The 56460-nt window shown below is 68.7% G+C and carries 57 protein-coding genes and 1 tRNA gene (2 of these 58 running past the window's edge); 9 read left to right on the forward strand and 49 right to left on the reverse strand.

Annotated elements, in window-relative coordinates; translation table 11 throughout:
* Nucleotides 1-1950: the 5' portion of an ATP-binding protein gene (locus tag ABZ464_RS07690; RefSeq protein WP_359272408.1), read on the reverse strand. Its footprint begins 558 nt before the window's first position; 1950 of the gene's 2508 nt are visible here — the first part of the coding sequence; the start codon lies at nt 1948-1950; the stop codon falls past the left edge of the window.
* Between the two features lie 262 nt (nt 1951-2212).
* Nucleotides 2213-2536: an STAS domain-containing protein gene (locus tag ABZ464_RS07695; protein WP_020131168.1), complete on the reverse strand. Its 324-nt coding sequence runs from the start codon at nt 2534-2536 to the stop codon at nt 2213-2215.
* Between the two features lie 434 nt (nt 2537-2970).
* On the opposite strand from ABZ464_RS07695, the gene ABZ464_RS07700 reads away from it, so the two are divergent.
* Entirely contained in the window at nt 2971-3543 is a 573-nt protein-coding gene (locus ABZ464_RS07700; RefSeq protein WP_359272411.1) for a cob(I)yrinic acid a,c-diamide adenosyltransferase, read from the forward strand.
* 6 nt (nt 3544-3549) lie between these two features.
* Here the strand turns inward: ABZ464_RS07700 and ABZ464_RS07705 are convergent, their stop codons facing one another.
* Together ABZ464_RS07705 and ABZ464_RS07710 are read right to left on the reverse strand one after the other, a co-directional pair.
* Nucleotides 3550-3819 (reverse strand): type II toxin-antitoxin system RelE/ParE family toxin, encoded by a 270-nt coding sequence (locus ABZ464_RS07705; RefSeq protein WP_359272414.1) that lies wholly within the window; start codon nt 3817-3819, stop codon nt 3550-3552.
* Nucleotides 3816-4103 (reverse strand): type II toxin-antitoxin system Phd/YefM family antitoxin, encoded by a 288-nt coding sequence (locus tag ABZ464_RS07710; RefSeq protein ID WP_359272417.1) that lies wholly within the window; start codon nt 4101-4103, stop codon nt 3816-3818. Before ABZ464_RS07710 ends, ABZ464_RS07705 begins: the two co-directional genes overlap by 4 nt.
* Before the next feature lie 119 nt (nt 4104-4222).
* On the opposite strand from ABZ464_RS07710, the gene ABZ464_RS07715 reads away from it, so the two are divergent.
* The 3 genes from ABZ464_RS07715 (at nt 4223) to ABZ464_RS07725 (ending at nt 8012) form a co-directional block, all read left to right on the forward strand.
* A complete protein-coding gene (locus ABZ464_RS07715) occupies nt 4223-5401 on the forward strand; it encodes a histidine kinase (protein WP_359272419.1) in 1179 nt (392 codons plus the stop codon).
* Between the two features lie 20 nt (nt 5402-5421).
* Nucleotides 5422-6063: a response regulator transcription factor gene (locus ABZ464_RS07720; protein WP_359272988.1), complete on the forward strand. Its 642-nt coding sequence runs from the start codon at nt 5422-5424 to the stop codon at nt 6061-6063.
* Between the two features lie 131 nt (nt 6064-6194).
* The gene (locus ABZ464_RS07725; protein WP_359272422.1) at nt 6195-8012 is read left to right on the forward strand and encodes a glycoside hydrolase family 18 chitinase; all 1818 of its coding nucleotides are present in this window, start codon (nt 6195-6197) and stop codon (nt 8010-8012) included.
* Between the two features lie 22 nt (nt 8013-8034).
* On the opposite strand, the gene ABZ464_RS07730 is transcribed toward ABZ464_RS07725, so the two are convergent.
* From ABZ464_RS07730 to ABZ464_RS07855, 26 genes are all read right to left on the reverse strand, one after another.
* Nucleotides 8035-8481, reverse strand: a complete 447-nt coding sequence (locus ABZ464_RS07730; protein WP_067259265.1) for a DUF2550 domain-containing protein — start codon at nt 8479-8481, stop codon at nt 8035-8037.
* A gap of 145 nt (nt 8482-8626) precedes the next feature.
* The gene (locus tag ABZ464_RS07735; RefSeq protein ID WP_067259266.1) at nt 8627-9001 is read right to left on the reverse strand and encodes a F0F1 ATP synthase subunit epsilon; all 375 of its coding nucleotides are present in this window, start codon (nt 8999-9001) and stop codon (nt 8627-8629) included.
* 118 nt (nt 9002-9119) lie between these two features.
* Nucleotides 9120-10556: a F0F1 ATP synthase subunit beta gene (gene atpD / locus ABZ464_RS07740; protein WP_359272425.1), complete on the reverse strand. Its 1437-nt coding sequence runs from the start codon at nt 10554-10556 to the stop codon at nt 9120-9122.
* Nucleotides 10556-11497 carry a F0F1 ATP synthase subunit gamma gene (locus tag ABZ464_RS07745; protein WP_359272428.1) on the reverse strand — a complete coding sequence of 314 codons (942 nt, stop codon included), beginning with the start codon at nt 11495-11497 and terminating at the stop codon, nt 10556-10558. The genes atpD and ABZ464_RS07745 overlap by 1 nt, the downstream gene beginning before the upstream one ends.
* Before the next feature lie 21 nt (nt 11498-11518).
* Nucleotides 11519-13108, reverse strand: a complete 1590-nt coding sequence (atpA, locus tag ABZ464_RS07750; RefSeq protein ID WP_359272431.1) for a F0F1 ATP synthase subunit alpha — start codon at nt 13106-13108, stop codon at nt 11519-11521.
* Nucleotides 13109-13250: 142 nt separating this feature from the next.
* Nucleotides 13251-14066 (reverse strand): F0F1 ATP synthase subunit delta, encoded by an 816-nt coding sequence (locus ABZ464_RS07755; protein ID WP_359272434.1) that lies wholly within the window; start codon nt 14064-14066, stop codon nt 13251-13253.
* Nucleotides 14063-14617 carry a F0F1 ATP synthase subunit B gene (locus ABZ464_RS07760; protein ID WP_359272437.1) on the reverse strand — a complete coding sequence of 185 codons (555 nt, stop codon included), beginning with the start codon at nt 14615-14617 and terminating at the stop codon, nt 14063-14065. The genes ABZ464_RS07755 and ABZ464_RS07760 overlap by 4 nt, the downstream gene beginning before the upstream one ends.
* A 36-nt stretch (nt 14618-14653) precedes the next feature.
* Nucleotides 14654-14902 (reverse strand): ATP synthase subunit C, encoded by a 249-nt coding sequence (locus tag ABZ464_RS07765; protein WP_030008695.1) that lies wholly within the window; start codon nt 14900-14902, stop codon nt 14654-14656.
* A 71-nt stretch (nt 14903-14973) separates the two neighbouring features.
* Nucleotides 14974-15795 (reverse strand): F0F1 ATP synthase subunit A, encoded by an 822-nt coding sequence (gene atpB, locus ABZ464_RS07770; protein WP_359272439.1) that lies wholly within the window; start codon nt 15793-15795, stop codon nt 14974-14976.
* Between the two features lie 225 nt (nt 15796-16020).
* Nucleotides 16021-16485 carry a hypothetical protein gene (locus ABZ464_RS07775; RefSeq protein ID WP_359272442.1) on the reverse strand — a complete coding sequence of 155 codons (465 nt, stop codon included), beginning with the start codon at nt 16483-16485 and terminating at the stop codon, nt 16021-16023.
* Between the two features lie 311 nt (nt 16486-16796).
* Nucleotides 16797-18098 carry an MraY family glycosyltransferase gene (locus ABZ464_RS07780; protein WP_359272445.1) on the reverse strand — a complete coding sequence of 434 codons (1302 nt, stop codon included), beginning with the start codon at nt 18096-18098 and terminating at the stop codon, nt 16797-16799.
* A 195-nt stretch (nt 18099-18293) separates the two neighbouring features.
* Nucleotides 18294-19541, reverse strand: coding sequence for a serine hydroxymethyltransferase (gene glyA / locus ABZ464_RS07785; protein WP_359272448.1), 1248 nt, complete (start codon nt 19539-19541; stop codon nt 18294-18296).
* 76 nt (nt 19542-19617) lie between these two features.
* Nucleotides 19618-20298, reverse strand: a complete 681-nt coding sequence (locus ABZ464_RS07790) for a protein-tyrosine-phosphatase (protein WP_359272451.1) — start codon at nt 20296-20298, stop codon at nt 19618-19620.
* Nucleotides 20295-20942, reverse strand: coding sequence for an L-threonylcarbamoyladenylate synthase (locus ABZ464_RS07795; RefSeq protein ID WP_359272454.1), 648 nt, complete (start codon nt 20940-20942; stop codon nt 20295-20297). The genes ABZ464_RS07790 and ABZ464_RS07795 overlap by 4 nt, the downstream gene beginning before the upstream one ends.
* A gap of 76 nt (nt 20943-21018) precedes the next feature.
* On the reverse strand, nt 21019-21864 hold the full coding sequence (gene prmC / locus ABZ464_RS07800; protein WP_359272457.1) for a peptide chain release factor N(5)-glutamine methyltransferase: 846 nt from the start codon (nt 21862-21864) through the stop codon (nt 21019-21021).
* A 36-nt stretch (nt 21865-21900) separates the two neighbouring features.
* The gene (gene prfA / locus ABZ464_RS07805) at nt 21901-22977 is read right to left on the reverse strand and encodes a peptide chain release factor 1 (protein WP_359272460.1); all 1077 of its coding nucleotides are present in this window, start codon (nt 22975-22977) and stop codon (nt 21901-21903) included.
* A gap of 108 nt (nt 22978-23085) precedes the next feature.
* Nucleotides 23086-23310: a 50S ribosomal protein L31 gene (rpmE, locus tag ABZ464_RS07810; RefSeq protein ID WP_359272463.1), complete on the reverse strand. Its 225-nt coding sequence runs from the start codon at nt 23308-23310 to the stop codon at nt 23086-23088.
* A gap of 173 nt (nt 23311-23483) precedes the next feature.
* On the reverse strand, nt 23484-24614 hold the full coding sequence (locus ABZ464_RS07815; protein WP_359272466.1) for an LCP family protein: 1131 nt from the start codon (nt 24612-24614) through the stop codon (nt 23484-23486).
* A 168-nt stretch (nt 24615-24782) separates the two neighbouring features.
* Entirely contained in the window at nt 24783-26591 is a 1809-nt protein-coding gene (locus ABZ464_RS07820; RefSeq protein WP_359272469.1) for a trypsin-like serine protease, read from the reverse strand.
* Between the two features lie 159 nt (nt 26592-26750).
* On the reverse strand, nt 26751-28790 hold the full coding sequence (rho, locus tag ABZ464_RS07825; protein WP_359272472.1) for a transcription termination factor Rho: 2040 nt from the start codon (nt 28788-28790) through the stop codon (nt 26751-26753).
* Nucleotides 28791-29195: 405 nt separating this feature from the next.
* Nucleotides 29196-30140 (reverse strand): homoserine kinase, encoded by a 945-nt coding sequence (thrB, locus tag ABZ464_RS07830; protein WP_133917170.1) that lies wholly within the window; start codon nt 30138-30140, stop codon nt 29196-29198.
* Between the two features lie 247 nt (nt 30141-30387).
* Nucleotides 30388-31446, reverse strand: a complete 1059-nt coding sequence (thrC, locus tag ABZ464_RS07835; protein WP_359272475.1) for a threonine synthase — start codon at nt 31444-31446, stop codon at nt 30388-30390.
* Between the two features lie 6 nt (nt 31447-31452).
* Nucleotides 31453-32745, reverse strand: coding sequence for a homoserine dehydrogenase (locus tag ABZ464_RS07840; protein ID WP_359272478.1), 1293 nt, complete (start codon nt 32743-32745; stop codon nt 31453-31455).
* Between the two features lie 164 nt (nt 32746-32909).
* Nucleotides 32910-34301 (reverse strand): diaminopimelate decarboxylase, encoded by a 1392-nt coding sequence (gene lysA / locus ABZ464_RS07845; RefSeq protein WP_359272481.1) that lies wholly within the window; start codon nt 34299-34301, stop codon nt 32910-32912.
* Between the two features lie 15 nt (nt 34302-34316).
* Complete coding sequence (gene nrtL / locus ABZ464_RS07850) at nt 34317-35390, reverse strand: ArgS-related anticodon-binding protein NrtL (RefSeq protein ID WP_359272484.1); 1074 nt, start codon at nt 35388-35390, stop codon at nt 34317-34319.
* Between the two features lie 126 nt (nt 35391-35516).
* A complete protein-coding gene (locus ABZ464_RS07855) occupies nt 35517-36092 on the reverse strand; it encodes a response regulator (protein WP_359272991.1) in 576 nt (191 codons plus the stop codon).
* A 65-nt stretch (nt 36093-36157) separates the two neighbouring features.
* Here ABZ464_RS07855 and ABZ464_RS07860 point away from each other — a divergent pair.
* Nucleotides 36158-36229: transfer RNA gene (locus ABZ464_RS07860), tRNA-Arg, on the forward strand.
* Between the two features lie 231 nt (nt 36230-36460).
* A complete protein-coding gene (locus ABZ464_RS07865; RefSeq protein ID WP_359272487.1) occupies nt 36461-37210 on the forward strand; it encodes a hypothetical protein in 750 nt (249 codons plus the stop codon).
* A gap of 46 nt (nt 37211-37256) precedes the next feature.
* Here the strand turns inward: ABZ464_RS07865 and ABZ464_RS07870 are convergent, their stop codons facing one another.
* From ABZ464_RS07870 to ABZ464_RS07920, 11 genes are all read right to left on the reverse strand, one after another.
* On the reverse strand, nt 37257-38144 hold the full coding sequence (locus ABZ464_RS07870; protein WP_359272489.1) for a nuclease-related domain-containing protein: 888 nt from the start codon (nt 38142-38144) through the stop codon (nt 37257-37259).
* A gap of 73 nt (nt 38145-38217) precedes the next feature.
* Nucleotides 38218-39591, reverse strand: coding sequence for a tyrosine-type recombinase/integrase (locus tag ABZ464_RS07875; RefSeq protein WP_359272492.1), 1374 nt, complete (start codon nt 39589-39591; stop codon nt 38218-38220).
* Nucleotides 39588-39782: a helix-turn-helix domain-containing protein gene (locus tag ABZ464_RS07880; RefSeq protein WP_132888890.1), complete on the reverse strand. Its 195-nt coding sequence runs from the start codon at nt 39780-39782 to the stop codon at nt 39588-39590. The genes ABZ464_RS07875 and ABZ464_RS07880 overlap by 4 nt, the downstream gene beginning before the upstream one ends.
* A complete protein-coding gene (locus tag ABZ464_RS07885; RefSeq protein WP_359272495.1) occupies nt 39758-41080 on the reverse strand; it encodes a replication initiator in 1323 nt (440 codons plus the stop codon). The genes ABZ464_RS07880 and ABZ464_RS07885 overlap by 25 nt, the downstream gene beginning before the upstream one ends.
* Nucleotides 41081-41210: 130 nt before the next feature.
* Nucleotides 41211-41456: a SpdD protein gene (locus ABZ464_RS07890; RefSeq protein WP_359272498.1), complete on the reverse strand. Its 246-nt coding sequence runs from the start codon at nt 41454-41456 to the stop codon at nt 41211-41213.
* A 13-nt stretch (nt 41457-41469) separates the two neighbouring features.
* Nucleotides 41470-41664, reverse strand: a complete 195-nt coding sequence (locus ABZ464_RS07895) for a hypothetical protein (RefSeq protein ID WP_266799517.1) — start codon at nt 41662-41664, stop codon at nt 41470-41472.
* A 9-nt stretch (nt 41665-41673) separates the two neighbouring features.
* Nucleotides 41674-41865 carry a mobile element transfer protein gene (locus tag ABZ464_RS07900; protein ID WP_079660807.1) on the reverse strand — a complete coding sequence of 64 codons (192 nt, stop codon included), beginning with the start codon at nt 41863-41865 and terminating at the stop codon, nt 41674-41676.
* On the reverse strand, nt 41865-42065 hold the full coding sequence (locus tag ABZ464_RS07905; RefSeq protein ID WP_359272502.1) for a hypothetical protein: 201 nt from the start codon (nt 42063-42065) through the stop codon (nt 41865-41867). The genes ABZ464_RS07900 and ABZ464_RS07905 overlap by 1 nt, the downstream gene beginning before the upstream one ends.
* A gap of 19 nt (nt 42066-42084) precedes the next feature.
* Entirely contained in the window at nt 42085-42714 is a 630-nt protein-coding gene (locus ABZ464_RS07910; protein ID WP_359272504.1) for a DUF2637 domain-containing protein, read from the reverse strand.
* A gap of 3 nt (nt 42715-42717) precedes the next feature.
* Complete coding sequence (locus ABZ464_RS07915; protein WP_359272507.1) at nt 42718-44103, reverse strand: FtsK/SpoIIIE domain-containing protein; 1386 nt, start codon at nt 44101-44103, stop codon at nt 42718-42720.
* Nucleotides 44104-44108: 5 nt separating this feature from the next.
* The gene (locus tag ABZ464_RS07920; RefSeq protein WP_319595780.1) at nt 44109-44465 is read right to left on the reverse strand and encodes a hypothetical protein; all 357 of its coding nucleotides are present in this window, start codon (nt 44463-44465) and stop codon (nt 44109-44111) included.
* A gap of 364 nt (nt 44466-44829) precedes the next feature.
* Here ABZ464_RS07920 and ABZ464_RS07925 point away from each other — a divergent pair, with 364 nt between their 5' ends.
* Entirely contained in the window at nt 44830-45045 is a 216-nt protein-coding gene (locus tag ABZ464_RS07925) for a hypothetical protein (protein WP_359272511.1), read from the forward strand.
* Between the two features lie 49 nt (nt 45046-45094).
* Here the strand turns inward: ABZ464_RS07925 and ABZ464_RS07930 are convergent, their stop codons facing one another.
* From ABZ464_RS07930 to ABZ464_RS07940, 3 genes are all read right to left on the reverse strand, one after another.
* Nucleotides 45095-45823, reverse strand: coding sequence for a GntR family transcriptional regulator (locus tag ABZ464_RS07930; RefSeq protein ID WP_359272514.1), 729 nt, complete (start codon nt 45821-45823; stop codon nt 45095-45097).
* An 83-nt stretch (nt 45824-45906) separates the two neighbouring features.
* The gene (locus tag ABZ464_RS07935; RefSeq protein ID WP_359272517.1) at nt 45907-46344 is read right to left on the reverse strand and encodes an ATP-binding protein; all 438 of its coding nucleotides are present in this window, start codon (nt 46342-46344) and stop codon (nt 45907-45909) included.
* Between the two features lie 284 nt (nt 46345-46628).
* Nucleotides 46629-47369, reverse strand: a complete 741-nt coding sequence (locus ABZ464_RS07940; RefSeq protein ID WP_189919728.1) for a GntR family transcriptional regulator — start codon at nt 47367-47369, stop codon at nt 46629-46631.
* A gap of 81 nt (nt 47370-47450) precedes the next feature.
* Here ABZ464_RS07940 and ABZ464_RS07945 point away from each other — a divergent pair, with 81 nt between their 5' ends.
* Together ABZ464_RS07945 and ABZ464_RS07950 are read left to right on the forward strand one after the other, a co-directional pair.
* Entirely contained in the window at nt 47451-48563 is a 1113-nt protein-coding gene (locus tag ABZ464_RS07945) for a DUF1152 domain-containing protein (protein WP_359272521.1), read from the forward strand.
* A complete protein-coding gene (locus ABZ464_RS07950; protein ID WP_359272524.1) occupies nt 48560-48817 on the forward strand; it encodes a hypothetical protein in 258 nt (85 codons plus the stop codon). Before ABZ464_RS07945 ends, ABZ464_RS07950 begins: the two co-directional genes overlap by 4 nt.
* A gap of 122 nt (nt 48818-48939) precedes the next feature.
* On the opposite strand, the gene ABZ464_RS07955 is transcribed toward ABZ464_RS07950, so the two are convergent.
* From ABZ464_RS07955 to brxD, 5 genes are all read right to left on the reverse strand, one after another.
* Entirely contained in the window at nt 48940-50100 is a 1161-nt protein-coding gene (locus ABZ464_RS07955) for a reverse transcriptase family protein (protein ID WP_359272527.1), read from the reverse strand.
* A gap of 181 nt (nt 50101-50281) precedes the next feature.
* Nucleotides 50282-51520, reverse strand: coding sequence for a hypothetical protein (locus ABZ464_RS07960; RefSeq protein WP_359272530.1), 1239 nt, complete (start codon nt 51518-51520; stop codon nt 50282-50284).
* Between the two features lie 649 nt (nt 51521-52169).
* A complete protein-coding gene (locus tag ABZ464_RS07965; RefSeq protein WP_359272533.1) occupies nt 52170-52466 on the reverse strand; it encodes a hypothetical protein in 297 nt (98 codons plus the stop codon).
* A gap of 990 nt (nt 52467-53456) precedes the next feature.
* On the reverse strand, nt 53457-55640 hold the full coding sequence (locus tag ABZ464_RS07970; RefSeq protein ID WP_359272535.1) for a DEAD/DEAH box helicase: 2184 nt from the start codon (nt 55638-55640) through the stop codon (nt 53457-53459).
* On the reverse strand, nt 55637-56460 hold the 3' portion of the coding sequence (gene brxD, locus ABZ464_RS07975; RefSeq protein WP_359272538.1) for a BREX system ATP-binding protein BrxD. Its footprint extends 514 nt past the window's final position; 824 of the gene's 1338 nt are visible here — the last part of the coding sequence; its start codon lies off the right edge, out of view — the gene reads right to left on this strand; its stop codon occupies nt 55637-55639. Before brxD ends, ABZ464_RS07970 begins: the two co-directional genes overlap by 4 nt.

Here is a 56460-nt window from a genome sequence, read left to right on the forward strand (position 1 = left end):
CCCGGCCGCGACGAGGTTGCGCTTGGCGAGGCCCTTGAGGCCGCCCCGGCGCTGGTGGTGCGGGGCCGGGGAGGGCGGCGGGGTCACCGGGCGGTGGACGAGGGTCTCGGCCTCCGGCGGGTAGGTCGGCAGCGCCGCCTGGATGCCGCGCGGCGGGGAGGCGGACTCCTCGTGGCGGGCGTCGGGCACCTCCTCGCCCACGGTCGCGGCGGCGAAGCCGGGGATGTCCCCGGAGGCGTCGGCGACGAGGGCGAGGGCGCGGCGGCCGGCGACGGTGCCGCGCTTGTCGGTGAGGGCGCCGCGCAGCCCGAGGGAGGCCTCGAGTTCGGAGCGGGCCCGGTCGAGGTCCCCGGCGCACAGGGCGAGGACGCCGAGTTCGTGGTGGAAGTAGGCGCGGTCGGCGGACTCCCCGGCGAGCCGGGCGGCCTCGGCGCCCTCGTGCAGGGCGCTCTCCCAGGCGCTCCAGCGCAGTCCGGCGGCGAACGCGGGCGCCGCGGCGCGGGCGAGCCGGACCGCGGTGGCCTCCTCGTCCTCGGCGGGCGGGGTCGTCGTGGGCACCACGAGGGCGAGGGCGGTGAGGACGGCGTCCGCCTCGGCGCAGACCCGTTCGGGGGTGACCGAGGGGTGGCCGGCCCACCAGGCGTAGTGCTGGGCGGCGGCCCCTGCGCGGGCCTCGGTGTCGTCGTCGTATCCGGCGGCCTCCAGCTGGGTCTGGACGCCGGCGGCGAGCCGGTAGCGGACGCCGACCGGGGAGACGAGCCCGCAGGCGACGAGTTCGCCGAGGGCGGCGTCGGCGTGGGTGTCGCCGACGAGGGCGGGCAGATGGGCCTGGTGCGGGACCTCGCCGCCGAGGGCGACGGCGAAGCGCAGGGCGGCGCGGGCGGAGGGGCTGAGGCGGGCGGCGAGCAGCGGGGCGGGCGCGGCGGCCTCGCCGAGGGAGGGCAGGGGTATCTCCTCGGCGTCACCGGCCCCGGCGTCGACGGGCGCGGCGAGCGGGCGGGCGTCCTCGAACACGCCGAACGCGTCCACGGCGTCGACGTCGGCGCGGAGCTGGTCGCGCTGCCGGAGGAGGGCGCCGGCCTGGACGAAGCGCAGCGGCAGGCCCTCGGACTCGAACCAGAGGTCGCCGGCCCAGTTGGCCTCCTCCTCGGTGAGGGTGCGGCCCACGGCGCGCTCGATGACGTCCACGCCGCCGGCCCGGTCGAGGCCGCTGAGGACGACGTCCTCGACGGCGGAGTCGGCGGAGGGCAGCGGGGTGTCGGGGGTGGCGCCGAGCAGGAAGGCGCACTCGGGGGTGGCGTCGAGGAGTTCGTCGAGGAGCGCGCCGCCGAAGCCGAGGTCGTCGACGACCACGACGGCGCCGATCTCCCGGACGAGGGTGCGCAGTTCCTCGGGGTCGGGGCGGTGGAGGTCGGCGTCGTGGACGGTGTGGAAGAGGTCGTGGAGCAGTTCGGCCGGGGTGCGGCCGTAGCCGGAGAGGCGGACGACGCCGTCGGGGGCGAGGTCCTCGCAGTCCTCGGCGACCAGGTCGAGGAGGCTGGTGCGGCCGGAGCCGGAGGGTCCGGTGAGGCGGACGGAGCGGCCGCGGGCGAGCAGGCGGACCAGCTGTTCGCGTTCGTCCTGGCGGCCGAGCAGGGGCTGTTCGGGCCGGGCGGGGCCGGCCGGGGCGGGCGGCCGGGCGGCGCGCTCGTCGTACTCGGCGCGCTCCTCGGCGCTGCGCTTGGCGGGGCGGCCGGGCCGCTCGGTGGGCGGGCAGAGTTCTATCTCGCTGCCGTCCACGGGGTTGACGGTGAGCAGATGCTCGCCGGCGACCACCCGGACCGTGCGGGCGGGCCCGGGAGTGTGCGCGCCGAAGTCGGGCGTGAGGGGGTCCCTGGACGGGCGGGGGCGCGGCGCGCGGCCGTCGCCCTCGTGACCGTACTCCTCGGGCCCCTGGTTCGTCGGGTCCATGGGTTCAAGCCCCCCAAGAGCGTCGTGTGGCGGTAGCCCCATCCGGCCTCGCTGCACACTGCGCTGTCGCTTCTGGTCCGGTGCCCGCTCGGTAGAGGGCCGAGGGCGGCGGGCAGACGAACCGTAAACCTTCGCACAGTATCTACGACAGTCCGGGGTGCCGCGCGGTCCGAGACGTCACAGTCCGGTGAGGATTGGTGCCCGCCGTACGTTTCGCCGCAGGTGGACCCCCTGCCGCGGTCCGGTCGCGGCGCCTTCTCGGTCAGACCCGGGGCAGGGACTCCACGCCGATGCCGCCCTCGATGGCTAGGATCCGGTGCAGCCGGGTGGCCACCAGCAGGCGCTGCATCTGCGGGGGTACGCCGCGCAGCACCAGGCGTCGGCCGCAGCGGCCGGCCCGTCGGTGGACGCCCATGATGACGCCGAGCCCGGTGGCGTCCCAGGAGTCCAGTTCGGACAGGTCGAGCACCAGGTCGCCGACGCCGTCGTCCACGGCCGTGTGCAGGGCCGTGCGGGCGTCCGCCGCGCTGCGCACGTCGAGGCGGCCCCCGACGACCAGCTCGACGTGGTCGCCCCTGATGTGCATAGCGCTCCCCTAAGCGTGCGTCTCGTGCTCCGCGGTGTGATGTCCGGTGTTGCATGCTCTGACTGCGCGAAGCGGTCGGAGGTTGCCGTCTGTGAGCGAACCGATACCGAATTCACCCGCAAGGGTGAGACCCCTGGGGCCTGTGCGGTTTCGGCGCTTGGAGTAAGCCCTGCCCGCTCTCGCGTCGGATGTCACCGGCGTCAACCATCCGGCGCATTCGCCGTATGGCTCACGTATGACTCTCGGCCGGAGATTAGCGCTCGTGGAGCGCTGTGCGACCGGTTAGTAACGCGTCTCACGTCTCACGGCGTGAGACGCCGGTCACGTCGTCAATTCCTGTCCGATTCAAGCCTATTCGCACCGTTTGGATCTTCGTGGAGCGGACGTGACCGAGCGAACGCGGCGGATCGTCGGGGACGGTCTAGATTGGCCGCATGGTCAATCTGACGCGCATCTACACCAGGACCGGGGACCAGGGCACGACCGCCCTCGGCGACATGAGCCGGGTCGCCAAGACCGACCTGCGGATCGCGGCCTACGCCGACGCCAACGAGGCGAACGCGGCCATCGGCACCGCGATCGCGCTGGGCGGCCTGGCCGAGGAGGTCGTCGCGGTCCTCACCCGGGTCCAGAACGACCTGTTCGACGTGGGCGCGGACCTGTCGACGCCGGTGGTGGAGAACCCGCAGTTCCCGCCGCTGCGGGTCGAGCAGTTCTACGTCGACCGGCTGGAGGCGGACTGCGACCGCTTCAACGAGCGGCTGGAGAAGCTCCGCTCCTTCATCCTCCCCGGCGGCACCCCGGGCGCCGCCCTGCTCCACCAGGCCTGCACGGTCGTACGCCGCGCCGAACGCTCGACGTGGGCCGCCCTGGAGACCCACGCCGAGACGATGAACCCCCTCACCGCGACCTACCTCAACCGCCTCTCGGATCTCCTCTTCATCCTCGCGCGCACGGCCAACCAGGGCGTCGGGGACGTGCTCTGGGTGCCGGGCGGGGAGCGCTGACGCCCGTCACGGACGGCGGTAGATCTCCCTGCGGTGCCCCACCTCGACCACGAGGACGACGAGTTTGCCGTCATCGACGACGTAGGCGATCCGGCAGGCGCCGACGCGCAGGCGGTAGAGGTCGTCGTGCCCCGACAGCTTCTTCACATCGGCGTCGGCACGATGAGGGTCGTCGCCCAGGCGGCTGAGCGCGTGCAGGATGCGCAACGCGGTCGTCTGATCGAGCGCCCGTAGCTGACGGCGGGCGGCGGCGGTGAACTCGAGGGCGTACTTCACGCGACGCCCGCCGCGGAGCCGTCCGACGGCGGGCCGAAGATGTCCGCGAGCACGTCCGCGAGGGCGGCGCGCGGCTCGCCGTTCTCCTCCTGGAGGGTCTGAAGGGCCTTGCGCGCGAGCAGCTCGTCGGCCGCCTCCTCCAGCGCGTTGTACTCCTCTATGGGCACGATGGCCGCCACCGGAGCGCCGCCCCGGGTGATGACGGTCGGCTCGCCCTCCTCCGCCCGGTCGAGCAGTCGCGCGAGATTGGCCCGGGCTTCACGTACGGATGCGGACTCGTCCATACCCTGAGTGTACCCACTACCGTGTACACACGAGGCGCCGGCCGTACATCGAAAGATGCAGTCGAGGACCGTTCCCGGGCAGCAGGCGGGCGCCGCGCGGGCCGTGTTGGATGGAGGGCATGGCCGTACGACGTCCGCCCCGCCCCCATCGCTTCGACGGGTACCTCGCGGTCGGCGGGCTGCTCGGCGGGCTGCTGCTGATGGCCCTCGGCCTGAGCACCCGGCCGGCCACCGAGCCGAACGCGCTCCTCGACGGCGCCCGGCCGGTCCTGGTGCCGCTCGTGGTGATGTCGGGCTGCGAGCTGCTGCGCAGGACCGCGCCACGTGCCGCCCTGCTGACCGGCACGGCCGCGCTGGCCCTGGACACGGTCACCCAGGGCAGTCTGGCCACGATCCTGATGTTCACCGACCTGGTGTACGCCGCCGTCGTGTACGGACCGCCCGCCTCGGCCCGCCGGATCCCCTGGATCACCGGGCTGCTCACGGTGGCCGGCACGGTGGTGCCGTTCGCGGTGTGGCGGCGGCCCGAGGCACTGCTGATCGGTGTGGTGATCGGCGCGGTGGCGTTCGGTCCCGCCGCCACCGGCTGGATCGTGCGCGACCACCGCGACGCCGCCGACGCGGCCCGGCTGCGCGCCGAACAGACCGCGCTGCTGGCCGAGATAGACCGCTCCCAGGCGGTCCTCGCCGAACGGGCGCGGATGGCAAGGGAGTTGCACGACATGGTCGCCAACCATCTGTCGGCGATCGCCATCCACTCCACGGCCGCGCTGTCGATCGACGACCCGGAGACCTCCCGGCAGGCGCTGGCCGTCATCCGGGAGAACAGCGTCGATGGGCTCACGGAGATGCGGCGGCTGATCGGCATCCTGCGCGACGGCGGCGGGGAGCGGGAGCCCTCCGTGACGCCGACCCTCGACGGCCTCGCCGCGCTGGTCGAGGGCGCCCGCGCCAATGGCCTCGACGTCACCCTGGACGCCGGTCCCGGCCGGGTCCCGGCACCCGTGGAGCTCGCCGCCTACCGGATCGTCCAGGAGTCGCTGACCAATGCCCTCAAGCACGCCTGCCCGGGCCCGGTGACCGTGTCCCTCGGCCGCCGGGACGGGCTGCTCGACGTGCGGGTGAGCAGCCCGTACGGCCACCGGGACGGCGGCCCGCGCGCCCCCGGCTCCGGGGCGGGTCTGGTGGGGATGCGGGAGCGGGCGGGGCTGCTCGGCGGCACGTTCGAGGCCGGGCCCGAGGGCGCCCTGTGGACCGTACGCGCCGCACTCCCCCTCACCGAAGGAGACCCGCAGTGACATCCGCCGTCACACCGCCCGTGATCCGTGTGCTCGTCGCCGAGGACCAGTCCGCCGTGCGTGCCGGGCTGGTCCTCATCCTGCGCAGTGCGCCCGACATCGAGGTGGTCGGGGAGGCGGCGGACGGGGAGCGGGCGGTGGCGCTGGCGCGGGAGCTGCGGCCGGACGTGGTGCTGATGGATGTGCAGATGCCGCGGCTGGACGGGGTGGCGGCGACCCGTCAGGTGGTCGCGGAGGGGCTGGCGGACGTCCTGGTGCTGACCACCTTCGATCTGGACGCCTATGTGTTCGGTGCGTTGCGGGCGGGCGCGGCCGGGTTTCTGCTGAAGCACACCGAGGCGCGGGATCTGCTGACGGCGGTCCGTACGGTGGCCGGCGGCGAAGGGCTGATCGCGCCGGCCGTGACCCGGCGGCTGATCGCGGAGTTCGCGGCCCGGCCGGTGCGGGAGCCGGCCGCCGACCCTGGCGTACTGGAGGCGCTCACCCGGCGGGAGCGCGAGGTGCTGGGCTGTCTCGGGGAGGGGCTGTCCAACGCGCAGATCGCCGGGCGGCTGGACATGGCGGAGGCGACGGTCAAGACGCACGTGAGCCGACTGCTGGGGAAGCTCGGGCTGCGCAGCCGGGTCCAAGCGGCCGTGCTGGCACAGGAGTTGGGGATCTAGCAGCAGTATCCGGCAACCGTATACGAGAGTGGTCCAGACCTATTGACCCGTGGTCCAGACCTTTCTATTCTCGCGGCACCGTGGGCGTGAAGGCTCAGTCACGCCCCCCAACTCCCCCTAGGAGGCGCAGAATGCGCTTCGGACACAGAGCCGCGGCAGGGTTCGCGACCCTGTTGCTGCCGTTGGCCGGGCTGGTCGGTCTCGCGAGCCCCGCCCAAGCCGCCGCCACGGCGACCGCCACCTACGCCAAGACCCAGGACTGGGGCACCGGCTTCGAGGGCAAGTGGACGGTGAAGAACACCGGCACCACCTCCCTCAGCTCCTGGACCGTGGAGTGGGACTTCCCCTCCGGTACGTCCGTCACCTCCGCCTGGGACGCCGACGTCACCTCCTCCGGCACCCACTGGACCGCCAAGAACAAGTCCTACAACGGCACCCTCGCCCCCGGCGCCTCGGTCTCCTTCGGCTTCAACGGCGCGGGCTCCGGCTCCCCGTCCAACTGCAAGCTGAACAACGACAGTTGTGACGGTACGACGGTCCCCGGCGACGCGGCCCCCTCGGCGCCCGGCACCCCCACCGCCTCGGGCATCACGGACACCTCGGCCAAGCTGACCTGGTCCGCCGCCACCGACGACAAGGGCGTCAAGAACTACGACGTGCTGCGCGACGGCGCCAAGGTCGCCACGGTGACGACGACCTCGTACACCGACACGGGTCTCACCGCCGGCACCGACTACTCCTACACCGTCCAGGCCCGTGACACCGCCGACCAGACCGGACCGGTCAGCGGCGCGGTCGCCGTGCACACCACGGGCGGCACCACTCCCCCGACCACCGGCTCCAAGGTCAAGCTCGGCTACTTCACCGAGTGGGGCATCTACGGCCGCAACTACAACGTCAAGAACCTGGTGACCTCCGGCTCCGCCGCGAAGATCACACACATCAACTACGCCTTCGGCAACGTCACCAACGGACAGTGCGCGATCGGTGACTCCTACGCCGACTACGACAAGGCCTTCACCGCCGACCAGTCCGTCAGCGGCGTCGCCGACACCTGGGACCAGCCGCTGCGCGGCAACTTCAACCAGCTGAGGCAGCTGAAGGCGAAGTACCCGAACATCAAGGTGCTGTGGTCCTTCGGCGGCTGGACCTGGTCCGGCGGCTTCGCCCAGGCGGCGGCCAACCCCACGGCCTTCGCCCAGTCCTGCTACAACCTGGTCGAGGACCCGCGCTGGGCCGATGTCTTCGACGGCATCGACATCGACTGGGAGTACCCGAACGCCTGCGGTCTGTCCTGCGACAGCAGCGGGGCGGCGGCCTTCAAGAACCTGATGTCCGCGCTGCGCGCCAAGTTCGGCGCGAACTACCTGGTCACCGCGGCCACCACGGCCGACGGCTCCTCCGGCGGCAAGATCGACGCCGCCGACTACGCGGGCGCGGCGAACTACGTCGACTGGTACAACGTGATGACGTACGACTTCTTCGGCGCCTGGGCCGCCCAGGGCCCGACCGCCCCGCACTCCCCGCTCACCTCGTACAGCGGCATCCCGACGGCCGGGTTCACCACCGCCGACGCGATGGCCAAGTTCAAGGCGAAGGGCGTCCCCGCGAGCAAGCTGCTCATCGGCATCGGCTTCTACGGCCGCGGCTGGACCGGTGTCACCCAGGACGCCCCGGGCGGCACCGCCACGGGCGCCGCGGCGGGCACCTACGAGCAGGGCATCGAGGACTACAAGGTCCTCAAGACGTCCTGTCCGGCCACCGGCACCGTCGCCGGCACGGCCTACGCGCACTGCGGCAGCAACTGGTGGTCCTACGACACCCCGGCCACCATCGCCGGGAAGATGACCTGGGCCAAGAACCAGGGGCTCGGCGGCGCGTTCTTCTGGGAGTTCAGCGGAGACACCGGCAACGGGGAGCTGGTGAGCGCCATCAGCAACAACCTGTAAGGGCGACTACCCGTAAGAGCGACTAGGCGACGTTGACGCGCTGACCGGGCGGGGCTGCTTCCAGCCACGCGAGAAAACCGGTCAGCGCGTCTTCGCTCATCGCGAGTTCCAGGCGGACGCCCTGGTGGGAGCAGGCGAGGATCACCGCGTCGGACAGCAGGGCCAGCTCCTCCTCGCCCTCGGGGAGCCGGCGGCCGGCCACCTCGATCGAGGCGCGCTCCAGGACACGGCGGGGACGGTAGGCGTACGAGAAGACGCGGTACCACTCGATGCGGTCGCCGTTGTAGCGGGCGACGCCGTAGCTCCAGCCCTTGCCGCTGGTGTCCGGTTTCTCGGGGACGTCCCAGCGCAGGGAACAGTCGAAGGTGCCACCGGAGCGCTGGATGAGTCTGCGGCGCAGACCGAAGACGAACAGCCCCAGCACCACCAGGGCCACGACGATTCCGCACACAGTCAGAGCGAGGACCATCGACACCGACCTCCTCGTCTCCTAGGTACCGAAAATAGGTAACGGAACGGAAAAAACATCCATATCTGCCTCAGCCGCGGTCGGCTCCGGATTGCTCCGGTGCCGACCGCGGCTGAGTGACGTCATACAGCTCCGCGCCGGGTTGTCAGCGCGAGGCCGCCGCACGCAGTCGTACGTCCGCACGGCGTTCGGCGATGGCGTCGCCCTCCGCCTTCGCGCGCTCGAGCTCGCGCTCCTCGCGCTGGACGTCGATCTCGTCCGACAGCTCGGCGGTCTCGGCCAGCAGCGACAGCTTGTTGTCCGCGAACGAGATGAAACCGCCGTGCACCGCGGCGACGACCGTCCCACCCTCACTCGTACGGATGGTCACCGGGCCCGACTCCAGCACACCGAGCAGCGGCTGGTGACCGGGCATGACGCCGATGTCGCCGGACGTGGTGCGCGCGACGACCAGGGTGGCCTCGCCGGACCAGACCTCTCGGTCGGCCGCGACCAGCGCGACGTGCAGCTCAGCAGCCAAGGTGGCTCCTCGGGTCACCACCCGGCGGATCTGCCGGGTGTTGGTTACTAAGTCTAGTGGGCGTGAGTGAGGGGGCGGGACGCGCCCGCCCCCTCACACGTTCTCGGGCAGTCCGAGATCAGGAGACGCCCAGCTCCTTGGCGTTGGCCTTGAGGTCCTCGATGCCACCGCAGAGGAAGAACGCCTGCTCCGGGAAGTGGTCGTACTCACCGTCGATGATCGCGTTGAACGCGGTGATCGACTCGTCCAGCGGCACGTCCGACCCGTCGACGCCGGTGAACTGCTTGGCGACGTGGGTGTTCTGGGACAGGAAGCGCTCCACACGACGGGCGCGGTGGACGGTGAGCTTGTCCTCCTCGCCGAGCTCGTCGATACCGAGGATCGCGATGATGTCCTGGAGGTCCTTGTACTTCTGCAGGACCGTCTTGACGCGCATGGCGGTGTTGTAGTGGTCCGCCGCGATGTAGCGCGGGTCCAGGATGCGGGACGTGGAGTCCAGCGGGTCCACGGCCGGGTAGATGCCCTTCTCCGAGATCGGACGGGAGAGCACCGTCGTCGCGTCGAGGTGGGCGAAGGTGGTGGCCGGGGCCGGGTCGGTCAGGTCGTCCGCGGGGACGTAGATCGCCTGCATCGAGGTGATCGAGTGACCACGGGTCGAGGTGATGCGCTCCTGGAGGAGACCCATCTCGTCGGCCAGGTTCGGCTGGTAGCCCACCGCGGAGGGCATACGGCCGAGCAGGGTCGACACCTCGGAACCGGCCTGCGTGAAGCGGAAGATGTTGTCGATGAAGAACAGCACGTCCTGCTTCTGCACATCGCGGAAGTACTCCGCCATGGTCAGACCCGCGAGGGCCACGCGCAGACGGGTGCCCGGGGGCTCGTCCATCTGGCCGAATACCAGCGCGGTCTTGTCGATGACGCCCGAGTCGGCCATCTCCTCGATGAGGTCGTTGCCCTCACGGGTGCGCTCACCGACACCGGCGAACACGGAGACACCGTCGTGGTTGTTGGCGACGCGGTAGATCATCTCCTGGATGAGCACCGTCTTGCCGACGCCGGCACCACCGAACAGACCGATCTTTCCACCCTTGACGTACGGGGTGAGAAGGTCGATGACCTTGACGCCGGTCTCGAACATCTCGGTCTTCGACTCGAGCTCGTCGAAGTTCGGGGCCTTGCGGTGGATGGACCAGCGCTCGCCCTCGTACTTCTCGTCGACGTTCAGCACCTCACCGAGGGTGTTGAACACCTTACCCTTGGTGAAGTCGCCGACCGGAACGGTGATGCCCGTGCCGGTGTCGGTGACCGGGGCCTGGCGGACCAGACCGTCGGTGGGCTGCATCGAGATCGTGCGGACCAGGCCGTCACCCAGGTGCTGGGCGACCTCGAGGGTCAGCGTCTTCTTCTCGCCCTCGTTCGCCGGGTCGGCGACCTCGACGTGAAGGGCGTTGTAGATCTCCGGCATGGCGTCGACGGGGAATTCCACGTCGACGACCGGGCCGATGACCCGGGCGACGCGGCCCGTGGCAACGGCCGTCTCAACTGTCGTCGTCATTACCTGTCACTCCCCGCGGTCGCGTCGGCCAGGGCTGCGGAGCCACCGACGATCTCGCTGATTTCCTGGGTGATTTCGGCCTGGCGGGCCGCGTTGGCAAGGCGGGAGAGCGTCTCGATGAGCTCTCCTGCGTTGTCGGTCGCCGACTTCATCGCGCGCCGCGTGGCGGCGTGCTTCGAGGCTGCCGACTGGAGGAGAGCGTTGTAGACGCGGCTCTCCACGTAGCGCGGCAGAAGGGCGTCGAGGACGTCCTCCGCCGAGGGCTCGAAGTCGTAGAGCGGAAGGATCTCGCCCGCCGGCTTCGCCTCCTTGGCCCCCGCGGCGGCAGCCGTTGATGTCACGGCTTCGAGGCTGAGCGGCAGCAGGCGGTCGTCGAGCGCCGTCTGCGTCATCATCGACACGAACTCGGTGAAGACGATGTGGATCTCGTCCACGCCGCCGTCCGCCGTGTCCTTCTCGATGGCCTCGATCAGGGGGGCCGCGACCGTCTTGGCGTCCGCGTACGTCGGCTCGTCCGTGAAGCCCGACCACGACTCCGCGACCTTGCGCTCACGGAAGTTGTAGTGCGCGAGACCACGCCGGCCGACGATGTACGTGTCGACCTGCTTGCCCTCGGCCTCGAGGCGCGCCGTCAGCTGCTCCGCGGCCTTGATGGCGTTGGAGTTGAAGGCGCCGGCGAGACCGCGGTCGCTCGTCAGGAGCAGCACCGCGGACCGCACGACCGTCTCGGCCTGCGTGGTGAGCGGGTGCTTCGTGTTCGAGCCGGTGCCCACCGCCGTGACCGCGCGGGTGAGCTCGGTCGCGTACGGCGTGGAGGCCGCCACCTTGCGCTGCGCCTTGACGACGCGCGAGGCGGCGATCATCTCCATCGCCTTGGTGATCTTCTTGGTCGCGGTGACGGATCGGATGCGACGCTTGTAGACCCGGAGCTGAGCTCCCATGAGTCAGGTCCCTTCCTTACGTCACTTGGCCGCGGCCGGGGCGTCCTCGCCGAGAAGCTTGCCGTCCGAGGTCTCGAACTGCTTCTTGAAGTCGGCGATGGCGTCGGCAACAGCGGTGAGGGTGTCGTCCGACATCTTGCCGCCCTCCTTGATGGAGGTCATGAGGCCCTGCTCCGAGCGGTGCAGGTACTCCAGGAGCTCCTTCTCGAAGCGGCGGACGTCGGCGACCGGGACGTCGTCCATCTTGCCGGTGGTACCGGCCCACACGGAGACGACCTGGTCCTCGGTCGGCATCGGCTGGTACTGAGCCTGCTTGAGCAGCTCGACCAGGCGCTGACCGCGCTCCAGCTGGGCCTTCGACGCGGCGTCCAGGTCGGAACCGAAGGCGGCGAACGCCTCCAGCTCACGGTACTGGGCGAGGTCGAGGCGGAGGCGGCCGGAGACCTGCTTCATCGCCTTGTGCTGCGCGGAACCACCGACTCGGGAGACGGAGATACCGACGTTCAGCGCGGGGCGCTGACCGGCGTTGAACAGGTCCGACTCCAGGAAGCACTGGCCGTCGGTGATGGAGATGACGTTGGTCGGGATGAACGCCGAGACGTCGTTGGCCTTGGTCTCGACGATCGGCAGACCGGTCATCGAGCCCTTGCCCAGCTCGTCGGAGAGCTTCGCGCAGCGCTCCAGCAGACGGGAGTGCAGGTAGAAGACGTCGCCCGGGTAGGCCTCGCGGCCCGGCGGGCGGCGCAGCAGCAGCGACACGGCGCGGTAGGCGTCGGCCTGCTTCGACAGGTCGTCGAAGATGATCAGGACGTGCTTGCCCTCGTACATCCACTGCTGGCCGATGGCCGAGCCGGTGTACGGCGCCAGGTACTTGAAGCCGGCCGGGTCGGACGCCGGGGCGGCGACGATGGTCGTGTACTCCAGCGCGCCGGCCTCCTGGAGGGCGCCACGCACGGAGGCGATGGTCGAGCCCTTCTGGCCGATGGCGACGTAGACGCAGCGGACCTGCTTGTTCACGTCACCGGAGCGCCAGTTGTCGCGCTGGTTGATGATCGTGTCGACGGCCAGGGCGGTCTTGCCGGTCTGGCGGTCACCGATGATCAGCTGACGCTGGCCACGGCCGATCGGGGTCATCGCGTCGACGGCCTTGTAGCCGGTCTCCATCGGCTCGTGCACCGACTTACGGGCCATGACGCCCGGAGCCTGAAGCTCCAGGGCGCGGCGGCCGGACGTCTCGATCTCGCCGAGGCCGTCGATCGGGTTGCCGAGCGGGTCGACGACGCGGCCGAGGTAGCCCTCGCCCACCGCGACGGAGAGGACCTCGCCGGTACGGGTGACCGGCTGCCCCTCCTCGATGCCGCTGAACTCACCGAGGACGACGGCACCGATCTCACGCTCTTCGAGGTTGAGCGCGAGGCCGAGGGTGCCGTCCTCGAACTTCAGCAGTTCGTTGGCCATGGCCGAGGGAAGACCCTCGATCTTCGCGATGCCGTCGCCGGCAAGGGTGACCGTACCGACCTCCTCGCGCGAGGCCGCGTCCGGCTTGTACGACTGGACGAAGTTCTCCAGCGCGTCCCGGATCTCCTCCGGCCGGATCGTGAGCTCCGCCATCTGGGTTCCCTGCTCTCCTTGTTGGGCCCGAAGTTTCACTTTGGGGGGATGTCTCAACGACGGACTCCCCCCTGAAAGAGGTGAATCCTCTGCACGGCCCAACCAGGGCCGCTTGCGTACGTACTGCGTATATGGGTTGCTGCTAGCTCGCCATGCGGCGGGCGGCGTCCTCGATGCGGTCCGCGAGGGAGCCGTTGATCACCTCGTCGCCGACCTGCACCCGGATCCCGCCGACGACCTCGGGGTCCACGTCGAGGTTGAGGTGCATCTGGCGCCCGTAGAGCTTCGCGAGGGCGGCGCCGAGGCGTCGCTTCTGCGCGTCGCTCAGCGGCACGGCCGACGTGACGACGGCCACGACGCGATCGCGGCGCTCGGCGGCGAGCTTGGACAGGGACTCGAGTCCCGCTTCCAGGCTACGTCCCCGCGGAGCGGTCACAAGGCGCGTCACCAGTCGAACGGTGGCCGCGTCGGCACGGCTGCCGAGCAGGCTGCGCAGCAGCTCGCCCTTGGCCGAGGCGGTGGCCTTCCGGTCGGTCAGTGCGGCGCGCAGCTCGGTGTTGGAGGAGACGATCCGCCCGAAGCGGAACAGCTCGTCCTCGACGTCGTCGAGCGCGCCGGCCTTCTGCGCGGCGGTGAGGTCGGCGATGTTCGCCAGCTCCTCCAGGGCGTCCACCAGGTCGCGCGACTGCGACCAGCGGGAACGCACCAGGCCGGAGACCAGGTCGGCGGTGGTGCCGCTGACCTGGGAGCCGAGCAGGCGCTGGGCCAGCTCGGCCTTGGCCTCTGCGGCCTGCGCCGGGTCGGTGAGGACCCGACGCAGCGACACCTCGCGGTCGAGCAGCGCGGTGACCGCCGCCAGCTCGCCCGCGAGCTGCGCGGCGTCCACGGAGGTGGAGTCCGTCAGCGCGTCGAGGCGCTCACGTGCGGCTGCCAGGGCCTCGCGGCTCGCTCCGTTCATCGCGACGCCTCGGCCTTCGTCGCCTTGTCATCGAGTTCGTCGAGAAAACGGTCGATGACACGGCTCTGGCGGGCGTGGTCCTCGAGGGACTCGCCGACGAGCTTGCCGGCCAGTTCGGTGGCGAGCTTGCCGACGTCCTGACGCAGCGCGGACGCGGCGGCCTTGCGGTCGGCCTCGATCTGGGCGTGACCGGCGGCGACGATCTCCTCGCGCTGCCGCTGGCCTTCCGCGCGCATCTCCGCGATGAGCGTGGCGCCCTGCTCCTGAGCCTCCTGGCGCAGGCGCGCGGCCTCGTGGCGGGCCTCGGCGAGCTGAGCCTTGTACTGCTCGAGCACGCTCTGGGCCTCGGTCTGAGCGGCCTCGGCCTTCTCGATACCGCCCTCGATCTGCTCGCGACGCTCTTCCAGAACCTTGTTGATGTTCGGGAGGAGCTTCTTGGCGAGGAAGCCGAAGACGATGACGAAGGCGATCAGGCCGATCACGAGCTCCGGAATCGGCGGGATGAGCGGGTTTTCCGCTTCCTCAGCCGCCAGCTGAACCAGGGGGCTCATATCAGTGCCTTTCGTCGAAAGGGGCGGTCCGACGGATCAGGAGGTCGGGTAGACGAACGGCATGACCAGACCGATGAGGGCGAGCGCCTCACAGAAGGCGAAGCCGAGGATCTGGTTGGCGCGGATCAGACCGGCAGCCTCGGGCTGACGGGCGAGAGCCTGGGTGCCGTTACCGAAGATGATGCCGACGCCGACGCCCGGGCCGATCGCCGCGAGGCCGTAGCCGATCGAGCCGAGGTTGCCCTTGATCTCGACGCCGGCTGCAAGGGTCTGGAGAGCGGACATGCCGGTTCTTCCTTCTCTTTCAAGGACCGGTGGGGGTTGGCCACCGGATGTCTATGGGGGGTCGGGCTGGCTCAGTGGTGCTCGGCGAGCGCGCCCTGGATGAAGGTGCAGGTCAGCAGGACGAAGACGTACGCCTGCACGGCCTGGATGAACAGCTCGAAGGCCGTCATCACGATGACCATCACGAACGAGACGCCGGAGTAGGCGATGCCGATGCCGTTGAGCATGTACCAGCTGGCGATCGTGAAGAGCAGCAGCAGCGTGTGGCCGGCGAACATGTTCGCGAAGAGCCGGACGGCGTGGGTGAACGGCCGCACGACGAGGTTCGAGAGCAGTTCGAGGAACATGACCATCGGCAGGACCGCGCCGAGGGACTTGTCGTAACCGCTGAAGTTCTTCCAGGCGCCGACGAAGCCGTGGCGCTTGAAGGTCAGCGAGACCCACAGGATGTAGACGATGCCGGCGAGGGCCGCGGGGTACGAGATGATCGCGGTGACCGGGAACTGGGCGATCGGGATGATCGACCAGAGGTTCATCATCCAGACGAAGAAGAACAGCGAGACGACCAGCGGGACGTACTTCTCGCCCTCCTTCTTGCCGATCGTCTCGTAGACGACGCCGCGGCGGACGAAGTCGTAGCCGGCCTCGGCGACCATCTGGAGCTTGCCGGGGACGACCTTCGGTCGGGCGAAGGCGGCCCAGAAGAAGCCGACGATGATGATCGAGCCGAGCAGCGCCAGCAGCATCGTCTTGTTGAAGTACGCGTTGCCGTCCGCGTCGCCGAAGAGCGGCTCGAACAGGAACGAGTGCAGGCCCGGAGCCGGGAAGCCACAACCGTCGAACAGGTGGCAGTCGGTCTCGAAAGCGAGCACCTGCGTCGGGTCAGCACTCACCGCGGGCTCCTTCGTCGTGGCGCATAGGTACGGCAACCTCGTTGTGTCGGCGCGGCGTACTGCCGCGTTTCGGCACGGGACTGGTGTTTCGGATGTGGGGGCGGCTGAGGGGCATCTCGCCTCGCGCTTGAGCAGGCGTCAGCTGGGATGCCCGCGCCCGCGATGCCGCAGTTGGCACCGGACGATAGCAGGAGATCTCAGACGTCTTTATCCCGGCCCTACCCCTCACGACGAGTGCCCCGATTTTTCGGGCTTCTCGCTCTTCGAGGAACGCGAGGTGCTCGAGGAGGAGGCCGAATCGGGTTCGACGTAAAGGATCTTGGCCTTCATGTGCGCACGGGTCTGCGCGGCGATCCAGGCGATCGTGGTGACGACGAGCGTGATGGCGAAGGCCCGGGGGTTGAACAGCGTCGTGTTCTTGAACGCGGCCATGAAGACGAACAGCAGCAGGATCTGCGCCGCGTAGAGCATCAGGCCCATCATCTGGAACAGCTGCGGAAGCGATTTGGCGGTGCGCTGCAGGACGTAGAGGCCGATCCCCATGAACGCGATCACGATGACCGTGCCGACGACGGCGCCGATGGCTCCCTTTCCACCCGCGACCACACCGCTGACGACGGCTGCGATCGCGCCGGCGGCAACTGTGGGCACGGCGGCCTGGGCCAGGATCCGGACGTCGTTGGACGGCATGGCGGCAACTCCGCTTTCAATGGGGGCAGGGTGTCGTCATGGACGAGCGTAGTCCCGGTTCGAGGGGCGAAAGACCTCACGCCTACCTCGCGCCAAGGGGCCGTCGCACTACGGCCCTTCGGCTGTGTCCGGGGTTCTCGTGAACCGTATCACAAACTATTTGATGAGGTCTTTACCTGGATGGTGTGCCCGCTGTCACACATGAGAGTGACAGTGCGCGTCTGTGCAGAAACAGCGCCGAGTTGTCTGATATTGGGGAGCTTTGCCCTCGCTCCCTTACCCCACGACTTGGCAATGCTCTAGTCAGATTCTTACCTTGCCGACCGTGAGCGAGAGCCCACGGCGGTCGCTCCGTTGACCCCGGAGACCCCGACCGTCACGGGCGTACGCGGCTGCGGCTCGGCCCCCTCGGCGGCGGCCAGCGCGGCCTCCGCGGCCAGCTCTGCGGACCGGCGGCGGCGGTAGCGCGGCGGCACGAACGCCTCCGCCCAGCGCGGGGCACGCGGTGTGAAGCGCGGCAGCAGGAGCAGCACCAGACCGAGCCCGCTGAGGAACATCACACCGAGGACGATCCACATGGAGGCCGCGTTGACGGAGTAGGCGAGCGCGCCGAACGCGATCAGGCCCGACCAGAAGTACATGATCAGCACCGCCCGGCTGTGCGAGTGGCCGATCTCCAGGAGCCGGTGGTGCAGATGCCCGCGGTCCGCGGCGAACGGCGACTGGCCGCGCCAGGTGCGGCGCACGATGGCCAGGATCAGGTCGGCGGCCGGGATCGCGATGATCGTCAGCGGCATCACCAGCGGAATGTAGACCGGCACCATCTGGTGCACGGTGGAGCGCTCGGAGCCGCCGAAGAGGTTGTCCGGGTCGACGTTGCCCGTGACGGAGATCGCGCCCGCCGCCAGCACCAGGCCGATCAGCATCGAGCCCGAGTCGCCCATGAAGATCCGCGCGGGGTGCATGTTGTGCGGCAGGAAGCCCAGGCACATGCCCATGAGGATGGCCGCGAACAGGGTCGCGGGGGCGGCGGCCTCGATGCCGTACGAGTACCAGATGCGGTACGTGTACATGAAGAACGCGGCGGCGGCGATGCACACCATGCCGGCCGCGAGCCCGTCGAGGCCGTCCACGAAGTTGACCGCGTTGATGGTGATCACGACCAGCGCCACCGTCAGCAGGGTGCCCTGCCACTGGGTCAGCGCGACCGTGCCGACCGTCGGGATCGGCAGCCACAGGATCGTCAGACCCTGCATGACCATCACGCCCGCGGCGATCATCTGGCCGCCCAGCTTCAGCAGCGCGTCGATCTCGAACTTGTCGTCCAGGACGCCGATCAGCCAGATCAGCGCGGCGCCCGAGAGCAGGGCGCGCGGTTCGTTCGACTTCTCGAAGACCTCGTTGAGGTTGGTGAGATGGTCCGCGACCAGCAGCCCCGCGCACAGCCCGAAGAACATGGCGATCCCGCCGAGCCGCGGAGTGGGTTCCCGGTGCACGTCACGGGCCCTGATCTCCGGCATCGCGCCTGCCACGATCGCGAACTTCCGTACCGGCCCGGTCAGCAGATACGTCACCGCGGCCGTGATGCAGAGCGTCAGCAGGTATTCACGCACAGGCTTCCCCACAGGTCTCGCTGGCCATCTCAGCCCCACACCCTAGCGATCGACTCACACACGGCGCATATGTGTGGGGACTTCCGGGTAGCGACGATGGTTGCACGTGGGGCTGTGAGCGTGGGAGCACGGGGGCGTTTCACGCCAGCGCGCGTACCCGGATTCTCCGCCCCCACGCCTGCGGAACCCCCTGTATCAGCCGGGATACGGCGGGAAGGCCATGGCCAGTTCCCGTACCTCCGCACGGGCCCGCTCGGCCTCGACCCGGCCGCGCAGCACGCCCCCCATCAGCGCCCCGACGCCCGCCATCTCCTCCTCCCGCATGCCCTGGGTGGTCACCGCGGCCGTGCCCAGCCTGAGCCCGCGCACATCGGCGTGCGGCAGCGCACAGCAGTCCAGGACGATCCCGGCGGCCGCGAGCAGGCCGCGCGCGGAGCGCCCGTCGACGCCGAGGGGCGCCGGGTCGACCGTGATGAGGTGGGTGTCGGTGCCGCCCGTCGTCACCGCCAGCCCCTCCTGCGCCAGCCGCGCCGCGAGCACCCGCGCATTGGCGATCACCTGATGGGCGTACACCGCGAACGCCTCCGTCGACGCCTCGCCGAACGCGACCGCCTTCGCGGCGATCGTGTGCATCTGCGCTCCGGCCTGGGTGAACGGGAACACCGCCCGGTCCACCCGCTCCGCCAGCTCGCTCCCGCACAGCAGCATCCCGCCGCGCGGTCCCCGCAGCACCTTGTGGGTGGTGGCGCACACGATGTCGGCGTACGGCACCGGAGAGGGCGCCGCTCCCCCGGCGACCAGCCCGATGGGGTGGGCCGCGTCGGCGATGAGATAGGCGCCGGCCTCGTCCGCCACGGCCCGGAAGAAGGCGTAGTCGACATGGCGCGGGTAGGCGATCGAACCGCACACGATCGCCTTGGGCCGATGGCTGCGGGCCAGCGTCCGCACCTGCTCGTGGTCGATCAGCCCGGTCTCCGCGTCCACCCCGTACGGCACGAAGTCGAACCAGCGCCCGGAGAAGTTCGCGGGCGAGCCGTGGGTGAGATGACCGCCGTAGGGCAGCCCGAGGGCGAGGACGGTGTCGCCGGGGCGCAGCAGGGCCGCGTACGCGGCGAGGACGGCGGAGGACCCGGAATGGGACTGCACATTGGCGTGCTCGGCCCCGAACAGCCGCTTGGCCCGCTCCACGGCGAGCCGCTCGGCCACGTCGACGATCTCGCAGCCCCCGTGGTGCCGGGCGCCCGGATACCCCTCGGCGTACTTGTTGGCGAGCGGCGAGCCCAGCGCGGCCAGCACGGCCGGGGAGCAGAAGTTCTCGGCGGCGACCAGCTGCAGCGTCGACGCCTGCCGCGTCGCCTCCCCGAGCAGGACCTCGGCCATCTCGGGGTCCTGCCGCCGCAGGACATCCGCATCGGCCGCGACGGGGGCATGAGTGACCGACATGACGAACTCCGGGACGTCGACGGTGCCGTACGTCCAATGTAGGCCCGCCCTCCGGGCCCCGCCCGCCCCGCTCCGCCTACATCCGCGCGGGAACACCCGTCAGCGCCGTCACCACCGGATCCAGGGCCTGATGTATCTCGTCGCCGATCGAACGGAAGAACGGCAGCGGCGCACCGTACGGGTCGTACACCTCGTCCGCCTCCAGCGTCGGCGCCAGCAGCCAGCCGCGCAGGGCGGCGGCGGCGCGGACCAGGGCGCGGGCGCGGCGGACCACGCCCTCGTCCAGTGGGGGGAGGGTGGCCGGGTCGATCGCGTTCACCAGGCGGGTGAATTCCTTCAGGGTGAAGGTGCGCAGGCCCGCGGAGTGCCCCATGGAGATGACCTGCGCGCGGTGGTCGCGGGTCGCGGTCAGGACGAGGTCGGCCATGATGACGTGCTCGTCGAGCAGTTCACGGCCGACGAAGTCGGTGGGGTCCGCGCCGAAGTCGGCCAGCACGGTCTCCGCGTTGGCCTCCATCGGCGCGCCCTCGTGGCCCCAGGTGCCCGCGCTCTCCACGATCATCCCGCCGCCCAGCACCCCGAGCCGCTGCGACAGGAAATGCCGGGTCAGCCGCTCGGTGATGGGTGAGCGGCAGACATTGCCGGTGCTGACGTGGAGGATGCGGAAGGTGTCGCGCGGAAGTCCGACGAAGGTCGTCGTGATCTCCGCGGCGCGTTCCCCGTTGCCTATGCCACGCCCCGCGTCAGGGGCTGTCAATTCGCCACCTCGAGGTCGGGTACGACCTTCCTCAGCTCGTCGGCCGTGATCGCCCCCTCGCGCAGCAGCAGCGGGATCTCGCGGCTGACGTCGACGATCGAGGACGGGACGTTGCCGGGGGTCGGGCCGCCGTCGAGGTAGACGGAGACGGAGTCGCCGAGCATCTCCTGGGCGTAGTCGCAGTTCTCCGGCGCCGGGTGGCCCGTGAGGTTGGCGGAGGAGACCGCCATGGGGCCGACCTCGGTCAGCAGCTCGATGGCGACCGGGTGCAGCGGCATGCGCACGGCGACCGTGCCCCGGGTGTCGCCCAGGTCCCACTGCAGGGACGGCTGGTGCTTGGCGACGAGCGTCAGCGCGCCCGGCCAGAACGCGTCGACCAGCTCCCAGGCCAGCTCGGAGAAGTCCGTGACCAGGCCGTGCAGGGTGTTCGGGGAGCCGATGAGGACGGGGGTGGGCATGTTGCGGCCCCGGCCCTTGGCCTCCAGCAGATCGCCCACGCCCTCCTTGGAGAACGCGTCGGCGCCGATGCCGTACACCGTGTCGGTCGGAAGGACCACGAGCTCGCCCCGGCGGACGGCGGACGCGGCCTCGCGCAGACCGGTCACGCGGTCGGTCGCGTCGTTGGTGTCGTATCGCCGAGCCATGTCTAGCGGGCCTCCTCGTGCACGTACTGCTGGACAGAAGTCAGATGGGTGTTCACGTGAGCGGTGATCGCGGTGTTCACGGCATCGCCCGGCGGGCGGTCGCGAAGCGGGGGCGGTTGTTGAGGTCCGGGTGGTCGGCCGCGTCGGCCCAGCCCCGCTCCTCGGTGAAGATCCACGGCACCTGGCCGCCCTGGGTGTCGGCGTGCTCGATGACGACGACACCGCCCGGGCGCAGGAGCCGGTGCGCGGTCCGTTCCAGACCGCGGATGAGGTCGAGGCCGTCCTCGCCGGAGAACAGCGCCATGTTCGGGTCGTAGTCCCGCGCCTCGGGAGCGACGTACTCCCACTCGGTCAGCGGGATGTACGGCGGGTTGGAGACGACCAGGTCGACCTGCCCGTCGAGGTCGCGGAAGGCGTCCAGGGCGTTGCCCTGGCGCAGGTCGACGCGGGACCCCTCCATGTTCTTGCGGGTCCACACCAGGGCGTCCTCGGACAGCTCCACCGCGTACACGCTGGAGCGTGGCACCTCCTGGGCGAGGGCGAGCGCGATGGCGCCGGAGCCGGTGCACAGGTCGACGATGCACGGCTCCACGACGTCCATGGCCCGTACGGCGTCTATGGCCCACCCGACGACCGACTCGGTCTCGGGACGCGGCACGAAGACCCCGGGGCCGACCTGGAGCTCCAGATAGCGGAAGTAGGCGCGCCCGGTGATGTGCTGCAGCGGCTCGCGCTGCTCACGCCGGGCGATGACCTCCCAGTAGCGGGCGTCGAAGTCGGAGTCCTTCACGGAGTGCAGTCCGCCGCGCTTCACACCGTGCACGAACGCGGCGAGCTCCTCCGCGTCGTTGCGCGGCGAGGGCACGCCGGCGTCGGCCAGCCGCTGGGTGGCCTGGGCCACCTCCGAGAGCAGCAGGTTCACGCAAGTCCTCCGTGGTGGTACTCGTACGTGCCGTTGTTACGCGGCGGCGAGCTTGGCGGCCGAGTCCGCGTCGACGCAGGCCTGGATCACCGCGTCGAGGTCGCCGTCCAGGACCTGGTCCAGGTTGTACGACTTGAAGCCGACGCGGTGGTCCGAGATGCGGTTCTCCGGGAAGTTGTACGTGCGGATCTTCTCGGAGCGGTCGACGGTGCGGACCTGGCTGCGGCGGGCGTCGGCGGCCTCCCGCTCCGCCTCCTCCTGCGCCGCGGCGAGGAGCCTGGAGCGCAGGATACGCATCGCCTGCTCCTTGTTCTGCAACTGGCTCTTCTCGTTCTGGCAGGAGGCGACGACTCCGGTGGGAATGTGCGTGATGCGCACCGCGGAGTCGGTGGTGTTGACGGACTGGCCACCCGGTCCGGACGACCGGTACACGTCGATGCGGAGATCGTTCGGGTTGATCTCGACGTCGACCTCCTCCGCCTCGGGGGTGACGAGGACACCGGCCGCCGAGGTGTGGATCCGGCCCTGCGACTCGGTCGCCGGCACGCGCTGCACCCGGTGCACGCCGCCCTCGTACTTCAGCCGCGCCCAGACGCCCTGGCCGGGCTCGGTGGCGCCCTGGCCGCCCTTGGTCTTCACGGCGACCTGGACGTCCTTGTAGCCGCCCAGCTCGGACTCGGTGGCGTCGATGATCTCGGTCTTCCAGCCGACGCGCTCGGCGTACCGCAGGTACATGCGCAGCAGATCGCCCGCGAACAGCGCGGACTCGTCGCCGCCGGCGCCGGCCTTGATCTCCAGGATGACGTCCTTGTCGTCGGACGGGTCCCGGGGCACGAGCAGCAGCCGCAGCTTCTCGGTCAGTTCCTCGCGCTGCTTGTCCAGCACCTTGGCCTCGGCGGCAAAGTCGGGGTCGTCGGCGGCGAACTCGCGCGCGGTCTCGATGTCGTCGCCGGTCTGCTTCCAGGAGCGGTACGTGGCGACGATCGGGGTGAGCTCGGCGTAGCGCTTGTTCAGCTTGCGCGCGTTGGCCTGGTCGGCGAAGACCGACGGGTCGGCGAGCTTCTTCTCCAGGTCGGCGTGCTCACCGACCAACTCCTCGACTGCCTCGAACATGGTGGGCTCCTGAAATGCTGTGGCGTGGATGAAGGCGAACGACCAAAAACGCCGGTCCCGGCGCACCCCGGGCGGGGGCACGGCCGTGGACCGGCGAAAAAGGGCTCGCTACTTCTTGGAGCCGGCGGCAGCCTTGCCGAAGCGGGCCTCGAAGCGGGCCACACGGCCACCGGTGTCGAGGATCTTCTGCTTGCCCGTGTAGAACGGGTGGCACTCGGAGCAGACGTCGGCGCGGATGGCACCGCTGCTGATCGTGCTGCGGGTGGTGAACGACGCGCCACAGGTGCAGCTGACCTGCGTCTCGACGTACTCGGGGTGGATCTCGCGCTTCAAGGTGTCTCCTAGTTTCGGGAGGGCGCCGGGTCGCTGCCGCGGGATACGGAAACGTGAACCGGAGCCGACGTACCAGTCTGCCAGGACTGGTGCCATCCCCCAAAACCGGGGGTGGCCGTCGTCTATTCCCCGCGGGCCGGTTGTGGCTTGTCGCGCAGTTCCCCGCACCCGGCCTACGACGTCACGACCCCCGCCGCTTCCCCGGTGGCGTTGCCCTTCGTCGCCGCCGCCGGGATCGGCTCGTCGTTCTTCAGGGCCGTCCAGACCTGCTGGGCCTTGTTCTCGAGGACGACGACCCGGTTGGGGTCGGCGGGGTCGTAGCGCACCGGCATGGTCACCATGTGCATGTTCGACGCGCTGATGCCCTTGAGGCCGTTCGCGAAGGACATCAGGGAGTTGACCGAGCCGAGGTCGGAGTCGGTGGTGACGGCCTTCGTCGCGGTGTCCGCGAGGTCGTAGAGCTTCTTCGGGCTGGTGAACAGACCGATGTGCTTGACCTGGGTGACCAGGGCCTTGATGAAGGCCTGCTGGAGCTGGATGCGGCCGAGGTCGGAGCCGTCGCCGACGCCGTGCCGGGTGCGGACCAGGCCGAGGGCCTGCTTGCCGTTCAGCGTGTGGGTGCCGGCCGCGAGCTTCAGATGGCTCTCGGAGTCGTCGATGGCCCGGGTGGTGGTCACCTCGACGCCGCCCAGCTCGTCGATCAGCTTCTCGAAGCCGGAGAAGTCGACCTCGAGGTAGTGGTCCATACGGATGCCGGTGATCGACTCGACGGTCTTCACGGCGCAGGCCGCGCCGCCCGTGGTGTACGCCGAGTTGAACATCACGCCGTTGGCCGCGTCGTGGTGGACGCCTTCGGTGTCGGTGCAGGCCGGGCGGTCGATGAGGGTGTCGCGCGGGACGGAGACCACACTGGCGCGCTCGTGGCCCTCGTACACATGGATGATCATCGCCGTGTCGGAGCGGGCGCTGCCGTCGTCGGTGCCGCCGCCGAGCTTCTTGTTGGCGCCGGAGCGGGTGTCCGAGCCGAGGACGAGGATGTTCTCCGAGCCGTTGTCGGCCTTGGTGGGCCGGTCGGTGCCGAGGGCCTGGTCGATGTCGACGCTCTTGATGTTGCCGTTGAGCTTGAAGTACAGATAGCCCGCGCCGGTGCCGCCCAGGGCGACGATGCCGGCGGCCGTCCACGCCATGATCAGCAGCCCCTTGCGCCGGCCCCGCTGTCTGCGGTGCCTCGGGCCGCTGTCGTTCCCACCCGTCGGGCCGGTCTCACCCGGTGTGCCGGGCTCCGGCGTGTGCTCGGCGGACATGTGCTCCTCTGTTCTCGTGCAGCCTCACCATCGTCGCCCCGCCTGGTCGGACGGGGAAACTCGGGACAGGGTTGCACGACGCTCTGTGCCCGATCAGTGGCTGAACGGGCCCAGAGCGTGTGGAGCGGAGCGGGGTGCGCCCCCGCTCACCTGCGCGTTCGGTCGAACTCAGCCGAACAGGTCGTACTGCTTGAAACTGGTACCGAGTGACACCCTTGTGGCAAAGATCTCGCTCGTGGCCTTTCCGGTGCCCTTGTACAGGTAGAGCGTGCCGCCGGGCGTACGGGCGAGGAAGTCGGCCTTGCCGTCGGCGTTGACGTCACCGACCGCGTCGAAGGCGTTGTACGTCGTGTTGCTCCACGTACGCACCTTGACGCGGGCCGAGAACGCGCCCGTGCCGGCCTTGCCGGTGCCCTTGTAGAGGTAGACCGCGCCGGTGCTCTTGTTGCGGGCGAGCAGGTCGGCCCTGCCGTCGTTGCTGAGGTCGCCGTGACCGCGGACGAAGTTGTACTGGTTCCAGCCGGTGGAGACCTTCACACGGGTGCCGAACTTGCCGTTGCCCTTGCCCGGGTAGATCCACAGCACGCCCGCGGAGTCCACGGACAGCAGGTCCGGCAGGCTGTCGCCGGTGACGTCACCGGGGACGACGACCGCGAGGCGGCTCTTCCAGTTGTCGCCGATCAGGGTGCTGGTCCAGGTCCCGCTGGAGAGCACGTAGTGCCGCCAGTACAGGTCGCCGTCGGAGGTGCGGCGCTGGACGAAGTCCGTGTAGCCGTCCCGGTCGAGGTCGGTCTGCAGGACCAGGTTCCAGGCGCTGTACGAGCCCCAGGACTGGCGGGAGGCCAGCGAGGTGCCCTTGGAGTCGATCTCGTAGGCGGTCTTCGTGGAGGAGTTGCGCACGAAGAGGTCGGCCCTGTGGTCACCGCTGAGGTTGGTGTCGTCGACGCGCGGGTAGGCGGCGGAGACGTACGAGGTGAGCTTGGTGAAGACGCTGTACGCGCCCGCCTCCACGCAGTCCCTCACGCCCCAGGACACGACGCCCACGATCTTGCCGCCGACGACCAGCGGGCCGCCGGAGTCGCCGTTGCAGGCGGAGGTGGTGCCGGTGTCGGAGCCGGTGGCGGGGTCGCCCGCGCAGACCATGTGGCCCGGGATGAAGTCGGAGCCGTAGTAGCCGGTGCAGGTTCCGTTCGACCGGATCTTCAGCTCGGCCGTCTTCAGGGTGTCGGAGATGTCCTCGCTGGTGGAGCTGGTCCGCCCCCAGCCGAAGACCTTCGCGACGGTGCCGGTCGCGTACGAGGCGGTGTCGGCGGCCGTCGTCATCGGGATCGGCGTCGCCTTGACCGGGTTCGGCAGGGTCAGGATGGCGAGGTCGTTGTCGATGGTGTTGTCGTCGTACGACGGGTGGTTCCACTGCCGCCAGACACCGCTGGCGGTGCCGCCGTGCAGGTCGACGCCGCCGCCCGCGGTCTCCGACAGCAGCTGCGCGGTGCCCGTGATGACGGCGCCGTGCGCCTTCCAGTTGTAGCCGGCGACGCAGTGCGCGGCGGTGAGGATCTTCGTCGGGGCGATGACCGCGCCCCCGCAGAAGAAGCCGATGTCGTCGCTGGTCGTGGTGGTGCCGCGGTCGTCGCCGTACCAGAGCTGCGCCATGTACGGGGCGGTGGTGATGGTCGTCGTCGAACCGCCGATGATCTTCGGGTCGACGGAGGTGGAACCGCTGCTCCTGCTCGCGCTCAGGGAGGACTTGGACGTCTCCCCCGCGGTGTCGTCACCGGCGAGCGCGGTCGACAGGCGTGCCTCGATCTCGGATGTCGACGGCGTGCTGCGGACGGGCGTCGGCGCCGCGGTGGCCGCCCCCGCCGACGTCGTCACGAACACACCGGCGACGGCGGCGGCCAGACCGGCGGCGGCGACGGGCAGCGCGATCCGTATCCGGCGTCTGTGCCGTCGGCTCCCGGACGTGGGTGTACCCACTCGAGTCCCCCCTAGGGATCAGAAGTCTGAGCTTCGGTCCCGGCTCGAACGGCCGACCGAAGGGCGCGATCGTAACAACGCCCACCGACAAGCCGAAGGGCCGCCCCCGGTTACGGGAGCGGCCCTTCATGAGGTGCCTGTACGGCGTGAAGTGTGACCTCAGTCGTTGTTGCCGGGCGACGGGGTCGTCTTCTGGATCTGCATCAGGAACTCGGCGTTCGACTTGGTCTGCTTCATCTTGTCGAGGAGCAGCTCGATCGCCTGCTGCTGGTCGAGCGCGTGCAGCACCCGGCGCAGCTTCCATACGATGCCCAGCTCCTCGGCGCCGAGCAGGATCTCCTCCTTGCGGGTGCCGGACGCGTCGACGTCCACCGCCGGGAAGATGCGCTTGTCGGCGAGCTTCCGGTCGAGCTTGAGCTCCATGTTGCCGGTGCCCTTGAACTCCTCGAAGATCACCTCGTCCATGCGGGACCCGGTGTCCACCAGGGCGGTGGCGAGGATGGTCAGCGAGCCGCCGTCCTCGATGTTGCGGGCCGCACCGAAGAAGCGCTTCGGCGGGTACAGGGCGGTCGAGTCGACACCACCGGACAGGATGCGGCCGGAGGCCGGGGCGGCGAGGTTGTACGCACGGCCCAGACGCGTGATCGAGTCGAGCAGCACGACCACGTCGTGGCCCAGCTCCACCAGGCGCTTGGCGCGCTCGATGGCGAGCTCGGCGACCGTGGTGTGGTCCTCGGCCGGACGGTCGAAGGTCGAGGAGATGACCTCGCCCTTGACCGACCGCTGCATGTCGGTGACCTCTTCCGGACGCTCGTCGACCAGGACGACCATCAGGTGGCACTCGGGGTTGTTGTGCGTGATCGCGTTGGCGATCGCCTGCATGATCATGGTCTTGCCGGTCTTCGGCGGGGCCACGATCAGACCGCGCTGGCCCTTACCGATCGGCGACACGAGGTCGATGATGCGGGTGGTCAGCACGCCCGGGTCCGTCTCCAGACGGAGGCGGTCCTGCGGGTAGAGCGGGGTCAGCTTGTTGAACTCCGGGCGGCCGCGGCCGTGTTCGGGCGCCATGCCGTTGACGGAGTCCAGACGGACCAACGCGTTGAACTTCTCGCGCCGCTCGCCTTCCTTGGGCTGACGGACCGCGCCGGTGATGTGGTCGCCCTTGCGCAGGCCGTTCTTGCGGACCTGGGCGAGGGAGACGTACACGTCGTTCGGGCCGGGCAGGTAGCCGGAGGTCCGGATGAACGCGTAGTTGTCGAGGATGTCGAGGATGCCCGCGACGGGGATCAGGACGTCGTCGTCGGCGAGCTGCGGCTCGGCCGTGCCGATCTCGTCGCGTCCACGACGGCCGCGGCGGTCGCGGTAGCGGCCGCGACGGCCACGACGGCCGTCACCGAACTCGTCGTCGTCCTGCGGACCGACGTTGCGGTCCTGACGGCTCTGCTGCTGGGTCTGCTGGCCGCGCTGCTGCTGGCCGCCCTGCTGGTCGTCGCCCTTGCCACGGCGGTCGCCGCGGTCCCCGCGGTCACCGCGGTCCCGGCCGCGGTCACCACGGTCGCCGCGGTCGGGACGGTCGCCCCGCTCACGGCGGCCCTGGCGGCGGCCGTCGGCCTCGCCGGCCTCGAGGGTGCGGGCCTCGGCCTGCGGCTGCGCGGGCGTCTCGGCCTTGGGCTCGGCCTTGGCCTCGGCGACGACGGTCTCGGCGCCGGTGGCCGTCGGGCTGCCCGCCTCGGCGGTGGCGCGGCGACGGCGGCGCTCGACGGGAGCGTCGTTGCTGGCCGGCTGGCCGGGGATCTCGATCTGCTGCTGGGCCACGGCCTTGTCGGCGGGGGCCTCGGCCTTGGGGGCGGCGTCCGCCTTCTTCTCGGCGGCGTCCTCGCCCGTGCGCGCCTTGGCGGCGACGCGGCGCTTGGGCTTGGTCTCGGCGGCCGGGGCGTCGGCCTTCGCCGGGGCGGAGCCTCCGGCGGCCTGCGCCTCCTTGATGACCTCGATCAGCTGGCTCTTGCGCATCCGCGCGGTGCCCCTGATGCCGAGGCCGGATGCGACCTGCTGGAGCTCGGCCAGCACCATGCCCTCGAGGCCGGTACCGCGGCGCCGCCGGGAGCCGGCACCGGTGGCAGGCGCGGAGGCGTCCGTGGCGGGCGCGGCAGCGGTCTCCTCGACACGTGCGCCCATCAGATCGGTGGTGTCGCTCACGAAGGGTCCTTCCCTGGAGCGGACGTCGGCCTGTCTGGCTCGGCGACCGGTTGTGCTGTCCGACTTCGGTCCTTGCTCTGGCGAAGCCGGGGCGGTGGTCCGCCACAACGGCGGAAGAGAGATTTGCTGGTGATGGCGCTTCCCCGACGAACCGTGACACCCAGTGTCACGTGGCGTGGTAGCACCGATTCCGGAGCGTGCCCTGCAGACCGCTCAGCGCCGGTGTACGGCGTACTGCCCAGATACGACGTACGGAACGCAGTGCGGCTTGGGGAGCTCCCGGAAGAATGTCTGTCCCTGACGGGGACACGAAGCACCTCGCCATGGTGGGGTCGGGTGCAGACTTGAGGTTAACACTACCGGATCCAACAAACATTCCCCCTCTCGAAATCCGGCAACCGTGCACTAAATGTCGCCGGAGTGCGTTTCACCAGCGGGAGCGAGCGGCAGAACACTCGCCCCTTGCAAATCCAGGGCCAGCCGGTTCGCGGCCCAGTCCGCGCCCGCCAGAGCCTCGACCTTGTCGGCCGTTCCCGCGTCGGCGAGCGCCATCACGGTCGGCCCCGCGCCGGAGATCACCGCGGGGATCCCGTCGGCGCGCAGCCGCTCCACCAGGGCGGCGCTCTCCGGCATCGCGGGGGCGCGGTACTCCTGGTGCAGTCGGTCCTCGGTGGCGGGCAGCAGCAGCTCGGGGCGCCGGGTGAGGGCCTCGACGAGCAGCGCCGCACGGCCCGCGTTGGCGGCGGCGTCGACGTGCGGGACGGAGCGCGGAAGCAGACCGCGCGCCGTTTCGGTCAGTACCGGCTTTCCGGGCACGAAAACCACCGGAACGATGGAATCGGCGGGCTCCATCCTGATCGCCCGCGCGGCGCCCGCCTCCATCCAGGACAGGGTGAATCCACCGAGCAGACAGGCGGCGACGTTGTCGGGGTGGCCCTCGATCTCGGTGGCGAGCTCGAGCAGACCCGCGTCGTCGAGCCGGGACTCGCCGCCTATGGTCACCGCGCGCGCGGCGACGATGCCGGCGCAGATCGCGGCGGAGGAGGAGCCGAGGCCCCGGCCGTGCGGGATGCGGTTGGCGCAGACGATCTCCAGTCCGCGCGGCTGACCGCCGAGGACGTCGAAGGCGGTGCGCAGGGACCGTACGAGGAGGTGCTTCTCGTCACGCGGCAGGGTCTCGCTGCCCTCGCCGGCGATGTCGATGTGCAGTCCGGAGTCGGCCACCCGGACGACGACGTCGTCGTAGAGCCCCAGCGAGAGGCCCAGAGCGTCGAAGCCGGGGCCGAGGTTGGCGCTGGTGGCGGGGACGCGCACCCGGACGGGGGCGGCGCGGAAGGCGGGACCGGCCATCTCTCGATGACTCTCCTTGAGCTGCGTGACTGTCGAATGACCTGCGATGGATACGGATGACCTGCGATGGATACGTGACGACCCTGGGGCCGCGAGAGCGACACGGCGCTGCGGCATATGCGGCGGGCGGGTTCAGTACAGCCTATCGAAGGAAGGTTCTGCGGCGACATAGGGCGCACAGGAGGCGCACGATGCGTGTCGTAAGCCCCCTGTGCACCCCTGTCGGGGTTAACCCTGCGGGGATGTTCTACGCGAGACCCAGGCGCGCCGCAGCCGCCGCCGCGTCGACCGGGACGACCACCGGGCGCGGGGCGCCCTCGGTGGCCCAGCCCGGGTCCTTGAGGCCGTTGCCGGTGACCGTGCAGACGATCCGCTGCCCCGGGTCGACGTCACCGCGCTCGGCGGCCTTCAGCAGACCGGCCACCGACGCGGCGGACGCGGGCTCCACGAAGACACCCTCCTGCGCGGCCAACAGCCGGTAGGCGCGCAGGATCTCACGGTCCGTCACCTCGTCGATGATGCCGCCCGACTCGTCCCGCGCGGCCAGCGCGTACTGCCAGGACGCCGGGTTGCCGATGCGGATCGCGGTGGCGAGGGTGGAGGGGTCCTTGACGACCTCGCCGCGCACGATGGGCGCCGAGCCGGAGGCCTGGAAGCCCCACATCCGGGGCGTCTTCGAGGCGATGCCGTCGCCGGCGTACTCCTTGTAGCCCTTCCAGTACGCGGTGATGTTGCCCGCGTTGCCGACCGGCAGGACATGGATGTCCGGGGCGTCGCCCAGCATGTCCACGATCTCGAAGGCGGCGGTCTTCTGCCCCTCGATCCGCACCGGGTTGACCGAATTGACCAGCGCGACGGGGTAGTTGTCGCTCAACTGACGGGCGAGCGTGAGGCAGTCGTCGAAGTTGCCGTCGACCTGGAGGATCTGCGCGCCGTGGACGAGGGCCTGCCCCATCTTGCCGAGCGCGATCTTGCCCTGCGGCACGAGCACGGCGGAGACCATGCCCGCGCGGACGGCGTAGGCGGCGGCCGAGGCGGAGGTGTTGCCCGTGGAGGCACAGATGACCGCCTTGGCGCCCTCCTCCTTGGCCTTGCTGATGGCCATGGTCATCCCGCGGTCCTTGAAGGACCCGGTCGGGTTGGCGCCCTCCACCTTGAGGTGGACCTCGCAGCCCGTGCGCTCGGAGAGCACCTGCGCGGGCACGAGAGGCGTGCCGCCCTCGCGGAGCGTCACAACGGGAGTGCTGTCGGACACCGGCAGCCGATCCCGGTATTCCTCGATGATTCCGCGCCACTGGTGTGTCATTGCTGGTTACTCTCCTTCAACCCGCATGATGCTGGCGACACCCCGCACGGTGTCGAGCTTGCGCAGCGCCTCGACGGTCCCGGTGAGGGAGGCGTCGGACGCGCGGTGGGTGACGACGACGAGGGAGGCCTCGCCGTCCTTGCCCTGTTGACGAACGGTATCGATCGACACGCCGTGCTCGGCGAAGACGGTGGCCACCTGAGCGAGCACGCCCGGCTTGTCGGCCACGTCCAGGCTGATGTGGTACCGGGTGACGACGTCACCCATCGGCGACACGGGCAGGGCGGCGTACGCCGACTCGCCGGGCCCCGTTGCCCCGCTGAGCCGGTTGCGGCAGACGGCGACCAGGTCGCCGAGCACGGCGGAGGCGGTGGGGGCACCGCCGGCGCCGGGGCCGTAGAACATCAGCTGGCCGGCCGCGTCGGACTCCACGAACACGGCGTTGTACGCGCCGCGCACGGAGGCGAGCGGATGGGTCAGCGGAATCATGGCGGGGTGCACGCGCGCGGTGACGGAGCCTCCGTCGGCGGCCCGCTCGCAGATGGCGAGCAGCTTGATGGTGCAGCCCATGTTCTTGGCGGAGGCGAAGTCGGCCGCGGTGACCTCGGTCATCCCCTCGCGGTAGACGTCGTCGAGCCGCACGCGCGTGTGGAAGGCGATCCCGGCGAGGATGGCGGCCTTGGCGGCGGCGTCGAAGGCCTCCACGTCGGCGGTGGGGTCGGCCTCCGCGTACCCGAGGGCGGTGGCCTCGTCGAGGGCCTCCTGGTAGCCGGCTCCGGTGCTGTCCATCTTGTCGAGGATGAAGTTGGTCGTCCCGTTGACGATGCCCATCACCCGGTTGATCTTGTCCCCGGCAAGGGACTCCCGCAGCGGCCGGATGAGAGGAATGGCCCCGGCGACGGCGGCCTCGTAGTACAGATCCTTGCCGTGCTCGTCGGCGACGGCGTGCAGCGCGGCCCCGTCCTGGGCCAGCAGCGCCTTGTTGGCGGAGACGACGGAGGCGCCGTGCGCGAAGGCGGTGGTGATGAGCGTCCGCGCGGGCTCGATCCCGCCGATCACCTCCACGACGACGTCGATGTCCCCGCGTTTGACGAGGGCGGTGGCGTCGGTGGTGACGAGGGCCGGGTCGATGCCGTCGCGCACCTTCGAGGGCCGCCGCACGGCGACCCCCGCGAGTTCCACCGGGGCGCCGATCCTCTGGGCGAGGTCGTCGGCGTGCGTCGTCATGATGCGCGCCACCTCTGAGCCGACCACTCCACAGCCCAGCAGCGCCACCTTCAGCGGACGCGTACGCATCATCCGACCTCGTTTCCTCATACCGTCTACGGTTGGACCAGTCTCACTCACCGGACCGGCGTTTCTGCCCCTGGTCCGGATCGTGAGACATGTATTTCATTTTCACAGGGGCGGCAGACAGAAGATTCTCCCGCCCGTCTGTTTTTCGTTCCTCTTCGGCCTGTCCCTCACCCGACATCGAGCCGCAGGAGGTCCTCCTCCGTCTCCCGCCGGACGATGACCCGCGAATCCCCGTCGGTCACGGCGACCACCGGCGGCCGAGGCACATGGTTGTAATTGCTCGCCATGGACCGGCAGTAAGCACCCGTCGCCGGTACGGCGATCAGGTCACCCGGTGCCAGGTCCGACGGCAGGAACGCGTCCTTGACCACGATGTCCCCGCTCTCGCAGTGCTTGCCGACGACCCGCGCGAGCATCGGCGCGGCATCGGAGGTCCGGGACACGAGAGCGACGCTGTACTCGGCGTCGTAGAGCGCGGTGCGGATGTTGTCCGACATCCCGCCGTCCACGGAGACGTACGTCCGCAGCCCGTCGAGCGGCTTGATGGTGCCGACCTCGTAGAGCGTGAAGGCGGTGGGCCCGACGATCGCCCGCCCGGGCTCCACCGAGATACGCGGCGTCCGCAGCCGCGCGGCCTCGCACTCCCGCGTGACGATCTCGGTCAGCGCCTTGGCGATCTCGTGCGGCTCGCGCGGGTCGTCGGCGCTGGTGTAGGCGATACCGAGGCCACCGCCCAGATCGATCTCGGGCAGCTCGACGCCGTGCTCGTCCCGGACGTCCTTGAGCAGCCCGACGACCCGGTGCGCGGCGACCTCGAACCCGGACATGTCGAAGATCTGCGAGCCGATGTGGCTGTGAATGCCGATGAGCTCGATCCCGTCGAGCTTCAGCGCCCGCCGCACGGCCTCGGCGGCCTGGCCCCCGGCCAGCGGAATCCCGAACTTCTGGTCCTCGTGGGCGGTGGCGATGAACTCATGGGTGTGCGCCTCCACCCCCACGGTGATACGGATCTGCACCCGCTGCCGCTTGCCGAGCGACTGCGCGATGTGGGCGACCCGCACGATCTCCTGGAAGGAGTCGAGCACGATCCGCCCGACGCCGGCGCGCACCGCCCGATCGATCTCCTCGGCCGACTTGTTGTTGCCGTGGAAGGCGATGCGATCGGCGGGCATCCCGGCGGACAGCGCGGTGGCCAGCTCACCCCCCGAACAGACGTCGAGGTTGAGCCCCTCCTCGTGCAGCCACCGCACGACGGCCCGCGACAGGAAGGCCTTGCCGGCGTAGAACACGTCGGCGTCGCTGCCGAACGCGGCGCGCCACGCACGGGCGCGCGCCCGGAAGTCGGTCTCGTCGAGGATGTAGGCGGGGGTCCCGTGCTCCTCGGCAAGACGCTTGACGTCGACGCCCCCGACGGTGACGACCCCGTCCGCGTCCCGCCCGACGGTCTGCGCCCAGACCTTCGGGTCGAGGGCGTTGAGGTCACTGGGCGGCGCGGAGTAGTGCCCCTCGGGAAGGACATCGGCGTGACGGGGCCCGGCGGGGTGGGCGGAACGGCTCATGTTCTGACTGGCTCTCTAGAGGTGATCGGGTGCGTCGATGCCGAGCAGGGACAGACCGCCGGCCAGCACCGTCCCGGCGGCTTCGGCGAGCGCGAGCCGGGCACGGTGGGCGGCCGAGGGTTTCTCCTCGCCGAGCGGCAGCACGGCGGGCAGCAGAGGCAGCGTGGCGTCGGCGAGCGCGACGAGATGCCGGGCCAGCCGGGAGGGAGTGGCGACGCCCTCCGCGCGGGGGAGCGCGGCGACGGTGGCGAGGACACGGGGATGGTCGGCGAGGAGCGAAAGAAGAGGCAGCGGCGCCGGGAGGTGCCCCGGTACGTCCACGGGGCCCGGCTCGGCGGTGAATCCGAGGTCGGCGGCGTTACGGCCGAGGGCCCGGGTGCGGGCGTGGGCGTAACGGACCCGGAAGAGGGGGTTGCTCTCGCGCTGGACCAGATGATCGGCGGTGATGCGCGGACGGTCGTGGGGGGCGGGGTGGAGCAGCGCCCAGCACGCGGCGTCGAGACCGAGGGGGGTGGGGTCTTCGGGGGCGGGGTGGGGGCGGAGCTCGTGGCCGGAGGAGGGACCGCGGGTGTCGCCGGGATTGCCGACGCTCCTGGGGTGGTCATGGCCGTCCCCGGGCGCACGGTGATGGGTGGCGACGCGCCCGCCCTGCGAGGCGACGATCCGCGCCAGGGCGTCGGCGAGAACCTCGGCCCGGACCTCGAACGGCACGCGCAGCTCGTACACCTGCCCGGCGAGGCTGTCGCCGTGCCCGTACCGAAGTCCCTCCGCGCGAATCCGCCGGACGAGCGCGGTGGCGGCGGCCTGCTGATCGAGGCTGATGTTGAGGAAGCCGGGCCCGGTGATCTCGACGCGGGTGATGCCGTCGGCGTCGGACAGATGGGTCCGCAGCACCTCGGCGACCCGCAGAGCGGGCTGCCCGGCGGGGCGGGCCAGTTGCAGCGCGATGTTCGTGGCATAGTCCCCGGCCCCTCCGGGCCCCGGCGGAGCGACGACGACCCGCGCCGGAACGGCCACGCTCAGCTCTCCGGCGTCGACGGCACGACGTACCGCGTGCAGCACGGTGCGGGAGAGCTCGACGGGGGTCACGGGACAAGCGTATGGGAGGAGGGGGGTGGGTAGGCGAGCCGGTTTGGGGAGGTCCCGGGATGTGGACGGCGGGCAGGACGCTGCGAGGCAAAAGGAACCTGGTCGGCTGACTCCCCCTGACTCCCCTTACTCCGAGCCGGGCCCTCCACTCCCCTGCCCGGCCCCGAGGGAGGTCCCGAGCCCGAACCCCATTCCCACCCCACCGCCAGGGCTGTCCTCCCGCCGCTTCCCCTCCAGCAACTGCCGTACGACGCTGACGAGTTCATTGGGTTCGAAGGGCTTGGCGAGGAAGGCGTCGACGCCGACTTCGAGGCCGGCCTCGACCTCGTACGGGGTACACGCGCTGATGATCGCGAGGGGAAGATCACGCGTCCGCGAATCGGAACGCAGCCGAGCGGCGGTCCGAAGGCCGTCCAGGCGGGGCATGACGACATCCAGCGTGACGACGTCGGGACGCACCTGATGAACGACTTCCAGACACTCGGCACCATCGGAGGCGGTCACGACCTCGAGACCCTCAAGCTCGAGATTGACCCTGATCAGCTGCCGGATGACCTTGTTGTCGTCCACAACAAGCACCCGACCCGACGCGCCTGGCACACCTCGAGAGTAGGTCGACACCGGCCACCGCGTCCGGGTTTTCCCCACTTCCACCCCCTGCGGGCGACACCCACCCCTCCCCGCCCCCCTAAACCCGTTCATGAACACCCCACCGAAGCTGGTAGTGTTCTACCCGTCGCCGCGAGCAAACAGCTCCCGCCCGACACGCCCCCGTAGCTCAGGGGATAGAGCAACGGCCTCCGGAGCCGTGTGCGCAGGTTCGAATCCTGCCGGGGGCACCCTTCATACGGTGCCCAAAGACCCCGTCACCAGCGGAAACGCTGAGGCCGGGGTCTTCGCGTATGTGCAGGCAGATGCAGCCCGGAGCGGGCGTATGTCGGGGTCTGTGGACGAGGCGTGGACGGGATCTTGGGGCATAGCCGCAGGTCGCCGACTGCTTTCCGACGACAGCTCGACTGGCACGCCCCCGGTCGTGAAGTCTGCGGCACCCGACTGCTTAGATCGCCGACATGACGGACTGGTCGCAGCTCAAGCACGCCTACGGCACGGCAGAAGACGTCCCCGGTCTGCTCGACAGGGTGAGCCAAGCCCCGAACGACTCAGACTGGACCGAGCTCTGGTCCCGCCTGTGCCATCAGGGCACCGTCTACTCGGCAAGCCATGCCGCCTTGCCGGCCCTACGAGACATGGCGCGCCAGTGGTGGCCTGCGGACAGACAGCAACCACTCTTGCTGGCCGGCGCCATCGCGGCCAGCACCGACCAGCCATACGGCGAGCAAGATCCTCACGTGGCCTACGCCGCGGAGATGTCCGACCTGCTGCAACTGACTGAGGAAGCTCTTCGGGATCCGAGCCTCAGCGATGACCCCGGAACTTACGTCTACTTGCTCGCCGCACTCCTCGGATTCGAAGATGTCCCGGTCTGGGGCGAACAACTCGACGGCCTGAACGACGACGAGTACGAAGTGCCCTGCCCCGCGTGTAGCGCCGAGAACTTCATAGCCTTCGGTGAGTACGGCTTCTTCTCGACTACGGACAGCATGTACATGAAGGAGACCGCGGCAAAGAAGATCCCTCTTCAGCCCGCAGACTCCTCAGCGCTGGAGGGGCTTGCCCAAAGACTGCACAGTCGCGCGCTCGCCGACAACCAGGCCGATGTCGCGGGCAAGTTGACTTATCTTTTCGGCAAGGCGCAATGCGCCGAGTGCGACGCTGTCTTCAGCGTCGCGGATGCCGTTGCAACCCGCTGGGACGGGTGAACCGCTTCCGGCAGGGATGACTGACCCCCCGCTGAGACGGACTGCCTCAGGCCTGGCTCCAGGCCTGTCGATGGCGGGCGACGCTGTACACCTGCTCGACCTGCTCGGCCGTCAGCACCCCGGAGAGCGGCGCCAGCGCCGCCACCTGACGCTCCTGGTACACGCGCACGCTGAGCTGTGTGGCAACCACCTTCAGATCGGTCACGCCGACGAAGACGAGCACGGGCTCCACCGGTACGGGGAAGCCGCAGTAGTGCTCAAGCACTCGGGCCACTCGCTTGGCCTCTGCCCGGCTCTTGCGTGCGTAGGGCGCCGGCTTTCCGTGGTCGACCCTCACGGAATCGTCGCCGACCCATACGGCCCTTCTGTGGTGGTGCTTTGTGTTGATGCTGAACACCCCGCCCGGCCCAATCAGCAAGTGATCGACATCCACCTTGTCAGCCAGGGGAAGGGAATGCAGGACCTGCCAGCCATGGCGTGCCAGACGGGCCAGCTCGGCGCCCACCCTCTTCTCCCCCGCTAGTCCCTTGCGCCAGGAGTCCCACTCTGTGCGACGACGCAAGAGCTGTGAGACGAGCCGCTCAATCAGACCCACCCCGGATTTGTCGAGCAGGTCCCGGAGGGACTCACCAGGGCGGTTGGTGGACAGGTCGTCGGCCGACGTCAAAGGCGGCAGCATGGGGCGCGTTTCAGCCTCAGGTGCCCCCTGCGGCATAACCGACTCGGAGTCGTTCCATAAGTGGCGTGTCAGCACGGCAATCACGTCGTCGCGATACTCGGCGAACAGGACCGTAATGTGCCCTGTCCTGACGTCCGCCCAGCCGACCGCGGTGCCATCCGGTAGGTTCGCGTACAGACGATCCTGTCCGTACCGCTTCCAGCGCGTCACCCTCAGCTCCACGGGCCCCCCTCGTCCGCTCTCGGCTCGAAGCATCGCAGCAGGTAGCGCTCAAAACGAGAGAGGCCCCGGACAAGATGCCCGGGGCCTCGGTGGGGTGCAGGGTGTCTCACTCGTACTCGCGCAGAAGGTCCTCGATACGCCGGTTGGCGACGTCCTGCCGTCCGTCGAGGCACTTCGCGTAGCGGGTCAGCAGCACCTCGACGCTGTTGCCGGCGCGCTCGGCGACCTCAGTCGGGTCGACGCCGGCGTTGAGCCACGTGGACAGTGCGGAGTGACGGAGGTCGTACGGCCGACTCGCGAGCGGCGAGGAGGCGGCGGCCGGCGGGAGCGCGAGGAGCCGGGCCTCCTGCCACACGCGGTAGTACGTCGAGGACGGAACGACCGAGCCCTTCTCGCTGAAGAAGAGCCGCCCGTCGTCCGCTGTACCGAAGGTGGCCAGGTGCTCACGCAACATGGCGACGAGGTGAGGCGGAATAGGTACCCGCCGGACGTCCTCGGTCGGTCGGTTCTTCAGCCCGCGGTCGTCGTGGGTCTCCCCAGAATCGGTCCACTGCTTGCCGACCGACGGGCGCGTTCGGTGAAGCACCGCCGAGCCCCAGCCCTGTTCGGGGAGGTTCAGGTCCGTCTCCGCGAGGCCGACGGCTTCAGCCGGCCGAAGGCCACCAAAATACATCGCGGCGAACAGACCCACGAGACGACGGCCGCGGGCACGCCGATACCCGCCCACATAGGAGACGGCTGCCAGGAGGCTGCGAGCCTGCTCCGGGTTGGCAACGACGCGCGGGTCCACCTGATTGGACACCTTCGGTTTCTGCCAGCGAACCGCTGTGATGGGGTTCTCGCGCAGCTCCCCCAGGTCAACCGCATAGTTAGCGGCGTTGACCAGCGTCCGACGCTTGCGCCGCACGGTCTCTGCCGCCGCCGCTGTGCCGTCGAGCTTGAGCTTCAGCGAATCGAGAACCGCGCGGGCCGTGGCGGGCTCAGCAAGATCGGCGAGCGGCCGAGAGGCCTTGGACACCCAGTGGAGAACGTTCTGTACGTCGTCCGGCACTTCCCGATCGTCGGGCCCCGGCAAGACGAAGGCCCAGTTGCGCAGCGCTCTGCGGATCACCTCATCGGACGGCCGTCCGGCACGCTCGTCGAGGAGCTCCAGCGTCACGCTGGTAAGGGATTCATTGATGCCGTCCCTCGTATTGGGGGCGGCATGGGGCCACTTCATGGCCAGGTACCTGAGGGCGAAGGCGTACCAGGACACGGCCGACTTCTTCTCTTCCATCGAGGCCGGAAGGCCCGACTCGGTGTCGAACTCTTCACCGTCGCGCATGGCTCGCATGAGCTTCGTGCGGTAGTGGTCGGCGAGCGCCTTGGTCCGGAATGACTCCGAGCGCACGTTGCCGGCAACGGACCAGCGGACACCGTATGAGGGCGTTTTGGTGTCCCGCTTGCGAACCGCCCAGACCTTCACGTCAAGGGACTTCACGCCGCTGCCTCCAGCTGTCGAAGCCATGTGGTGAAGTCGCTACGCCATACCCGGAGCTCTCCGTTGGGCAGCTTGAACGCGGCCGGCCCGTACCCCAGCTCCCGCCAGCGGTAGAAGGTGCGGCGAGAGACGCCGCCCAGCTCGTCCAAGACCTGGCGAACGGTCATCAGCTCGTCGCGACGGGCGTCCATGTCGGTTCTCCTTCCGTTCCGGGGGCGGGTTCGAGGGATGCGGACAGCCAGGCTTCGGCGCGGGAGAGGCCGGTTCCGGCGAAGACCCAGTGCGAGAGGACGAGGGTCGTTTCCGTCGGCTCTGGCTCTCCCACCGGGGCGACCTGTGCGCGTCGCCAGTCGGCGCGGGCGGTGCGGAGCGCGCCGAGGGTGGTGGAGTAGCGCCGGGACTTGGTGGAGAAGTGGCCGCGGAAGCCGAGCATGTGCGCCCAGGCCCGAAGACGGAGCTCGGCGAGCGCGGGGCGTGCGCCGAGGGTCCAGGCGACGCGGATCATGCGTCGGGCGTGGTCGGAGATGCGTGCTTGGGCGAGCTCGGCTAGGAACTTGAGGGGGCGGTCGAGGGTGCCGGTCGCTGTCTCGGCACCTTTGGTTGCGTACTTCGCGATGTACGAGGCGACGGCTCGTTCAGTCAGCTCCTGGCCGTCGTCGAAGTCGGCGGATCGGATGGTGCGGACGTCGAGTTGGCGGCCGAAGGCGAAGGTGTGTGCGCGGCCGTTGATGGTCGGGCCGTCGACGCGGGCGGCGGTGGCTGCGGCCTGGATGGCGTCCGTCAGGAGCTCTGCCGTCGCCCAGGTGGGCGGTGCCATGTCGCCGCCTTCCGGGCCGTCGAGGCGGATGACGGCGTGGAAGTGGACGGCTCCGCGCTTCTGGTATTCGGCGACCTTGGCGAAGGAGATCCGGGCGTGGTGGCGGAAGGAGCGTTGGGTGAGACCGGCGCGCTTGGCGACCTCCCGGCGGAGGTAGATCGAGAAGCGCCGCCAGAGGTGCCCGGCGTGGGCGTTCCAGAGGACGGCCGCTTCGTAGTCGTACCGGTCCGGGTCGAGGGGCGTGCCTAACCTGCTGTCATTCTCGGCGTGCCGGGTACCGCAACGGCAGGGGCGTCCGTCGGTGCGGCGGTTGTGGACCGGGCCGAAGCCAGGGGCGGTAAAGGTGGCGAAGACGCGCGGGTGTGTGGCGACCTGGTCCGAGGTGCCTTTGCCGCCGCGCAGTCCGGCGGTGATCAGGTGGTAGGTGTCGCGGCGGTAGGTCTCGGCACAGGCAGGGCAGCGGGTCGCGCGGCGGTTGTTGCAGCGGACGAGGAGTTGGCCGGCCGGGAGGGCGGTCGAGTCGAGGTGGTGCAGGGTGCGGCCGATCTCGCCGGTTGTCGTGTCGACGGCGTATTCGGTGCGGTGGCCGTCGAGGCGGACAGGGTGGGTGCAGCCGCCCAGGCCGGAGAGTTGGCGGGCCAGCTCAGGCATGGTGCCGAGAGAGGCCAGCATGGAGAGTTCCGCCAGCGGGGGCGGAGTCTGCCGGGTGATGATGGGGGTTCCTTTCGGCTGTTTCTGCGGTTGGGAGGGACGGCCCCGGGGCGGCGGGATGCTTGGCGGCGTTTGCCGCCCCGGCGGCCGGTCAGCGCCTGTTGGCGTTGTTGAGCAGGGAGCGCAGGACCACGGCGGCGATGGCCACGGAGATGGCCGTGAGGGCGACGGCCGCCAGGAGTGCGGTGAGGACGACTCCGCCGACCAGGACGGCGGCGACCGGGCCCGCGTAGGGGCTGAGCGAGCGGCCGGCCGTGGGCGCCGGGTAGTGGTGCTGCGGCTGGTGGGTCAGGGCCGACGGCGGAACAGGAACGTCGGGCAGCTTGGGGCGGAACATGGCGTAGCTCCTTTCAGCGGTTGTCGCCGTTGACGACGCCGACCCCTGAGCGGGTGCCGGACTCGATGGCGGGGGCGAGGAAGGTGTGGGAGAGCCAGAAGCCGAACAGGGCGATCACGACGGCGACCCACATGCGGACGCCCAGGAACTTGATCGCGGCCCAGGCAACGACGCCCAGGACGAAGACGAGCGGGAGGGAGACGGTCACCGGTTCTCCTCAGCGGACGCGGCAGCGGTGGGTGCGGGCGGCGAGTTCGGCGGCGGCGCGGGTGTCGTAGTCGTTGGAGAAGTCGCAGCGCGGGGCGGTGCACACGGCGGTGTGTTTCTCGCGGCCGCGGCCGTCGTAGGCGGTGCCGACCTGGACGGGTCCGATGCGGACGACGTTGCGGAAGCGGCGGTTGGCGGGCATCAGGGCAGCTCCTTCGGGTCGTTGTGGTTCTCGCCGGTGAAGTCGGCGGCGTGGTCGGCGAGCCAGCGCAAGATCTCGTCGCCCTCGTAGGTGTCGGCGGTGAGGATCACGGGCTCTGCGATGAGCACGGCTTCGGTGAGGCGGTTCTGACGTGTCAGCTCGGCAGCACGCTTGAGCGCGCGGAGCGTGGACGGACGCAAGGCGGAAAGTCCTCCGGAGTCAGGTGAGTTGGGTGGCGATGGCTTCGGCGAGCGGTAGCGGGACGCCGAGACGGGTGCGAAGGGTTGGGGTGTCGATGTGCGTCCCGGTCCGGGTCCGGTGGTCGTCGGCGACCTTGCGGGCGAGGGCGATAAGCGCGGGCGGGACCGGGGCGGCGGCCGGCGGTGCGGACGGCTGCGGGTTGGCGGTGGGCAGCTCAGGTGCGGTGTACATGACCGGCGGCGCGGGTGCCTCGTCCTGGTCGGGTACCGGCACCTGGTCGCGGTCCGGGGTGTCGTGGGCGAGGAGGGTTCCGCCGAGGAAGGCGACGGCGGGCCATCCGGCGACGAGGATGCGCAGCCAGGCGGGGACGTCGCCGAGGCCGAGGAGCCCGGCGGTGGCGATGTTGGCCCCGAGTGACGCGGCCAGGGCGACGGTGAACCAGCACCAGCCCGAGGCTTTCGCCGTCCCGGAGCGCAGCCGTCGCCAGGCCGCGACGAGGAGCAGGTCAACGCTGATCGGGTAGGCCCACGCCTTCCAGCCGTCCTGTCCGGCCGCCGCGGCGAGGTCGTGCAGGTGGGCGAAGGAGAGCGCGGCGGCGATGGCCGCTTGGACCAGGACCGGGTCGACTCGGATCCGGTGGGTGCGCATCGCTCACTCCCCCGCTGTTTCGGAGGCCAGGCCCGCGGTGGGTATCGGATTGGGAGTGTTGAGGGCGACGGGCGGGACGTACGGCCGGAAGGGCGTGAGCGCCGGAACGTCCGGGGCGAGGTGGGCCGTGTCGCGGCAGGTGGCCGCAGCGGCGGCGAGGGACAGGTACGGGGTGCGGATTCGGGACCAGCCGCCGGAGGTGTCACCGGCCACGGCTAAGCCGGGCAGCTCGGCGGCGATGGCGCAGGAGGCGTAGACCGCTTCCGGGGCGATGTCGCCGAGTGCCATCTTGGCCGAGGCTTCGTCGTTGACGCGGTGGCAGACGCGGCCGGTGAGCTGGGCCCGCAGCATGGTGGCGCCCTTGCCGAGTTCCGCGCCGAAGCGCTGCCCGCAGACCTCCAGGTAGATGCCGGCCGCGCGGCCGAGCTGGGCGAGGCGGATGAGGTGCGTGACCATCTCGTCGCGGCGTTCCTCGTCCTTGCGCGTGGCGACGAGAAAGAGTTCGGCCACCTCGTCGACGAACAGCACGACGGGAACGGGACGTTCGCTCTCAGGCAGGCCCCAGATGTCAGAGGTGATCTCCTCGTCGGGCGTGCCGGGGGCGATGCCCTGTCGGGCCTTGATCAGGTCGTATCGGTCCTCCATTTCCTTGACCAGGACGGGCAGCAGCTCGGCCGCCTCATGCGGATCGGTCGCCAGCGCTGCGAACCGGGAGGCGAACGGGGCCAGCTCGACACCCCGCTTGCAGTCGATGCCGACCAGGGCGACGGGCTGCCGGGCGAGCCCGGTGATCAGGTTCCGGAGGTACATGGACTTGCCCGACAGCGTTGCGCCCAGGACGAGTTCATGCGGCACGGCGCGGTAGTCCCGTAAGCACGCCGTGGCGTCCTCCCGCAGCGCCACCGGCACCTTGAGCAACCCGCCCTCAATCCGCCGAGGCATCCGGACCTTGCGCAGGACGTCAAAACCGATGAGCCGCAGTTCGACGACACCGGGCTTGACGTCCTTCACGTACACGGCGTGCACGCCCCAGGCGTGACGGAGCCGTTCCGCCGAAGCGGCGACGTCCGCGGGTTCCTGGCCGGGTGCCAGACGGAGCCGAACGCGCAGGCCGGTCGTCGTGGGCCGGATGATGCCTCGACGGGGCGGGACGGGACGGATCTCCCGACGGCTGGTCGCCCTGATGGCCAGCACCCGCAGCCGGGACGGCGCGACGGTCAGGCCGCATGCGTCCATGGTCGAGGAGTACGAGGCCAGCAGCCGGGCCACCGAGACCGGCAGCCCGACCGTGGACCAGTACGCGGCCGGGTTGGCGTGCCGGACGTAGGTCGCTCCACCTATCGCAGCGAGCGGCGCGCCCAACTCGGCCAACGTGATCAGGTCCGTCACGACGATCAGCCCGCCTGAGCGACCGAGACCGGGAAGACACCCGGCGCGATGGCGGTGGCGCGGTAGGCGATGCCGTGCCGCTGCTGGCCGTTGAACACGCTCTCCCACGGCCGGGCGATGAGCCCCGGCAGGGACACCGGAGCACCGACGGTCAGGCCCTCCGTCACACCGCTTTCGGGAACCGTGACCTGGATGAGCGACGAGTCCCCCTCGTCGATGAAGACGACGCCGACGGTCATCAGCGCCTCACCGCTCACGGCGTCCTTGGCGATCTCACCGGTCTGCCGGTCACGCACCTTCGGCGCCGGCGCTTCGGTGAGCAGGATCGTCGCGGTCGAGGCGTCAACGCGGATCACACGCACAGAGATTTCTCCTTTGGAGTCGACCAACTCGCCACCTGACAAGTTGACTTAGCAAGTTCGAAGTTAGAGATGCCAGGTTGACTTGTCAAGTGATTCCGGTGGCTGTCAACGAGCGGCGCCGGTACCGCGAGCGCACCATGAAGCCAGCCGGCACAGAGGAGGGCGGAGCATGGGCCGAAGAGACCGCGCTCAGGGTCCACAGCCATGGGATCCACGTGACTCGCAGGGGTCCACGCCACCACCGGACGGCTGGCCGACACCGCCACAGCGGCCCCCGCCAAGCAGCCCATACCAGGGCGGGCCGCCGCCTCAACCGAAGAAGCGACGACGCGTCTTCCTGTGGCTCTTCCTTGCCGTCCAGCTCTTGTTCCTGATCTGGGTGATCACGGGTGCTTCGACCGCCAGCGGCACGCCCGAACACTGCCGAAGCCTGACAGGTGACGACCTCAAGCTGTGCGAAGACGCGAGCGAAGTCGGAACGACAATCGGCGTAGGGCTCATCATCGGCCTATGGGCGGCCGTGGACGTCATCCTCGGCTTCACATACGTGGTCTACCGGCTCGCCAGTCGACGCGCCTGAGACAAGCAGCCGCACTACGCAGCGCGCGTGACCCGCACATCCTGACAGCTCAGCCGAGTCGGTAGGTATCTTCCAGTTCCTGCCCATCAGCAGGAAGCACCACGTCAGAAACCTGCAAAGCCTGGCCGGACGCATCTCGGGCGACGACCAGGACGCTGAGGACGGGCACGCCATCAGGAAGGCCGAGGAGCTCAGACTCACCGGCATCTGGCATCCGGGCCGAGACGCGCTCCGTCACATGGTCGAATCGGACCTTCTTCCGGCCCTCCAAGTGTTCTCGGACGCCGACGCCCAGCGGTTCGGAGCTCCCGAGCTCAGTGCCTTCGACGAGGCCGGCCGGGAAGTACGAGGACGCGAGTTCAACGGCCTCGCCATCCACCTCGACCAGGAATCGGCGCATCAGGACCTTGGCCCGCTTGGGCAACCCGAGCACGGAGGCCACACGCGCCGGAACCGGCACCTGGTCCACCACAAGCAGGCGTCCAGGAGTCCGCGACTCATCCCGCTCCAGCACTTCGCGCCCGCGGCGTTCCTGGTGCTCGACGCCGGCCGGCCGTCCGCGCACGATGGTGCCGTAGCCCTGCCGGGACTCGATCCAACCGTCTCGTTTCAGCAGCTCAAGGGCGCGCACGACGGTAGGGCGGGACATTCCGAACGCCTGGACCAGCTGATTTTCACTGGGGACCTTCGTGCCCGGCGGGTACGTGCCGTCCTCGATGCGCTGCTGGATCGTCTGCGCGAGGCGTACGTACTTCGGCGCCTCTACTTCATACGCCATGCACGCCGCCCGTCAGGATTGGCCAAGTCAACTGGTCAACCAGACTAGCGACAGTGCATATAGAAAAGAACCCGGCTCCCCCTTCAGATCGGCCAGGCATCGGCCATCACGAAGGAGACGACCGTCCCGCCGAAGCGACTGGGCCCCGAGTGCCAGGACTCGGCAATGGAGTCGACGAGGAGCAGTCCGCGCCCGTGCGCGTCGACAGCGTCAGGCTGCCGCAACCTCACCCTGGCCGGGAAGCCGGCGTTGTGCACCTCGACCTTGAGCGAGGCCCCATCCCGGAACCACTCCACCCGGACACGCCACACCTCGTCGGACCGACCGTAGACGATGGCATTGGTCACGAGTTCCGAGATCATCAGTACGCAGTCATCGACCGAACAGGCCGGGTTGTACGGGGCGATGAACTTCCGGAACCAACGCCTGGCCAGGTGCACGGACTCGGCGACGGGATACAGAGTCATCGCCCCGAGTCGCGGCGAGTCCTCAGAGGGATAGCGATCGATCGTAAAGGCCATCCGTGCTCACTCCTTGCCGCTGCCGTCACAGTCGAGGCAGCGCCGTTTCGATGCGGCACGGGCACGGTCGTCGACGGTGGACAGCACCAGGGCCGTGCGCGAGCTGACCCGTTTCCAGCCCCGCCCACGGCATCCCCGGCAAGCTAAGTGCGCGCCTTGCTCCGGCCGCTGACCCGTCACAACGTGCCCCCTTCAGGAAGTGGCCTTAGCCACTTAATGGATAGTGGCATTAGCCACTCACGCCGCGCAAGCGAATCTTCCAACTGATGCTCCATCAGGTGCGCTCAGGTAAGGGGGTAGCCCTGCTCGAACGCCCAGCGCTGCGGCGGGTACGTGGCTTCGGCGAACTCCAACGGCCGGTCCTGGAGGTCAAAGACGACGTGGTGCACGATCAAGACCGCTGAGCCGGAATCCAGTTGCAGGTCTGCCGACTCCTCATCGGTCGCCTGCCGGGCGCACATCCGGTCCTCGGCGTAACTCCCCTGCCGCCCCGTCATGTTCTCGACGTACATCAGGGTGCCCTCTTGGATCCGCTCCGGTTCCAGGAGCTTGGGCGCCCGCTGCCCGACATCCGGCGCGAACCACGAAGTGGACAGGGTGATGGGCCCGTCCTGGTTGTTCGTCACGCGCCGACGGTGCACGGCCCGCCGATCCTTCACCAGGCCCAGCGCCTCAGCGACGTGATCCGGAGCATCCAACCAGCCGGCCGAGGTGATGACCGCGTACTCGCCAGGGGTGTAGATCTTCCCCGTCTGCCGCGCTCGCCCGTACAACTCTCGCGCCCGGCGGTTCACTTCGAGGCTGCGCACATACGTGCCAGAGCCCTGCCTCTTCTCGACGAGCCCCTGATTGCTCAGCGCCTCCAACGACCGCGCGGCCGTAGGCCTAGACACCTTCCAGTTCGTCGCAAGCTGCCTCTCCGAGGGCACCTCGTCGCCCGGCCTGAGGTCGCCCCGAAGGATCTGATCGCGGATGTAGTGCGCGATCTGGAGATACTTCGGTTGCGCCTCTTCGATCTGAGGCATGTCCCCTCCTCGTCCAAGTGGCTATGGCCTCTAGCCACTATAGGGTGAGTGGCCAGACCCCGAACCCTTAATGTTGGGCACATGACGCGGTTGATCGTCGCAGCAGGAGGAGGGGGCGACGCAGTCGCCGCCGCAATGCTTGACGCCGCCTTGTACGGCCCCGACGACCAGGCGGTGATCCTCACCTACGCGTGGGACCGCCTGTTGGTCGACCCGATCCCAGGCCCCCGCAGCCCCGCCGACTTCACGGGACTCGAACCACTCACCCCGTCTGTCTGGTCGGTGCCGGCCGAAGCCCGCCCGATCGCTCCAGCAGGCTCCACACTCCCCCGGCTTGCGGCAAAGCTCCCGCACACCTTCGCCCTGATCGATCCGCATCACGGCGTCGAAGGCGTCACGCGCCAACTCGAAGAGCTGATAAGCCACTTGAGGCCGGACTCAATCGACCTCCTGGACGTGGGGGGTGACATCCTCGCGCGAGGCGATGAGCCCACGCTCAAGAGCCCGCTTGCCGACGCTCTGACTCTGGCCGCGTGCTGCCAGGTGAGCGCTCCCGTGCGGCTCCTCGTCGCAGGCCCCGGCCTGGACGGTGAACTTCCGCCCGCCGAGGTACGCAGCCTGTTTGGTCCCCTCGTCCACACCTTCACCGCGGAGGACACTGAGCCGGTCAGCGCAGTCCTGGAGTGGCACCCGTCCGAGGCAACCGGGATGCTCGCCGCAGCAGCACGAGGGGTACGCGGCATCTGTGAAGTCCGGGATACAGGACTCCCCATCCCACTCACGGACGCGGGCCCAACGGTCCACGAAGTCGACCTGGACGACGCGCTGAACCGCAACGAGCTGGCCCGCGTCGTCCTCTCGACCACCACTCTGGACGAGGTCGAGGCCCACAGCCGCGAGGTCTGCGGCTACTCGGAAATCGACTACGAGCGCAACAAGGCCACCTGGCTCAAGGACCAGCCGACGGTGAAGCTCGATCCTGGGACCGTGCTGCCGCAGCTCGACGAGTTCGAGAACGAGGCTCGAAGCCGCGGAGTCACCCACACGACGTTCCGCCGGCTCACCGAGGCTTTGGGCATGCCCGGCAGCCAGCGCGAAGACCTCAGGGCACTGCTCATCCATAGCCGACCGGAGCGATACGCAGCGCCCCTCTGGGAGCTGTCAGCCGTCGAGGACGAGACGCAACCACGATGAGCGTCTTCAGGAGCGATCTCAGCTTGGATGCACGGGACGTCACCGGCACCGGGGCGGAAACCGACGTGGCCCTGAATCTGGCGACCGGCAACATCAGGTTGTCGATCCTCTGGACGCAAGAAATCGAGCTCTCCGCCGACGATGCCGAACAGGTAGCCGAGGCCCTCCAGCGAGCAGCAGCGGAATCCCGAAGCCTCGCGATGACCAAGGAAGCTCAAGCCACCGAGGACCCGTCAGGCCCACCAGGAGCCTGAGTTACAACCTTCTTCACGGGTTCAAGGCGGCTCGCTCCGCTCCCCGCTCGCGGCCCGGCCCCCGGCCGGGCCTGCGCTCCTGCCTCCGTCCCGCTCCAGCCCGGCCGGCGCCCGTGCCGCGATCACTCACGCCGACCAAACGAGGGCGGATCGATACCTAGCTTGCGCGCCAACACGGCTCTCCATCGGCCCGCAAAATTGTCAGCCCAACCGGGCTCAATATCTACAGCGTACGCAATGAGTCCCGATACATGGAGGACTAGGCCATCAACGGAACTAAATCTCATGTGCCTTGCATGATCAACAAACCCAAATTCCTCCACACCTCGAACATGCAGCGAGATTCTCTGCCGCATCTTTTTTGTCAGCCGAACCCTGTCACCATCAACTAGAAGCCCGAGAACAACCTTGCGCGCCCCAGGGGTGACTATGCTCGTTTTCTGACGATGAACAACAAACCCGCGCCGCTCAACAACTGCCGACGCCTGATTCAAAATGGAGACAGCGACGCTCCTTTTGAAGGCTTCACCAGAGGAGAATGTCACATCATCGGCATAGCGCGTATAAATAAGGTTGTTCGCTTCCGCTAGCGCACTCAGATCCCTGTCCAGGTGCATTGCCACATGATTAGCGAGGGCCCCACTGGTAGGTGCGCCTTGCGGAAGGAAGCCCAGAAGCGACTTAGAGTACGCCCTAATTGGCGCATACCTCTTTGCCTTTACGTAAAATCTTCCGGGTCTCGGCGCATGCCCTGCATATCTAGTACATACTCTCGCGAGCTCCAAGGCTGGCAATGGAGCGTAGCCGAAACCTCGAAAAACCTTGTATACGGACACTTCATTGATTGACTCAAAGAAGTCCCGAATGTCCATTTTGACTAGCCATTTGGCGCCAACGTGGCGACTTGCGCACTGTTTAACCGACTTTCCCGGCGAGTACGCATAGCTGGATGGATGCGTGGGATCTTTTTCTACGATACGCTTCAAAATCCACTGTTGCACTTGAAGCAAAGTAGGTTCGGGGGATGAAACCGAACGCATTTTCCGGCCATTACGACGGGCAATGGAAATATCCGAATACGGATCTCTTTGGCGAGTGATAATCCCCCGCAGATACGGGTAGCTCGCTCCGGTGCAGTACGACAAGTGATTCAGAGTGAGGACGGAAGCAAGGCCCCTCCGCTCCACTTTCCCTGCGCCTGAAATAGCAGCATCGAGAATACCAGACGCCACACCAAGCTTAATTCCCTCAGCCTTGTAGAGGTGAGGGGAGTTAGTGATCATCTACCTTTGATCCTCCGCGACGCGAGTCGTGTCGTGGGTCGCGCCCGAGACTCCGCTGGAGCAGCGCGACCCACGACAGGATGCGAAGCGCAGGTTTGGTCCAGGCACGCGGATAGCCCGCTGCCTGCACAAGCCCCGGGGTCTAGCCCGGTGGTGTCGACGCCGACGGCATCGACCGATGCTAGATGTCACCAACCCCCCTCAAAGAGCGAGGATAGTAGGGAAGGTCACTTCCAATCAACCTACTTGCCTTCTTCGGCTCCTCGGGTTCCGGTCGTGCGTTCTTCAGCTCGCGCCGACCAACATCAGTGAGGCGCCCCATCATGTCAAGGAGGCCCGTTTGAACACACATTGCTCTCAAGTGTGATGCCTGAGCTATAGCTACACCAAGCCGATGAGCTAGCCGTTCCGCATCGCGAATTCCTTCTTCGGCTGCCTGCAAGATTTCGACCACAAGTCTGGAAGCGCCACTTGACCCATGCATCAAGTCCCCAGGCGTTTCCCGATGACGCAAAGCCAATGACGCCTGAGCCACCCTCTCTTCAAGAACATAGTCACTCCATTCCTCCTGAATTTCCGGACTCATCCGTCGATCTGCAAACAGGGGAGTCCACAGCCTCCCGCCCTTCGCCGCGTTCTGCCAGAGAATGACAGGCGTATTGTTCGGGACGGTATGCTGCATAACGAAGAGAGATTCAGAATTTCCGTACCCGAGCGCCATACTGTTAATCTTGGCGTACTTCCGGCAAAGACTGCGTATCTCGCCTGCCTCTCCAGACGCCCACCTGGCCGACGCGAAATCCGCCGCCTTGACGGAATATTGAACGGATGCAATCTTGGGGTTCGAATTCAAGGCAACCAAAGCTCGCGGTGATACGGCGTAAGCTACGACATGAAAGCGAATGAACCCATAAGAGTGCCAGCTACGGATTGTCTTGTTTTTCATCCAGTGGGCAACGTACCCTTGGACCCGGCTTCCCGTACCGCAATAGTCCTCAACAAGCAGGACACTGCGCGTGCGGACTTGTTTCATGTGGTTAATTGATTCGGGATAGTTGAGACGCCCTTCGTCCGGACGAAGACCTAGAGATTCACGAATCACATTTCCTACCATTCCTTCGCTGCCCGCAAGCGGTAGGAACGGTTGATCCAGCGGGGGGAACACACCTCCATCCGGAGCGTCTACTTCCCCAGCTTGGCCACTACTATCCGATTCGCGCAGCTCCCGCACTGGAACAGCAGCAATCGGATTCGGCAGATTTCCTGCAACATCGCGCAACAAGCGAGCGAGTCCCGCCCGCAATGTGCTGTCGAAGCAGACTTGCAGACTATTGAGCATGAGTTCGGCAAGAGGCTTTTCTTCGGGCAGGAAATTATCAAGCCAGGCGGCTCCCTGCCGCGTATTACTTGGGCGGTCCATAGGGTGTATTTTAGGGACTTGAGACAGCGTTCGACGCACAGTTCTAACAACTTCGCGCGAGAGTGGCTAGCGGAGTGACCGCGGCTTGGGCTCGATACTGCCCCGCCCGGCTGTGCCTCGCGTCATCGTTTCGCACAGGCCAGCACCAGCTAAGGCTCCGCAGCCACTCAAGTTGATGGTTCGATAGTTCAGCAGTCACGTTCACAGACCGGTCAGCGCGGCTTCGGTGATAAACAAGCGGGCAGCGTGGCTAAGGCCGGTGGGGGTGCAGCGGGCACACGCGCGCCTCGTAGGCCGACATGCCCGCCGTTGTGGCTGATTGTCTTCGGCTGAGGCTCATGCAGCTGGCTCGTGAAGGTGTCCGGCATCAGTGCACCGCCGCATCAGAGCGAGGCGCGGGAGGAGCCCAGGCAGAGCGGCCCCACCAGACGTACTGGTCTGGGCCGCTCTGCCTGCCGGAAGGTGCGAGATTGAACCCGCAGGGACTTGCGTCACGAGGAGTCCCTCTAGGCCGTGTGCGGCAGCAGGCTCATCGGGACTCCGCCGGACGCGGCGGCGGGCTCAAGGCTTTTACAGCGACCGACGTGCAGCTCTAGTCCAACACGGAAAGGATGTAGTCGACTCGCGCTTGGACTGCGACACGAGTTGTTCAGCCGGTGATGACAGCGCGACCGAGCTTATCGAGTACGTCCTCAGTCGACAGCTGTGAGTCTCGCAACTTCTCGTATCCGGCAACGACCTCATCTGCGTCCAAGCCTGCCGCTTTCGCCTCGCTACGCAGGTCAGCAAGGTCGATGGCATCCCTAAGCGCCTGCTTGGCGGCCTCGGCGTCCTCATGCTGCAACCGCTTGGCCGCTTCCTGCTGACCGCGCTTCCACAAGTACCAACCTCCGCCGGTTCCACCTGCCACGAGGGCACCAGCAGCGGCGAAGAAGAGGATAGGCATCTCAGGTCCTTTCGTTGCCGTTCATAGGCTGCCAGGTCTGTGCCCTCATCACGGGCGATTCAGCGGAAAATGGCGATCTAGCTCCTCCGCCAACCACCGGACGTCGCTGCGGGACAAGACGATAAAGGGCACAGCGCGCTGTTACCTCCGTCAAAGCGAGGGGGATACGTGGCCGAGCCGAGCCGCACAAGAGGGCGCCCAAGCGCCGCAAGAAGATGGGTCAGTGATACGGGGTGAGTGTCTAACTGCGTGACAACGCCAGCGAACAACGGCGGACGAGCACGAACGGCTGCGGACCATCGCAGCAGTCCAGAAGCACACAGCTCCGAGTCTGAGCACCCGCCCAAGTTGCTTCGGGACGAAGAGGTCATCGTCCAAGGTCTCACCGCCGCGCTTCCACCGGCGCAACTTGCTCTGGTCGACGACATGGCAGCGTGGCTGAGGCCGGTGGAGGTTGGCGAGGCACACGCGTGCGTGATCGGTCGGCGCACCCGCTGTCGCGGCTGACTATCGCCGGCTGAGACTCAGGTACTCACGAGGCCCATCTCTGCCAAGGGGCGTACGAGGCGAAGGGACCGTGCCATTCGCGTGCCAGGTCCTCCAGGGAATCACGGGGAACAGCAGGAACATGCCGCAAGTCACCAGGACGCCGACGCCACTCCGCCGCAGGTCGGCGCAGCAACCACCCTCAAGAAGCCCATGCTTCCCAAGCTCAGGCCCCGGAGCCGTTATCGCGGACCCGCCGTCGTACGCTTCTATAGCGCTCGGCCGCCCAGCGCGCGTGGAGTGACGCCCCGCCGGCAAGGCTCTCGTCGAGGAATTTAGACAGCTCTTGAATAGCATCCAAGACGCACTGGAGGTTGGGGCGGGGCTCGCCGTTGGCGATGGCGAGATGGAACCAGATGAGGGGATGCCGATATCTCGGCCCCTTCCCCCATGCCTCCGCACTATCGAGCCAGAGTCGGGGAGCCAGCTTGTGGAAGGTCGACGTTATGTCCCGCCAAGCGTGACGAAGCGCACGGGCTCGGCGAGCACCCTACTGGCTCCCTCCTCGTCCGCACCACGCGCAGCAAGGGTGGCTTCGGCGAGTCGCGGTGGGAGGGCTTCGCCGAACTTGAGGCCGCGGACCGCATGTCCATCGACTTCCGGCAGGCACAGCCCTGTACGGGCGTCCGATGAGGCGGTCTTCCAATTTTCTGCGGTGACTTCGTCACGGAGCCGAATCCACTGGTCGTTGACGTGTCGGTGCGGCGTCACCACGGAAGACAACGAGGCGGCCAGCATTGCGTTTGCCCGATGGCCCGCCCACGTCCACCAGCGGATGTCTCCGTCGGCGGTCCGGGTGACCACTGTCCCACCCGGGTGAACGGTGTGGAGGTGCGCGTCGCGCGCCTCAGAGAGTTTGACCGTGGCTCGCTTGGTCAGGCTGACCGGTGGGTCGTCACCGAGGAGGACGTCACGGGCGGCACGGGCGAGAGCGAAGGAACGGATGCACTCCGCGCCGAAGCCGCTCCATCGAGCGCGCCCTCCTTCGTCGGCCGGCTCCACGAAGCAGCGCTTACGGCTCCAGTCGATGTACGTCACCAACCAGCTGCGTCCCGCGAGCAGCAGCTTGCGCGGGCCTTCAATGCGCTCGGTGAGAAGGTCAGGGTCGGTTCGGCCGATTTCGGTACGGCCGTTGAAAACTGTGAACTCCGGTGGCGCCGTGAAAACCGCCGTCAGGTTCATGAAGTGGCGGTACCCGTAACGGCGTTCCGCCGCAGGCCCGATGAAAAGCAGCTCCCCGTCCTGATCCAGGTACCCCTGTTCCACCAGGTGGCTCACCACGGGTGCCGCACCGGGACCGAAGGGTCCGACGCCGCTCCACCACTCCTGCCACAGGTTTTCGCCGACCCGGTGTTCCTGAAGGCACAGCGCCAGCAGTTGCTGAGCCACCAGGTGACGGGGCTCGGGCGGTGCGACCACGGGTTCCACCCACCCCCGGGACCACTGGAGCAGCAACGCCGCTGCCGAGAGCAGTCCTTCGCTACTCAGCGCCAGGAAAAGACAGTTGCGGAAGGTACCGGTACGTCGGCCCGTACGGCCAAGGCGTTGCAGGAAGGAGGCCACGGTGGAGGGCGCGTCGAGCTGGATGACCCGGTCGAGGTCTCCCACGTCGATGCCGAGTTCCAGAGTGCTGGTAGAGACGATCACGCAGTCCCGACCTTCGGCGAAGGCCGCTTCGGCGCGGCGCCGCTCGTCGACCGAAAGAGAGGCGTGCGAGAGGAAGGTCGTGACGCCCATCAGGCGCAGTTTCTCGCCCAGTTCCTCAACCGTACGACGGCTTTCGCAGAAGACCAGGCGTTTCTCGCCCCGGTGCAGGGCCGCAATAACCGTCGCGGCATTCGCGACGGAACCGACGTAGTCGAGTTCGATGTCCCCGGGCGGTGGCGTCGCGGGTGCTGCCGCCTCGGCGGCCGGGCCGGGTCCGGTCCGCGCGGCGAGGTCGGGGGCCACCACCCTGGCTGGTCGCCGTCCCTGACCTCCGCCCTGGAGCCAGGTCAACAACTCGTCGGGGTTGCCGATGGTGGCTGACAGGCCGACTCGCTGGAGCGGCCGTCCTGCGACCCGACTCAGGCGCTCAAGCACGGCCAGCAGATGCCAGCCTCGGTCGTCCCCCGCGAAGGCGTGCACCTCGTCGACCACGACCGCGTGCAACCCCGAGAAGAAGGCGCGGTGGTCGACGTGTGTGCTCACCAGCATGGATTCCAGAGACTCTGGAGTGGTGAGGAGTACGTCCGGGCGCTGAACGAGGATGCGCCGCCGACGGCTCGTCGTGACGTCGCCATGCCACAGCTCGGCGGTGCGGCCCAGCCATTCCGTGTAGGTGCGCAGCCTGGGGTGCAGGTTGTTGAGCAGGGCCTTGAGCGGACACACGTACAGCACGCTGGTGCCCTTCCAGCCATGCCGGCCCATGCGGGTGAGTAGGGGGAACGCCGCCGCCTCCGTCTTTCCGCCGGCCGTAGGCGCGAGCAGCAGGGCGTCCTCGCCGCCCAGGAGCGGTTCGATCGCCACCTCTTGCAGCGGGCGCAGGGAGCGCCAGCCGAGGGAGTTCACAATGTGATGGCCGAGGACGGGATCCAGGAGGTCGAAGGCGTCGGCCGGTTCCTTCATCACCGGTTCGAATCCGGTCATGACGGGTCCAGATCCAGTTCGACGTCTCCCGCTCCGATGGCAGCGCTCCGCTCGGTCTCGTTGAGCTCGGCGCTGTTCACCGTAAGGGCATAGTGGTTACGGGGGTCGAAGTCCGCGAACTCGTCGACCCTGTCCAGGACATCGGCGACGAGCTTGCGCAAGTACAGGCGAGGCGCGATGCCGATCTTGCCGCCGAGGGATCCAGTGACCGCGCGAGCCAACTCGTCGAGGTAGGCGTCATCGATGCGATGGGTGAGACGCTCGGGGTGGCGAGCAACCCCCGCGTACAAGTCCCGCACCTTGCGACCGAGCTCGCCGAGTGACGCGAGGTCGAATCCGGGCAGCCGCAGTTGCACGGCCCGCGGAGAGTCGAACCGCGGGTCGGTGGTGAAGTCGGTGGCCAGGCGCTGGGCGAGCGGGGCCAGGCGCTGGACGCCCTGCTGCCCGTCGTAGAAGGCCGGGGTACCGGTGATGACGAGGAAGAGTCCGGGGAAGCGGCCGGCGTCGATCTCGTCGAGGAGCTGGCGGAGCGCGTTGAGGGACTTCTCCCGTACGTCGCTGCGGACCCGCTGGAGGGTTTCCACCTCGTCGAGGACAAGGAGCAGTCCGGGGTGTCCGCAGTCCCGCAGGACGGTGAGCATTCCCTGCAGGAAGCCGAGTGCACCGAAGTGGTCGAGGTCGCCGCGCACGCCCGCGGCGCGTTTCGCCGACGCGGCCACGGACCGCTGGCCTCCGAGCCAGGAGATCATCGCCTCGGCGTGTGCGCCGTCCCCTGCCGCCACGGCCCTCCGGTAGCCCCGCAGGGCCGCAGAGAAGGCGG

This window comes from Streptomyces sp. NPDC005820, from assembly GCF_040630255.1.
Taxonomy (GTDB): Bacteria; Actinomycetota; Actinomycetes; order Streptomycetales; family Streptomycetaceae; genus Streptomyces.

Excerpts from the sequence above, each read along its gene's own strand:
- ABZ464_RS07755 (WP_359272434.1), bottom strand. The coding sequence starts at position 14,066 with ATGAACGGAGCGAGCCGCGAGGCCCTGGCAGCCGCACGTGAGCGCCTC.
- ABZ464_RS07865 (WP_359272487.1), top strand. The coding sequence starts at position 36,461 with ATGACGGACTGGTCGCAGCTCAAGCACGCCTACGGCACGGCAGAAGAC.
- prfA (WP_359272460.1), bottom strand. The coding sequence starts at position 22,977 with ATGTTCGAGGCAGTCGAGGAGTTGGTCGGTGAGCACGCCGACCTGGAG.
- ABZ464_RS07840 (WP_359272478.1), bottom strand. The coding sequence starts at position 32,745 with ATGATGCGTACGCGTCCGCTGAAGGTGGCGCTGCTGGGCTGTGGAGTG.
- ABZ464_RS07715 (WP_359272419.1), top strand. The coding sequence starts at position 4,223 with ATGGCCGTACGACGTCCGCCCCGCCCCCATCGCTTCGACGGGTACCTC.
- ABZ464_RS07945 (WP_359272521.1), top strand. The coding sequence starts at position 47,451 with ATGACGCGGTTGATCGTCGCAGCAGGAGGAGGGGGCGACGCAGTCGCC.
- ABZ464_RS07775 (WP_359272442.1), bottom strand. The coding sequence starts at position 16,485 with ATGCCGTCCAACGACGTCCGGATCCTGGCCCAGGCCGCCGTGCCCACA.
- lysA (WP_359272481.1), bottom strand. The coding sequence starts at position 34,301 with ATGAGCCGTTCCGCCCACCCCGCCGGGCCCCGTCACGCCGATGTCCTT.
- ABZ464_RS07730 (WP_067259265.1), bottom strand. The coding sequence starts at position 8,481 with ATGGTCCTCGCTCTGACTGTGTGCGGAATCGTCGTGGCCCTGGTGGTG.
- ABZ464_RS07795 (WP_359272454.1), bottom strand. The coding sequence starts at position 20,942 with ATGGCTCGGCGATACGACACCAACGACGCGACCGACCGCGTGACCGGT.
- ABZ464_RS07965 (WP_359272533.1), bottom strand. The coding sequence starts at position 52,466 with ATGCCTATCCTCTTCTTCGCCGCTGCTGGTGCCCTCGTGGCAGGTGGA.
- ABZ464_RS07960 (WP_359272530.1), bottom strand. The coding sequence starts at position 51,520 with ATGGACCGCCCAAGTAATACGCGGCAGGGAGCCGCCTGGCTTGATAAT.
- ABZ464_RS07970 (WP_359272535.1), bottom strand. The coding sequence starts at position 55,640 with ATGACCGGATTCGAACCGGTGATGAAGGAACCGGCCGACGCCTTCGAC.
- ABZ464_RS07710 (WP_359272417.1), bottom strand. The coding sequence starts at position 4,103 with ATGGACGAGTCCGCATCCGTACGTGAAGCCCGGGCCAATCTCGCGCGA.
- ABZ464_RS07725 (WP_359272422.1), top strand. The coding sequence starts at position 6,195 with ATGCGCTTCGGACACAGAGCCGCGGCAGGGTTCGCGACCCTGTTGCTG.
- ABZ464_RS07935 (WP_359272517.1), bottom strand. The coding sequence starts at position 46,344 with ATGGCCTTTACGATCGATCGCTATCCCTCTGAGGACTCGCCGCGACTC.
- atpA (WP_359272431.1), bottom strand. The coding sequence starts at position 13,108 with ATGGCGGAGCTCACGATCCGGCCGGAGGAGATCCGGGACGCGCTGGAG.
- ABZ464_RS07815 (WP_359272466.1), bottom strand. The coding sequence starts at position 24,614 with ATGTCCGCCGAGCACACGCCGGAGCCCGGCACACCGGGTGAGACCGGC.
- ABZ464_RS07890 (WP_359272498.1), bottom strand. The coding sequence starts at position 41,456 with ATGTTCCGCCCCAAGCTGCCCGACGTTCCTGTTCCGCCGTCGGCCCTG.
- ABZ464_RS07910 (WP_359272504.1), bottom strand. The coding sequence starts at position 42,714 with ATGCGCACCCACCGGATCCGAGTCGACCCGGTCCTGGTCCAAGCGGCC.
- ABZ464_RS07700 (WP_359272411.1), top strand. The coding sequence starts at position 2,971 with ATGGTCAATCTGACGCGCATCTACACCAGGACCGGGGACCAGGGCACG.
- ABZ464_RS07885 (WP_359272495.1), bottom strand. The coding sequence starts at position 41,080 with ATGCTGGCCTCTCTCGGCACCATGCCTGAGCTGGCCCGCCAACTCTCC.
- thrC (WP_359272475.1), bottom strand. The coding sequence starts at position 31,446 with ATGACACACCAGTGGCGCGGAATCATCGAGGAATACCGGGATCGGCTG.
- ABZ464_RS07930 (WP_359272514.1), bottom strand. The coding sequence starts at position 45,823 with ATGGCGTATGAAGTAGAGGCGCCGAAGTACGTACGCCTCGCGCAGACG.
- ABZ464_RS07950 (WP_359272524.1), top strand. The coding sequence starts at position 48,560 with ATGAGCGTCTTCAGGAGCGATCTCAGCTTGGATGCACGGGACGTCACC.
- ABZ464_RS07940 (WP_189919728.1), bottom strand. The coding sequence starts at position 47,369 with ATGCCTCAGATCGAAGAGGCGCAACCGAAGTATCTCCAGATCGCGCAC.
- atpD (WP_359272425.1), bottom strand. The coding sequence starts at position 10,556 with ATGACGACGACAGTTGAGACGGCCGTTGCCACGGGCCGCGTCGCCCGG.
- ABZ464_RS07760 (WP_359272437.1), bottom strand. The coding sequence starts at position 14,617 with ATGAGCCCCCTGGTTCAGCTGGCGGCTGAGGAAGCGGAAAACCCGCTC.
- ABZ464_RS07745 (WP_359272428.1), bottom strand. The coding sequence starts at position 11,497 with ATGGGAGCTCAGCTCCGGGTCTACAAGCGTCGCATCCGATCCGTCACC.
- thrB (WP_133917170.1), bottom strand. The coding sequence starts at position 30,140 with ATGGCCGGTCCCGCCTTCCGCGCCGCCCCCGTCCGGGTGCGCGTCCCC.
- ABZ464_RS07855 (WP_359272991.1), bottom strand. The coding sequence starts at position 36,092 with ATGAACGGGTTTAGGGGGGCGGGGAGGGGTGGGTGTCGCCCGCAGGGG.
- ABZ464_RS07900 (WP_079660807.1), bottom strand. The coding sequence starts at position 41,865 with ATGCCCGCCAACCGCCGCTTCCGCAACGTCGTCCGCATCGGACCCGTC.
- ABZ464_RS07765 (WP_030008695.1), bottom strand. The coding sequence starts at position 14,902 with ATGTCCGCTCTCCAGACCCTTGCAGCCGGCGTCGAGATCAAGGGCAAC.
- ABZ464_RS07870 (WP_359272489.1), bottom strand. The coding sequence starts at position 38,144 with ATGCTTCGAGCCGAGAGCGGACGAGGGGGGCCCGTGGAGCTGAGGGTG.
- ABZ464_RS07880 (WP_132888890.1), bottom strand. The coding sequence starts at position 39,782 with ATGGACGCCCGTCGCGACGAGCTGATGACCGTTCGCCAGGTCTTGGAC.
- glyA (WP_359272448.1), bottom strand. The coding sequence starts at position 19,541 with ATGTCGGTCACTCATGCCCCCGTCGCGGCCGATGCGGATGTCCTGCGG.
- ABZ464_RS07695 (WP_020131168.1), bottom strand. The coding sequence starts at position 2,536 with ATGCACATCAGGGGCGACCACGTCGAGCTGGTCGTCGGGGGCCGCCTC.
- ABZ464_RS07955 (WP_359272527.1), bottom strand. The coding sequence starts at position 50,100 with ATGATCACTAACTCCCCTCACCTCTACAAGGCTGAGGGAATTAAGCTT.